This window comes from Mycobacterium sp. SMC-15, from assembly GCF_045310925.1.
Classification (GTDB): Bacteria; Actinomycetota; Actinomycetes; order Mycobacteriales; family Mycobacteriaceae; genus Mycobacterium.
In genome coordinates this window covers 1-56168 of the sequence record NZ_JBJIAJ010000004.1, presented here as the reverse complement: position 1 = coordinate 56168, position 56168 = coordinate 1, and the positions used below count along the sequence as shown (strand labels likewise).

Below are 56168 nucleotides of genomic sequence, written 5' to 3'. Positions count from 1 at the left end.
GACCGCTGTGGATGATGTGGGTCGTCGAAGGTCTTGCCGACGGCAAGGTCGCATGCGTGATGCTCGTGCACCACGCCTACGTCGACGGTGTCGGCGCGTCGTGGCTGATGCAGCGGTTCTACCAGCCGCAGCCGGGCGTCAAGTCCGACGCGCCCCCACCCTATGACCCACCGCCGCTACCGTCGTGGCTGCGGCGCCTGGGCTGGGCGGTTCGTGACTTTCCCGAAGTCGCCATCGCCAACCTGCCGAAGGTCGCCACCGGGCTGTGGCAGCGGGTCAGGTTGGAACGGCGGCGCAAATCTGCCGGCGCACCGCCACCGCCGGCGGCCGCAATGATGCGGCAGACCCCGCTGAACGTCAACCTCAGCGCCGGGCGCACGTTCGTATGCGACAGCCTGCCGCTGGACAGCTTCGTCACCGTCAGCAAAGCGCTCGACGTCACCATCAACGACGTCTTCAGCAGCTGTGTGGCCGGTGCGGTACGCCGTCTGCTGATCGCCATGGACTACAACCCCGATGAGCATCCGCTGGTCGGCGCCACCCCGTTCGCCGGCGAACGGCCCACCGGTATGGAAGGCCGCGGCAACTTCGCGACCCAAGACTTCTGCTGGCTGCGCAGCGACATCGCCGACCCACTGCAGCGCCTGGCCGCCAGCCGCACGGCGAACCTCGAGATGAAAGAACACATCAAGGCGGTCAAGGAGGTCGGCGCGGACATCAGCACGCTGTTGCAGATCGTTCCACCCTGGGGGATCACCCTCATTCGTAAGGCCATTCACCGCCGGGGTGGCAGTTTCAGCCTGTTCGGAAATCTGGTGCTGTCCAACGTTCCCGGCCCCAAGGACGCGCTCTACCTCGACAACTGGAAGCTCGACAACTGGTTCTCCACCGGCCAACTCGTCGACGGCACCGCGCTCAACATCACCATGTGGAGCTACTGCGGTCAGGCCAACATCTGCATGCTGGCGGACCGGGAAGTCCTCGACGACGGCTGGCAACTGTTCGGCTACTTCATCGACGAACTGAACGCCCTGCTCGCCGTGGCCGAAGCCAACGAGGTCGCCCGATGAGCGCAATCAGCCCGACGGACTTGACATTTCTGTTGTTGGAGAACCCGAACCGGCCGTTTCACATGGCCGCCATGACGATCCTCAGAAAGCCGAAGGGGCAGGAATCGACGTTCGGTCCCCGCCTGTTCGACGCCTATCTGCACAGCCGGGCGGTCAAGCCGTTCAACCACAAACTCAGCTGGGCGGGCGCCGGGATCGCGGCGTGGGAGACCGTAGAGCCGGACATGGCCAACCACGTCCGCCAGATCGACCTACCTGCGCCCGGCACGATGGCGCAGTTCTATGAGCTGGTCTCCACCCTGAACAGTGGGCTACTGGACCGTAGCCGTCCGCTCTGGGAGTGCTACCTCATCGACGGCCTCGAGAACGACTGTCTCGCGGTCATGATCAAGGTGCACCATGCCCTGATCGACGGCGAGGGCGGGCTGCGGGTGATGCGCAACTTCATGAGCGACTCACCCGACGACGAGCGGCTGGCCGCCCCGTGGATGGCACCCGAGGGCGGTGCCGAGGTGCGCCGCCGGCAGCCCCGGGTGTCCCAGACCGAGCGACTGCAGAGTCAGCTGCGGGGACTGACCACCCTGCCCGCAGACATGATCGGCATCGGCGCCGACATCCTCGACTTCGGCGTACAAGCGCTGCACCTGAAGCCGCGCCTGGCGTCGGTGCCGTTCACTGCGCACCGAACGCTGTTCAACAACACCGCAAAATCGGCGGCCCGTGCCTACGCCGACATCGGCCTGCCGCTCGCCGACGTCAAGGCCGTGGCCTCGGCGACCGACACCTCCGTCAACGACGTCGTCATGACCGTCATCGACGATGCGCTGCACGCCTACCTCGGCGAGCGCGGAGCGCCCACCGATCGACCACTGGTGGCCTTCATGCCGATGTCGCTGCGTGAGGGAGCGCCGCACGGATCCGGCGGGGCGGGCGGCAATCAGGTGAGCGCCGAACTGATCTCCCTGGGCATCCCCGGGTCAGGGATCGGGGAGCGGCTGCGACAGATCAACAGGGCGACAAAGAATGCCAAGGCCAAGGGGCGCCGCATGCAGACGACCTCGCGTCAGGTCTATGCGCTGCTGCTGGCCGGCAGCATGGCCGTGTCAGACTCCGTGCCCGGGTTGGGGAATGCGCCTAGCGCCAATGTGGTGATCTCGAACATGAAGGGACCCGCCGAGCAGCTCTATCTGGCCGGCGCACCGTTGGTCGCGTTCCTGGGCCTGCCGATCCTGCCGCCCGGCGCGGGACTCAACGTCACCTTCGCCAGCGTCAACGACACCGTCCGTATCGCCATCGGTGCGGCACCCGAGGCCGTAGACGAACCCCTGCGGCTGGCCCGGTTGATGGACCAATCATTCCAGCTTCTGCAGGCCACGACACGGAGGAAACCATGAAGAACATCGGCGCCATGCTCGCACAACGTGCCGTCGTCAGCCCCGGGCTCGAGGCGTACGTCGAGCCGTCGTCATCGGTGCGGACGAACTACGCACAGTTCAACGAGCTGGCCAATCGCTGTGCTGCCGTGCTCATCTCGCTCGGACTCGGCAAAGGCGACCGGGTGGCGCTGTTGATGCCCAACAGTGTCGAGTTCTGCGGCCTGTTCTATGGCGCGGCAAAGATCGGGGTCGTCGTCGTGCCCCTCAACACCCGCCTCGCGGCAGCCGAACTGGAGTTCATCGCGTCCAACAGCGGCAGCAAAGCGCTGATCTACGGGGCCGAATTCGCCCCGGTGGCCGACGCGGTGCGGGCGGGCACCACGCATCCCTGCACCGTGACCGACTGGGTGCCGGCAACAGGAGGTCCCGGTTCGCTGGACGAACGCCTCGCAGCCGTGCGTGGGGACGAACCCGGCGTCGAATGCGGCGGCAAGGACAACCTGTTCATCATGTATACCTCGGGCACCACCGGGAGTCCGAAAGGTGTTGTCCATACCCATGATTCCGTGCACTCGGCGGCAACGTCGTGGGCGCTGACCGTCGATGTGCGGGCCGGAGACCGGGTGCTGCTGCCGCTGCCGATGTTCCATGTGGCTGCGCTGACGACGGTCATCTTCTGCGCCATGCGCGGCATCACGCTGATCTCGATGCCGCAGTTCGATCCGACGACGGTGTGGTCGCTGATCGTGCAGGAGCGGGTGACCATCGGGGGAGCGGTGCCGGCGATCCTGAACTTCATGCGCCAAGTGCCCGGGTTCGATGAACTCGTCGCCCCCGACTTTCGCTTCTTCATCACCGGCGGCGCACCCATGCCCGAGCCGCTGATCACGCTGTACGCCGCCACGAACATGCAGGTCGTGCAGGGCTACGCGCTCACCGAGTCGTGCGGCGGCGGCACCCTGCTGCTCGGCGACGACGCCTTGCGCAAGGTGGGCTCGGCCGGGCGGGCCTGCATGTTCGCCGACGTTCGGGTACGCCGGGACGACGGGGTGATCAGCGAACGCGGCGAGGGCGAAGTCGTGATCAAGGCCGACTTCCTGCTCAAGGAGTACTGGAACCTCCCGGGCGCCACCCGCGGCGCCTTCGACGACGGCTGGTTCCGCACCGGCGACATCGGCGAGATCGACGACGAGGGCTACCTGTACATCAAGGATCGCCTCAAGGACATGATCATCTCCGGCGGCGAGAACATCTACCCGGCGGAGATCGAGAACGTGGTGATCGGCATCCCGGGCGTCAGCGAGGTGGCGGTCATCGGGCTGCCCGACGAGAAGTGGGGGGAGATCGCCTGCGCGATCGTCGTCGGCGACCAGGGCGCGCTGAGCGAGCAGGACATCATCGCCGAGTGCGGGACCAAGCTCGCGCGCTACAAGATGCCCAAGAAGGTGATCTTCGCCGATGCCATTCCGCGCAACCCGACCGGCAAGATTCTCAAGCGGGTCCTGCGCGAGCAATTCGCAGGCTGACGCCTCGCAAATGAACACCCCCGCGTCGGCGTGCAGTTCGGTCTAGGCTGACACCTATGACCGCTGTCGACCGTGCCGTCTCCCGCCGTGAAATCACAGATGCCCTGCTCAAGGCTATGGAACGCCGCCACGAGGTGCTGGATGTGATCGTCGATTCGGACGACCGCGCGTCGGCCGTGCAGGCTATCGCTGACCTGCTGGGCGTCTCGCCGCTGGGCTGCGAAGCGGTGATCGGAATGTCGCTGGATCAGCTCACCAAGCAGTCGCGGGACAAGATCGCCGACGAGCTCAACGACTTGAACAACGAGCTCACGTTCACCCTCGGTGACCGGCCGGCCAGTTCCGGCGAGACCTTGGCGCTCCGGATTTTCTCCGGGGAGCAGGACCGCGACATTCTGGCGGACCGGACCACGGACGTCGGCGCAAGCGCCGACGGCACCGGTCGACCGGCCGACGACATCGGCGACGAGATCAGCTCGGCGCTGGCGCGCGTCGAGGACGAGGACGCGGCGCTGTTCGTCGCGATCGACGGCGGGCACAAGGTAGGGATGGTCTTCGGCGACCTCAACCACGGTGAGGTCAACGTGCGGATCTGGATTCATCCCGAACACCGCAAGAAGGGCTACGGCACCGCCGCATTGCGCCGGGCCCGCGCCGAGATGGCGGCCTACTTTCCCGGAGTGCCGTTGATCGTTCGAGCACCGGGTGCGCACGCCGGCTAACAGCGGATCGTCGCCCCGGGACGCCCCGGGGTTTCGGCTTGCCCCCTAGGGGTATCCCGGCCACACAGCTGATCGCTGTCGTGCGTGTGACGGGAGAGCAATGGTCATCGGCGAGGCCGGCGCGGCTCCCATCGAGGTTGTCGCACCCAGACCGTTCCCGCCGCGCGGCAAGCGCCGCGGCGAGGCGATTGTCCAGCTGCTGGCGACCACCGACCACAAGGTGATCGGCCAGATGTACGTGGTGACGGCCTTCGGCTTCTTCCTGACCGCAGGACTGATGGCGTTGCTGATGCGCGCCGAATTGGCCGCACCGGGCCTGCAGTTTCTGTCCAATGAGCAGTACAACCAGCTGTTCACCATCCACGGCACGATCATGCTGCTGCTGTATGCCACGCCGGTTGCCTTCGGTTTCGCCAACCTGGTGTTGCCGCTGCAGATCGGTGCCCCCGATGTCGCCTTCCCGCGCCTCAACGCCCTGTCGTACTGGCTGTTCCTGTTCGGCGGGCTCCTGGTCCTGGCGGGATTCATCACCCCCGGGGGCGCTGCGGAATTCGGCTGGACCGGCTACGCGCCACTCAGTGACGGCGTCCATTCACCGGGCCCCGGCGCTGACCTGTGGATTGTGGGTCTCATCGTGTCGGGGCTCGGAACCATCTTGGCCGCAGTCAATATGGTCACCACGGTGGTCTGCCTGCGCGCACCCGGAATGACGATGTTCCGGATGTCGAATTTCACCTGGAACATCGTGGCAACCAGCGTTTTGATCTTCCTGGCATTTCCCGTCCTGACTGCGGCGTTGTTCGGTTTGGCCGCCGAGCGCCACTTGGGCGCCCATGTCTATGACTCGGCCAATGGCGGGCCGATCCTGTGGCAGCACCTGTTCTGGTTCTTCGGTCACCCCGAGGTCTACATCGTGGCGCTGCCGTTCTGGGGCATCATCGGCGAAGTACTTCCCATATTCAGTCGCAAGCCCCTGTTCGGGTACACCACGTTGATCTACGCCTCGTGGGCCATCGTCTTCCTGTCCGCCTCGGTCTGGGCGCACCACATGTTCGCGACCGGGGCCGTGCTGCTGCCCTTCTTCTCGTTGATGTCGTTTCTGATCGCGGTGCCGACCGGCATCAAATACGTCAATTGGATCGGCACGATGTGGCGAGGACAGCTGACCTTCGAGACGCCGATGCTGTTCTCGATCGGCTTTATGGTGACGTTCTTGCTTGGTGGCCTGACTGGCGTGATGCTGGCCAGCCCCGCACTGGATTTCCACGTCCACGACACCTACTTCGTCGTTGCCCACTTCCACTACGTGTTGTTCGGCACCATCGTGTTCGCCACTTTCGCGGGTATCTATCTGTGGTTTCCGAAGATGACCGGCCGACTGCTCGACGAGCGGCTGGGCAAGCTCCACTTCTGGCTGACGCTGATCGGCTTTCACACCACCTTTTTGGTGCAGCATTGGCTCGGCGCGGCCGGGATGCCGCGTCGCTACGCCGACTACCTGGCCACCGACGGCTTCCAAGGGCTGAACATTGTGGCGACGGTCGGCGCATTCGTCCTGGGCGTCTCCATGCTCCCGTTCATCTGGAACGTCTTCCGCAGCTACCGCTACGGCGAGCCGGTCACCGTTGACGATCCGTGGGGCCACGGCAACTCCTTGGAATGGGCCACCAGCTGCCCGCCGCCGCGGCACAACTTCACCGAACTGCCCCGGATCCGCTCGAACCGCCCCGCCTTCGAATTGCACTATCCCCACATGACGGAACGGTTGCACGCCGAAGCCCACGTGGGGCAGCGGCAACGGGTCCGCGGTCGCAGCGAGTGAGCCGGAATCTCGGCATCTGCAGCTGTGGATGAAAGCCAGGCTGGGGATAACTGCCTGCCTGGCAGCTGATTTCGGATCATCTCGGCTCGAGGGTGTCGGGGCATTGACCGACCCTGACCGGCATGACAACGTCTCGCACCGAGCTGGGTGCGCTCGGAGAACAACTGGCCGTCGACCATCTGATCGGACAGGGCTGGGCCATTCTGGCCCGCAACTGGCGCTGCCGGTACGGCGAACTGGATGTGATTGCCGCGGACCCGGTGGCGCGCACCGTGGTGTTCGTCGAGGTGAAGACCCGCAGTGGTGAGGGTTTCGGCGGGCTGGCGTACGCGGTGCCACCGGAAAAAATACGCCGGTTGCGTCGGCTGGCCGGTGCGTGGCTTGTGGGCCAGCAGGCGCACTGGGACCAAGTACGTCTCGACGTGATCGGGGTGCGGATCGGGCGCAGCCGAACCCCGGAGATCACGCACCTACAGGGGGTGGGCTGAATGTCTCTGGGGAGGGCGTTCTCGGTGGCGGTACGCGGCCTCGACGGCTTGATCGTGGAGATCGAGGCTGACATCACTTCGGGGCTTCCCGGGGTGCACCTGGTGGGGCTGCCCGATGCCGCACTTCAGGAGTCGCGGGATCGCGTCCGCGCGGCGATCACCAACAGTGGGCAGCGTTGGCCCGCAGCCCGGCTGACCCTGGCACTGTCGCCGGCGACGCTGCCGAAGATGGGTTCCGTCTACGACATCGCGCTGGCCGCCGCCGTGCTCTCCGCCGACCGCAAAGCACCGTGGTCCCGGTTGGAGAAGACGGTGCTGCTGGGGGAACTCGCACTCGACGGGCGCGTGCGGCCGGTCCACGGGGTGCTGCCCGCGGTGTTGGCCGCCAAGAACGACGGCTGGGCTGCCGCGGTGGTTCCCGTGGACAACCTCGCCGAAGCCAGCCTGGTGGACGGCATCGACGTGTACGGCGTGGCGACGCTGGGGCAGTTGCACGGCTGGCTGGAGGGGGCCGCGCGGCTGCAGGACCGGATCACCACCGCGGCCCCGGTGACCGAGCCGGTCGCGGACCTGGCTGAAGTGGTCGGCCAGGCTCAGGCCCGATTCGCCGTCGAGGTGGCCGCCGCCGGGTCCCATCATCTGATGCTGACCGGTCCGCCCGGCATCGGTAAAACCATGCTGGCCCAACGCCTTCCCGGACTGCTCCCGGCGCTCACCGACAGTGAGTCGCTGGAGGTCACCGCCATTCATTCGGTCGCGGGTCTGCTCTCGGGCAGTGCACCGCTGATCACCCGGCCGCCCTTCATCGCGCCGCATCACAGCTCGAGCGTCGCGGCGCTGGTCGGCGGCGGCTCCGGGATGGCCAGGCCCGGCGCGGTGAGCCGCGCTCACCGAGGTGTGCTGTTCCTCGACGAGTGCGCCGAGATCCGGGTCAGTGCGCTAGAGGCGCTGCGTACACCGCTGGAAGACGGGGAGATCCGGCTGGCCCGCCGCGACGGGGTGGCCTGCTACCCGGCCCGCTTCCAGTTGGTCATGGCGGCCAACCCGTGCCCATGCGCCCCGGCCGACCCCAGGGACTGCACCTGTAAGTCGATGGAGAAGCGGCGCTACCTGGGCCGGCTGTCCGGTCCGCTGCTGGACCGGGTGGACCTGCGAGTGGAGATGCATCCGGTGCGCGCGGGTGCGTTCTCGGCGGCGGATGGGGAGTCGACCGCCGCGGTGCGCAGCCGGGTCGCGCAGGCGCGCGCCGCCGCAGCACACCGGTGGGCACCGCACGGCTTCCACACCAATGCCGAGGTCAGCGGGGCGTTGCTGCGCCGCAAGTTTCGGCTCAGCGCCGAGGCGATGGCCCCGCTGCGCACTGCGCTGGACCGCGGTCTGCTATCGATCCGGGGTGCCAACCGCACCCTGCGGGTCGCGTGGACCCTTTGCGATCTGGCCGGGCGGGCGTCTCCGGGACTGGACGAGGTCTCCGCGGCCTTGAGCTTCCGCCAAGCGGGTGCGGCCCGATGACCACCACAGACGCCACCACGAAGCGGGCGTGGGCCTACCTGTCCCGGGTTGCCGAGCCGCCGCGCCCGGAGCTGGCCGTACTGGTCGACCGCGTCGGTCCAGTGGAAGCAGCGGAACGGATTCGGTGCGGTGCAGTCGGCCCGGAGCTGGCCCGCCACACCGAGGCCCGACGCGAGATCGACGTCGCTGCCGACGATCTGGAGAACCTCGACCGCCGCGGAGGCCGCCTGGTCACCCCCGACGATGACGAGTGGCCGGTGCTGGCCTTCGCCGGCTTCGGGGGCGCCGAGGCCGCGGACAAACCGGATTGTCGGCCACCGCTCGTGCTCTGGGCGGTGGGTCCGGCTCGCCTCGACGAGATCGCCGAGCGAGCCACCGCGATCGTCGGCACCCGGGCAGCAACCGCCTACGGCGAGCTGGTGGCCGCGGATCTGGCCGCCGGATTAGCCGAACGCGACGTGGCGGTGGTCTCCGGCGGCGCCTATGGAATCGACGGCGCGGCGCACCGTGCGGCGCTGGCCGCAGACGGCACCACCGTGGCGGTCCTGGCCGGGGGCATCGACATCGCCTACCCGGCAGGCCATTCCGCGCTGCTGCATCGCATCGGCGCCAGCGGCCTGTTAGTCACCGAGTATCCGCCCGGGGTACGTCCGGCCCGCTATCGGTTCCTGACCCGCAACCGGCTGGTCGCGGCGCTCGCAGGTGCGACGGTGGTGGTGGAGGCGGGACTGCGCAGTGGAGCGGCCAACACCGCTGCGTGGGCCCGGCTGCTGGGCCGGCCGGTGGCCGCGGTTCCCGGCCCGGTCACGAGCGCGGCCTCGGCCGGCTGCCACGTACTGCTGCGCGGCGGCGCCGAGTTGGTGACTCGGGTCGACGAGGTGATCGAGCTGGTGGGGCGGGTTGGGGAACTTGCCGACGATCCGCCGCGGCCGGTGACACCTTTGGACGGGCTCAGCGCCGCCGAACGTCAGGTCTACGAAGCGCTACCCGGGCGCGGCGTGGTCACCGTCGATCAGATCGCCGTGGCCTCCGGGCTGGCGCCGTCGCAGGTATTCGGGCCGCTGGCGATGCTGGAGGTCGCCGGCCTGGTGGCCCGGCGCGACGGAAGCTGGGCGATAACCCGCCCGAAGCGGCAGCTCGTATAGTCGGCTGGAGCAGGCCGAAGACGGGAGACAGCGTGGCGGGACGACCGGTTCACACCTTCGAAGTTGTCCGCACCGAGCAGGCGTCGGCACACATGATTCGAGTGGTGTTGGGCGGCACCGGTTTCGATACATTCACGCCCAGCGCGTTCACCGATTCGTACGTCAAGGTGGTCTTTGTGCGCTACGACGTCGACGTCGCAGCATTGCCGCAACCGTTGACGCTGGACAGCTTCGCGGGCCTGCCGGACGAGCAGCGTCCGGTGGTCCGCACCCTGACGGTGCGCCGCGCCGATCCGCTGGCCCGGGAGATCGCCATCGATGTCTCGGTGCACGGGGACCATGGTGTGGTCGGCCCGTGGGCAGTCGGCGCCGAGCCCGGCGATCCGGTCTACCTGATGGGGCCCGCCGGCGCCTACGCGCCTGACCCCGATGCGGACTGGCACCTGCTTGCCGGTGACGAGAGCGCACTGCCGGCGATCGCGGCCGCACTGGAGGCCCTGCCGGCAGACGCGGTGGGCATGGCGTTTCTCGAAGTCGCCGGGCCCGAGGACGAGATCGCGCTGGATGCGCCGGACGGGATCGAGCTGAACTGGCTGCACCGCGGGGGACGGGCCGACCTGGTAGGGCAGGAGCGGGCCGGGGACAACGCGCCGCTGATCGAAGCGGTCACCACCGCGGCCTGGCCACCGGGCCAGGTTCAGGTCTTCATCCACGGCGAGGCCCAGGCGGTCATGCATAACCTGCGGCCCTATGTCCGCAAGGAGCGCGGCGTCGACGCGAAGTGGGCATCGATCTCGGGTTACTGGCGTCGCGGGCGCACCGAAGAGACGTTCCGGCAGTGGAAGAAAGAGCTCGCCGCTAAAGAATCAGCCGAAGAACAGACAGGCTAACGCGATGGCATTCGGGGATTACCAGTTCGAGATCTACCTGCAGGGCCTGGCCGGAGTGCTGCCCGCGCTGCCGATGACCTACACCGAGTTGGAGGCCAAAGCCGCTGCGGCGCTTTCCCCCTCGGTGTGGTCATATGTGGCCGGCGGTGCCGGTGACGAGCGCACCCAGCGAGCCAACGTCACCGCTTTCGACGGGTGGGGGCTCATACCGAGGATGTTCGTCGGCGCCGCCGAGCGCGACTTGTCGATCGAGATGTTCGGAATGCGGCTGCCCTCGCCGGTCTTCATGGCGCCGATCGGTGTCATCGGGATCTGCGCGCAGGACGGTCACGGCGACCTGGCCAGCGCACGTGCCGCTGCTGCCACCGGAGTTCCGATGATGGTGTCCACCCTCACCGCGGACCCGCTCGAGGATGTCGCCGCCGAATTCGGTGACACCCCAGGGTTTTTCCAGCTCTACACGCCCAAGGACCGGGAGCTGGCCGCCAGTCTGGTGCACCGCGCCGAGGCGGCCGGTTACCAGGCCATCGTGGTCACCCTCGACACCTGGGTTCCGGGCTGGCGTCCGCGTGACCTGGCCACCTCGAACTTCCCGCAGCTGCGCGGGCACTGCCTGTCCAACTACTGGTCCGACCCGGTGTTTCGGGCGGGGCTGGCCCAGCCGCCCGAGGAGAACCCGCAAGCCGCCATCTTGTCCTGGATCCAGACCTTCGGAAATCCGTTGACCTGGGATGACTTGCCGTGGCTGCGGTCGCTGACCGACCTGCCGCTGATCGTCAAGGGGATCTGCCACCCCGACGATGTGCGGCGTGCCCGCGACGGCGGCGTCGACGGCATCTACTGCTCCACGCACGGCGGCCGCCAGGCCAACGGCGGACTGCCGGCGCTGGACTGCCTGCCCGACGTGGTGGCGGCCGCCGACGGGATGCCGGTGCTCTTCGACTCGGGCATCCGCACAGGCGCCGACATCATCAAGGCCCTTGCGCTGGGGGCCACGGCGGTGGGCATCGGCCGGCCGTATGCCTACGGACTGGCTCTGGGCGGAACCGCCGGGATCGTGCACGTGCTGCGCTCGCTGCTGGCCGAAGCAGACCTGATCATGGCTGTGGACGGCTATCCGTCACGGCTTGATCTCACCCCGGAAACGCTGCGGCGCGTCACCTGAGCGCGGTCGACCGGTGTCTGAGACCGTGGTCGGTGTGGATGCGATTCTCGACGAGTTCGACGAGTACCTCGCTTTGGAGCGGGGCCGTTCTGACCACACCCGGCGCGCCTATCTCGGTGACCTGCGATCGTTGTTCGGATTCCTCGCCGCGCAGGGCCATACCGGTATCGAGGGCCTGAGCCTTCCACTGCTGCGCAGCTGGCTGGCCGCGCAGGCCGGCGCCGGTGCGGCCCGCAGCACACTGGCGCGCCGCACCTCGACGGTCAAGACCTTTACCGCCTGGGCGGCGCGGCGGGGGCTGCTGGCATCGGATCCCGGTGCGCGCCTGCAGCTGCCGAAATCACGCCGGACGTTGCCGGCGGTACTGCGCCGAGACCAGGCGCACGACGCGATGATTGCTGCGAAATCCGGTGCGCAGCAGAATGATCCCCTGGCATTGCGGGACAGGCTGATCGCTGAGTTGCTCTACGCCACTGCGGTGCGGGTCAGCGAACTGTGCGGCCTCGACATCGACGACGTCGACAGCTCGCGTCGGGTGTTGCGGGTGGTGGGCAAGGGCAACAAACAACGCACTGTGCCGTTCGGGGAGCCCGCCGCCGACGCGCTGCAGGCATGGCTTGCCCGGGGGCGCCCGCCGCTGGCAACGTCGGACTCCGGCCCGGCGTTGCTGCTCGGTGCTCGCGGCGGTCGCCTCGACCCCCGTCAGGCCCGCACCGTGGTGCACCAGACCGTCGCCGCGGTCGGGGGAGCACCGGATATGGGGCCACACGGGCTGCGCCACACGGCGGCCACGCATCTGTTGGAGGGTGGAGCAGACCTGCGGATCGTGCAGGAGTTGCTCGGGCACTCCAGCCTGGCTACCACGCAGCTCTACACCCATGTCACCGTCGCCCGGCTGCGTGCCGTGCACGATCAGGCCCACCCGCGGGCGTGACGGTGCGGTCAACTGTCGAACTGCCGTCGGGGCTGGTCTCCTACCTTGACTTTCGTCCCGACGATCCCGATTTCTGCGCGGCCGGGACCGTGGTGCTGCTGCATGGGGGCGGCACGGACAGCGCCGAGCTGTCCTGGGGAGAGGTCGGGCCACGCTTGGCAGCCGGCGGCTTCCGGGTCATCGCTCCTGATCATCCCGGCTGCGGTAAGAGCCCGCTGCCCACGTGGCGGGTGACCCAGCAGCGGCTGGTCGCCTACGTGGGGGAGTTCGTCGACGCGCTCGAACTGGATCACTACGCCGTCGGTGGGCTGTCGCTGGGCGGGGCCCTGACGATCGGGCACGTTTTGGACCGCCCCGAACGGGTTACCGCGGCACTACTGTTGGACAGTTACGGGCTGATGCCGCGGCTGGCCGGCGGCCGGCACATGCTGGCGTGGGCGATGCAGCGCACCGGTGCACTGGATCTCGCCACCCGCTGGATGGCGACCAATCGCGCCGCGCTGACCTGGAGTCTGAAATCGCTGATCCGTGATCCAGCCCAACGTAGCCCCGAACTGATCGCGGAGATCATCTCCGCCGCACGCCAACCCGGGTTTGTCGCGTTCGAGCAATGGCAGCGCGACGAGATGTTGTGGAACCGGCTGAAAACCGACTACACGGCGCAGCTGGCGTCGTTCCCGTGTCCGACGCTGATCATTCACGGCGACCGGGATGCCGGCGTGCCCGTGGCGCGCGCGCGAGCGGCCGCCGAACTGATCCCGCACGCCGAGCTGAAAGTCGTTGCCGGCGCAGGCCATTGGGTCCAACGGGACCAGCCTGACGTCGTCATCGCCGCCATGATGGATTTCCTGCGTCGACTGCCGCCGCGGTAGTCGCGCTCACACCAGATACCGGTTTGAGCCGGATCGGCGTCGAGACCAACAATCCCAACGGATCGACGTAGTCGGCCCGTGACGCCGGCCCCCACATCGCGCCCCAGTGCAGGCACGCGGCGCAGCCTGGGTGGCCGGACTCCAAAGTGCCGATCATCGATCCGGCGGCCACCAGCTGACCGACCCGGACCGCCGCGGACACCGGCTGATAGCTGGTGCGTAACCCGCCGGGATGGGCCAGTGAGACCACCGGCTGTCCACCGGAACGCCCGGCGAACACCACCGTTCCCGCGCCGGCGGCGTACACCGGCTGGCCCGGTTCCCCGGACAGGTCCACCCCCCGGTGGCCGCGCTGCCAATCCGGGCGCGGGGCGTCGAATCGCCGCACCACCGCCGGGCGCGGCTGCAGCGGCCAATCCAGCCGAACCGTGTCGCCGTGTGCCGGGGCCGCCAGCAAAAGTCCCCCGACCAGCAACAATGGCACGCATCGCATGTGCCCAGTTCACCTCGGTAGCCCCGAATCGGGCCAGTCACCGCTGTGGACAAAGCACCTGCTCGGACGGTGTAAACTCATTTGCGCAGTTCGCTTATGCGGGCTGACTTCGCGTGCCTGCGCCACAACGCAGATGCCGGGTGGTCCCCGACAGGGGTCCGACATCTCAGCAGGCACCAGGGCCCGGCCTCACCCGACGCCGGGCGACAACCGACAAAAAAGGAACCATGGACTCATGGCTGTCGTAACCATGAAACAGCTGCTGGACAGCGGCGCCCACTTCGGGCATCAGACCCGTCGTTGGAATCCCAAGATGAAGCGGTTCATCTTCACCGACCGCAACGGCATCTACATCATCGACTTGCAGCAGACGCTGACGTTCATCGACCAGGCGTACGAGTTCGTCAAGGAGACCGTCGCGCACGGCGGCACCATCATGTTCGTCGGCACCAAGAAGCAGGCTCAGGAATCGGTCGCGGCCGAGGCCACCCGGGTCGGGATGCCGTACGTCAACCAGCGCTGGCTGGGCGGCATGCTCACCAACTTCTCCACCGTGCACAAGCGCCTGCAGCGCCTCAAGGAACTCGAGGCCATGGAGCAGACCGGTGGCTTCGAAGGTCGCACCAAGAAGGAAATCTTGATGCTGACCCGCGAGAAGAACAAGCTGGAGCGCAGCCTCGGCGGTATCCGCGACATGAACAAGGTGCCGTCGGCCGTCTGGGTCGTCGACACCAACAAGGAGCACCTCGCGGTCGCGGAGGCCATCAAGCTGGGCATCCCGGTCATCGCGATCCTCGACACCAACTGCGACCCCGACCAGGTGAACTACCCGATCCCGGGCAACGACGACGCCATCCGCTCGGCGGCTCTGCTGACCAAGGTCATCGCCTCCGCGGTGGCCGAGGGGCTGCAGGCCCGGGCAGGTCAGGGCAACGGCGAGGGCAAGGCTGCGGCCGAAACGGTTGAGCCGCTGGCCGAGTGGGAGCAGGAACTGCTGGCGGGCGCCACCACCGCGGCGCCCGACGCGGACGCCGCGGCTGCCGGCGCCGAAACCACCACCGACGCATCGTAGGAAAGGCACACAACAGTGGGGAACTACACCGCTGCCGACGTTAAGCGGCTTCGGGAACTCACCGGCTCAGGCATGATGGACTGCAAGAATGCGCTGGCGGAGAGTGACGGCGACTTCGACAAGGCCGTCGAGGTGCTGCGCATCAAGGGCGCCAAGGATGTCGGCAAGCGCGCCGAGCGTGCCACCGCCGAAGGTCTGGTCGCGGCCAAGGGCGGCGCCCTGATCGAGCTGAACTCCGAGACAGACTTCGTCGCCAAGAACGACGAGTTCAAGGCTCTCGCCGACGAGGTCGTCACCGCCGCCGCGGCGGCCAAGACCTCCGATGTCGAGGAGCTCAAGAGCGCCAAGATCGGTGACCGCACCGTCGGTGAGGCCATCGAGGCGTTGTCGGCCAAGATCGGCGAGAAGCTCGAACTGCGTCGCGTCGCCTACTTCGACGGCACCGTGGAGACCTACCTGCACAAGCGGGCCTCCGACCTGCCGCCGGCCGTCGGTGTGTTGGTCGAGTACAGCGGCGACAACACCGAGGCGGCTCACGCCGTGGCGCTGCAGATCGCCGCACTCAAGGCCAAGTACCTGAGCCGCGACGACGTTCCCGCCGAGCTGGTGGCCAACGAGCGTCGCATCGCCGAAGAGACGGCCAAGGAGGAGGGCAAGCCCGAGGCTGCCCTGCCCAAGATCGTCGAAGGCCGGGTCACCGGCTTCTTCAAGGACGTCGTGCTGCTCGACCAGTCGTCGGTGTCCGACTCGAAGAAGAGCGTCAAGGCGCTGCTCGACGAGGCCGGCGTGACCGTGACCCGTTTCGTGCGGTTCGAGGTCGGACAGGGCTAGTCACTTTCGTACGAAATTCACCGCCAGCGCCCGTTGATCGGGCCTGGCGGTGATTTCGTTTGGGCGTCACTGGCCCGGCGCCTTCGTCGGATAAGGTCACCGGCATGCAACATGTGCACGCCTTCGGCGACGATGCGCTCGGTGACTCCGACACGGTTGGCCTGGTCGAACGACTCCGATCGGGCGAGGTGTCGGCCGCCGAGCTGATCGACGCCGCGATCGCGCGCACCGAAGCGGTCAACCCGCAGCTGAACGCCCTGGCCTACCGGGCCTTCGACCGCGCCCGGGCGACCGCCCGGCAGGGCAGTGGCGGCCACTCGGGGTTCTTCCACGGAGTCCCGACGTTTATCAAGGACAACGTCGATGTCGCCGGGATGCCGACCATGCAGGGCACCGACGCCTGGCAGCCCCACCCGGCCGCCGTCGATGGCGACTTCGCCAAGCTGTACCGCAGCACCGGGCTGATCGCGCTGGGCAAGACCCAGTTGAGCGAATTCGGCTTCAGCGCTTCGGCCGAGCATCCGCGGATCGGCGCGGTCCGCAACCCGTGGAACACCGACTACACCGCTGCCGCGTCGTCGTCGGGGTCGGCGGCGTTCGTCGCTGCCGGGGTGGTGCCGATCGCGCACGCCAACGACGGCGGCGGGTCCATCCGCATCCCCGCGGCCTGCAACGGACTGGTCGGCCTCAAGCCGTCGCGAGGTCGCCTGCCGCTGGACAAGGACCTGCGTGCCATGCCGGTACGGATCGTTTTCAACGGAGTGGTGACCCGTTCGGTGCGCGACACCGTCGCCTTTTACGCAGAGGCGGAACGGATCTCGCGCAACACCAAGCTGGCGCCGATCGGCGACATCCGGGCACCGGGTGCTCAGCGCCTGCGGGTCGCGGTGATCACCCAGTCGATCGCCCGCGAGACGTCTGCGGAGATGCGTGAGCTGACCTTGAAGACCGCGGCCCTGCTCGAGGAACTGGGTCACCGCGTCGAGTATCTCGATCGTCCACCGGTACCGGCGCACTTCGCCGACGACTTCCTGCTCTACTGGGCGTTTTTGGCGACCGCGTTGGTTCGGGGCGGACGACGGATGTTCGGTCCCACTTTCGACCGCAGCCGGCTGGACAACCTGACCCTGGGCCTGGATCGCCACGCCAGCCGCCACCTCTACCGGCTGCCGCTGGCGGTCGCCCGGTTGGCGTCCGTGCGCCGGCGGCACACCTCGAAGATGTACGGCGACTACGACGTCGTGCTCACGCCGACGCTGGCCCACGAGACGCCTCGGGTGGGCCATCTGGACCCCACGGCCAGCTATGAGCAGGTCATCGACCGGCTGATGGACTGGGTGGCGTTCACTCCGCTGCAGAACGCCACCGGCGAACCGGCGATCTCGCTGCCGCTGGCCGAGTCCGCGGCCGGCTTGCCGGTGGGCATGATGTTCAGCGCCCCCCTCGGGCAGGACGCCCGGCTGCTGGAGTTGGCCTACGAACTGGAGGCCGCGAAGCCCTGGCCCACGATCGCCGCCCGGGCCTAGCGGGTCGCCGCCATCAACCCAGCCGTCACTCCGCGCCGATTCGCTCCAACATCTGCCGCAACCGATGCTGCTCGGCCGCGCTCAGCGCAGCCAGCACGCGACCGTCGGCGATGCGCACCGCATCCTCGGCCTGCTTCAGCAGATCCCGGCCGGCGTCGGTCAAGTTCGCCGGCAGTGCCCGCCCGGACGGCACCGATTCCGGGCGGCTCACCGCGCCGCGGTTCTCCAATCGGTGCAGCACGGTGTTCATGGCCTGCGGGGTGACGCCGGTGTGGCGCGCCAGTTCGGCGCTGGACAGCCCGGGGCGCAGCGACAACACCCGCATGCAGACGAATTCGGGTAAGGCCAGCCCCAGCGGTCCGAGTACCGCGGTCACCTGCGGGCGCAGCGCCGAGCTGACCCGGTACAGCAGATATCCCAGCGGGGCACCGTCCACGTCTTCCATATCAAATATCCTGACATACAAGGTCTCTGCGCTGAGCCGCTATAGATCGTTTCCCGCGTAGGACAGATTGAAGCTCTTATTGGTCAGCGGGAAGTCCGGGACGATGGTGTCGGTCATCGACACCGGCAGCGCCGGCCAGTTGAACCAGGACGGGTCCACGATCTTCGCGCGGCCGATGACGCCGTCGGCCCCGATCTCGACCCGGTGCACGATGCTGCCGCGCCAGCCCTCAACGATGCCGACCCCGCTGCGAGGACCGGTCGGCGCCGGAAGTTGCGCTCGGACATCGATCGGCCCGTCGTGGTTGTCGATCAGGTTGCGGCACAGCGCTACCGACGCCGCGAACTCGTCGCGGCGAACGGTATAGCGGGCGAGGACGTCGCCGGCGCTTGCCGTCACCTCGGTGACCGGAAGATCGGTGGTCGGATGGTCGAGGCGGGCGTCGGTGACAATCCCGCTGGCCCGAGCCACATAGCCCAGGGTGCCCATCGCCACGGCGTCCTCGCGGTGCAATACCGAGGTACCGGCGAACCGGTCGTAAATGACCGAGTTGCCCAACGTCAGCTCGGCGATCTCGGCGACGTCATCAGCCAGATCCTGCAGCCGCTCAGGGTCGGGGAGTGCTTGCAGCGCAACACCCCCGGGACTGATCGCTCCGCGCAACAACCGGTGTCCGGTCACCTGCGCGTTGATGCGCAGCGCAAGTTCACGGACTCGCTGGGTATGTGCATTGGCCAGGCCGAAACCCACATCGTTGGCCAGGGCGCCCAGGTCGGCGACGTGGTTGTAGAGGCGCTCGAGCTCGACGAGCAATGCCCGCAGCCGGTGCACCGAATCGGGCAGCTCGACACCGAGGGCGTCTTCGACCGCCAGGCTGTGTGCGAGCGCGTGGCCGGCGGAGGTGTCACCGCTGATCCGTTCGGCCAGATCGACCGCCCCGGCGGCGGCCCGGCCTTGAAAGAGCCGCTCGATTCCGCGATGCACGAACCACAATCGTGCCTTGAGACGCAACACCGATTCGCCGACGACCGAGAACCGGAAGTGGCCCGGCTCGATCAGACCGGCGTGCACCGGACCGACCGGGATCTCGTACACCCCCGCGCCGTCCACCGTCAGGAAGGGAAAGTGGTCCGCCGCAACGAAGTCTCCAGGTGGCCCGGCATCGTTGCGCATCGGGTGCCAATCGTTTGGCCAATGCGCATGCCGTACCAGGCGGCGCGGCTGCGGATGTCCGATCGGGGTGATCCCATACAGATCGAGCATCTCGCGCTCGAATCGGCCGGCCTGAAACGACATCCGGGCCAGTGACGGTATCTCCGGGTTGTCCGTCGGAACGGTCAGGATCAGTTCAGTGCGGCGATCCGGGCGCCCGGCGACGAATAGGTACACCACCCGCAGGGTGGCCCCGTCGTCGTGGGCGGCTACCAGGGCAAGCCGGAACCCGTCGGCTAACAGGGCGGTTGCCGCGCCGACGAGTTGGCTGTCGGTGACCGGCTGGGCGCGGGTGATGGGGCTCATCAGCGGACTCCGAGTTGGCTTGCGGCAGTGCTGAACAGTTCGGAAAGCGGGCCCGCGGTCACACCCAGGGCGAGCGAGGCCAGCACCCCGGCAACCAGCGCGCCAGCGACCGTCACCGGCACCGGGATCGACGGACTGTCGGCGCCCGGGGTGCCCAGCAGCATCCTGCCGGAGTTGCGCAGCAATGCGGCGAATGCCACCAGCAGTGCCAGCAGTGCCACGCCCAGCGCCCACGCCAGCCGGGCGTCGGCCAGCGAGATCGCGATCGCCACCTCGCTGGCGAACATCGCGAACGGCGGCAATCCGAGCAGGACCACCATCCCGACCGCGAACGCACCGCCGATCAACCGGGATCTGCCGAACACCGCGGTGATCTCGCCGATCGCCGTCGTACCGTGGGCGGCCTGCAACTGCCCGCCGGCCAGGAACAGCACGGTCTTGCCGATGCCGTGAGCCAGGACGTGCAGCAGCAGTGCCGTGATCGCCAGTTGAGTGCCGGCCGCCGCCGCGACCGCCATCAAACCCATCGTCTCCATCGACGAATAGGCCAGCATCCGCTTGAGATCGGTCGTGATGGTGAGCAGCAACGCTGCGATCAGCAAGGTCACCAAACCGGCGGCCAACAGTGCGGTCCGCAGGAAATCCGGGCCCACTGCGGCATCGATGATCGGTTTGACCCGGATCAGTACCGAGAACGCGACGGAGAGCAGCACCCCGCTCATCAACGCCGAAACCGGTGCCGGGGCCTGGCTGTGCGCATCCGCGAGCCAGGTGTGAAACGGCGCCAGGCCCATCTTGGCCCCATAGCCGATCAGCAGCAGTGCGCCCGCCAACCGGGTCACCGCCGGGTCGAGCCCAGCGGCATGGGCGGCCAGCACGTCCAGGTCCAGCGCATCTTCGCCGACGGCTCCGGCATGCAGCGTGGCGAAATGCAGCAGCACGGTGCCCAGGAAGGCGATGGTGATGCCCACCGAGCACACCATGACGTATTTCCAGGTGGCCTCCAGGGCGGCGCGGCTGCGGTGGTGCCCGACCAGGAACGCGGTGACGATCGTGGTGGCCTCCACCGCGATCCACACCACGCCGATGTTGTTGGCCGACACCGCAAGAGCCATCGCCGCCAGGAACGCCGGAGTCAGGATGCCGTACAACCGCGCGCCGCGATCATCGGTGTGCCCACGAGCCAGTTCGGCACCGATGTAACCGATGCTCGCCCAGCTGGCCAGACTGCCGACGACACCGATGACGATCAGCATGGTCACCGACAGTGCATCGGCACGCAGCAGGCCGTTCAGAACCAGATGCGCCTGATCGCCGACCTGAAAACCGAGGGCGACACCGCATCCGAGGATCGTCAGGGCCGACAACACCGTGACGGCGGCGCTGAGCCGCCGCCAGCCGAGTACCACCGAACACAGTGCGGCCAGCACCGGTGCCAGCAGGGGTAGCAGGATCAGAAGCGTCATCAGTCGTGCAGCTCCCGCAACAGGTCCAGGTCCACCCCGCCAAAGGCGTTGCGCAGCTGTCCGGTCAACACTCCGAGCACGATCAAGACGAACAGCACATCCAGCGAGGCGCCGAGTTCGACGATCAGCGGGACGCCGGCGGTCAGCAGGAACGCGGTCGCAGCGATCCCGTTGTCCAGCATCAGCAGCCCGACGGCCTGTGAGATGGCGTGGCGGCGGGTCGCCATGATGAACAGCGCGATCAGCACCGTCGCGATGGCCGCCGGGGCGGCGTTGGTCGAGGTACTGGGTGCCAGTGCGACCACCGGTTGGGCGATGGTGAACGCCGCGACCACCAGTGCGGTGACCATCAGCAGCGAAGCGGTGGTGCTGACCAGGGGAGCGGACTCGCGGCGTTCCTGGCGTTCGGCGCCCAATGCCCGGTGTAGCAGCCACGGCAGCAGCACCGCACGTACCGCCAGCACACCGAGGCCCACCAGGAGCAGGGCTGGATCATGGTCGTGCACACCGCGAATCACCGGGATGGCGGCCAGCGCGACACCTTGGGCGACGAGCAACCGGCGCACCACCACCGACAGGTCGCGATGCCAGACCGCCAGTACCGCGGCCAGCAGCACGCCACCGGCAGCCAGGTCCAGCATGTTGACGTAGGTCATCCGCCTGCCCCCGAGAAGAAGTTCGCCGCCGTCACGGCGAGCAATGCCAGTACGAAGGACCCGGCGAGTAGTTCGGGCACCCGAAACAGCCGCAGCTTGGCGAGGAAGACCTCCACGGCTGCCATGATCGCGGCCAGCACGGCCACCTTGAGCGCGATCGCGCCGGCACCGACAATCAGTTCGAGCGCACCGGGGTTTGCACCCGCGATGCCCCACGGAAAGAACAGATTCGCCAGCAGCGCCAGCAGCACCGTCAGCCGCATGCCGCTGGCCCATTCGACCAGCGCCAGCTTGGGTCCGGCGTATTCGAGCACCATGGCCTCGTGCACCATCGTCAGCTCCAGGTGGGTGGACGGGTTGTCCACCGGCAGCCGGCCGGTCTCGGCGACGATCACGATGACCAGCGCGACGAAAGCCAACGCGCTCGCCAGTGAGATCACCTGACCGGGGTGCTGGCTGGTGTTGCCGACGATGGCCCCCAGATTGGCCGAGTTCGCCGGGATCGAGCACGCGAACACCGCCACCAGGATGGTCGGTTCCACCAGGGCCGCGATGGTGATCTCGCGGCTGGCGCCCATTCCGCCGAAGGCGGTTGCGGTGTCGATGCCGGCCAGTGTCAGAGCCACGGTGCCCAGGAAAAGCAGGCCCACAACGGTGATCAGGTCGGCGATCGGGTCCAACGGCGAGCCGGTCGCCACCAGTGGCGCGGCGGCGACGATGACCAGGGTGGTGGCGGCCAGCGCAACCGGCGCAGCGGCGAACACCCAGGTGGTGCCGCGTGGTTTGAGGTTCTGCTTGCCCAGCAGTTTGCGCATGTCACGCCAGGGTTGCCAGATCCCGGCACCGGCGCGGCCCTCGGCGCGGGCCCGCACTTGGCGCATCAGACCGATGACCAGGGGGGCGCCCGCGATGACACCGGCGACCTGCACGAAACCCGCCAGGTAAGCCATGACGTTCATCGCGCCACCAGCATGGCGATCAGCACACCCACCGCGCCGTAGGCCAGGTAGAGGTGCACGCTGCCGGTGTGGGCGCGGCGCACCAACTGTGCGGCGGCGGCCACGGCCCGCAGCAACGGGGCATACCAGCGGTCTTCGACGACATCGGCCACCCGAGCCCGGTAGGCGATCCGCTCCACGTAGTAGCTCGACGGCGCTTGGCGGGTCACCTCGACGGCGGTGTCGGTGTGCAACACGTCGTCGAAGACCTGCTGCAGCGGTTGGGCGAACGACGTCGCGGTGTACTGCATGCGCGGGCTCAGATCGTCTGCGCCGCAGGCCCACAACGGCACCGTGGCGGTGCTGGGGCGCGCACGGGCGCGCCAGCGAGAACCGATCAGCACCACGACGGTGGCGGCGGCCAGGACGGCGGCCAGCAGCCCGGGCGACATGGACGCATCCAGCCCGGGAATGCGTAGGTAAGTGCCGAGAGCCGGCGCTGCCCCGGAGATCGGCAGCGTGTCGAGCACCCGATGCAACAGCGGGCCCACGGTGCCCGGCGCGACGGCCAGCACCACACAGGCGAGTGCGGCCAGCGTCATGCCGGCGAGCATCGTGGTGGGCGCTTCCCGGGCCGCTGCGGCGGCATCCGAGCGCGGGCGGGCCAGGAACCCGATTCCGAACGCCTTGACCATGGCGGCCACACCCAATCCGGCGGTCAGTGCGATCGCACCCACCGCCAGCGGTGTCACCAGGGTGATCGTGACGTCATGGTCGGCTCGGGCATGCATCAGCGACTGGATCAGCAACCATTCACTGACGAAGCCCGCTCCCAGCGGTAGGCCGGCGGCGCCGAGCGCGGCCACCCCGAACAGTGCTGTGGTGCCCGGCATTCGGCGGGCCAGGCCGCCGAGTCGATCCAGGTCGCGCAGGCCGGTGGCGGCCAGCACCGACCCGGCGCCCAGGAAGCCGAGGCTCTTGAACGCACTGTGGGCGAGCAGGTGCAGCAGCGCCGCGACGGCGGCAACGGCTGCCGCGTCGCGCGAACCCGCGCCCGACAACAACGTCGCCGCCCCCAGGGCCAGGGTGATCAGCCCGATGTTCTCCGTCGTCGAATATGCGAGCAGCCGTTTGAGGTCCGTTGCCACCGACGCCTGCAACACCCCGTACAGCGCCGATGCGCCACCGGCGATCAGCAGCGTCAGACCCCACCACCGCGGGCCGGGACCGAGCAGCTGCAGGTCGACGCGAACGATGCCGTAGATGCCGAGATTGACCATGGCGGCGCTGAGCAACGCCGAGACCGGGCTGGGGGCCTCCGGGTGCGCCCGCGGCAGCCACGCGTGCAGTGGGAGCAGTCCGGCTTTGGATCCGAAACCGATCAGGGTCAACACGAATACGGTGTTGCGCACGGGATCGGGCAACGCGCCGCTACCGCCGAAGTCGTCGCCGGAGTGGGCTGCCAGCACCACCATTCCCAACAGCAGCGACACGAAACCGAGCTGGGTCATGACCGCGTAGATCAGCGCGGCCGAACGCACCTCGCTGCGCTGTTGGTCGGTGAGCACCAACACCAACGAGCTCAGCGCCATCAGCTCCCAGGCGAGCAGGAACGTCGTCACCGAGCCGGCCGCCGGGACTGTCAGCAGGGTGGCGACGAACAGCGGCAGCGTCAGCAGCGGGACGGCGCCGTAGCGCTCGTGGCGCGCATAGCCGATCCAGTACAGGCCGGCGGCCACGGCCACCGCGCCGGTCAGCACCATGAAGAATCCGCCGAGCGCATCGATACGCAGCTGCACACCCAGTAGCGGGACCAGCCAGTCGATGCGGACCGCGGGCACGCTGCCGAACACGCCGGCCAGGCCGAGACCGACCCCGGCCGCACCGATCCCGGCCGTGGCGGCACCGCTGAGGGCCGCCGCAAGTGTCGGGTGATGCGAGGTGTCGGGGGAGGAAACCGCCAGCGTGCTCACCGGCCGGTCACCGACCTCAGCGCGGCGAGGATCTGTTCGGGCGTCGGCGGACAGCCGGGAATCTCGACATCGACTTCGACCACCTCGCCGACCGCCCCCACGGTGGCGTACGACTGCGCGAACAGCCCGCGGTTGAGGGCGCAGTCCCCGCACGCGATGACTTTGCGCGGCTGCGGGGTGGCCTCCAGGGTGTTGCGCAGCGGCTCGGCCATATTGCGGGTGACCACCCCGGTGACCAACAGGGCATCGGCATGACGCGGCGAGGCGACGAGCCGGGCGCCGAATCTCTCGGCGTCGTACACCGGGCCGAAAGCCCCGGCGATCTCGATCTCACAACCGTTGCACGATCCGGCGTCGACATGGCGGATCTGCAGGGACCCCGCGACGCCTCCCGGCGGGTCGGTGGCGGCCGGGGGGCGGGCACCTGCCGGTTCGGTGACACGGCCCAGCGCACGGATTCTGGTGAGCCAACTCATTGCCCGGCCCGCAGGTCATCGAGGAGGGCCACTTGTTCGTTGAGCAATCCGGTCAGCGCCTTGCGGGCCACGACGAGCAGTTCGGTGATCAGCGGCGAGGCGATGGAGTACACCACTGCGTTGCCGTCCTTGGTCGCCGTCACCACGCCCGCGCGGCGCAGGACACCCAGTTGTTGGGACAGATTCGATGCCTCGAGCCCGATCTCGGGGAGCAGCTCGCTGACGGTGTGGTCACGTTCGGCAAGCAGTTCCAGGACGCGGATCCGGGCGGGGTGCCCGAGAGTCTTGAAGAACTCCGCTTTCACCTGATGGAGCGAGTTCGGCACAGCGCAGACCATAGCAGCGAACGCATCAATTGAAAATATTTTCATATGTTGTGACGGTCGAGAGCGGTGTCGCCACCCCGGGCTCTGTTTGACCGTTCCGGTAGGGCAGGATGACAATGCCGTCGCGGACGATTCCCGCGATGGCGCTGTCATATGCGCACAGCCCGGAGGAGCCTGATGACGGAGCCGACGAGTACCGACGGAGACCGGCCGGCCGGCCGTCCCCCCTACTCCCGGGTGTTGCTGAAACTCGGTGGGGAGATGTTCGGCGGCGGGCAGGTCGGGCTTGATCCCGATGTGGTCGCCCAGGTCGCCCGCCAAATCGCCGAAGTGGTCCGCGACGGCGTGCAAGTGGCGGTGGTGATCGGCGGCGGCAACTTCTTCCGCGGCGCACAGTTGCAGCAGCGCGGCATGGAACGGATGCGCTCGGACTACATGGGCATGCTCGGCACCGTGATGAACAGCCTTGCCCTGCAGGACTTCCTGGAAAAGGAAGGCATCGACACCCGGGTGCAGACCGCGATCACCATGGGTCAGGTCGCCGAGCCCTACATCCCGCTGCGGGCACAGCGGCATCTGGAGAAGGGCCGGGTGGTGATCTTCGGTGCCGGCATGGGGCTGCCGTATTTCTCCACCGACACCACCGCGGCTCAGCGCGCGCTGGAGATCGGCGCTCAGGTGGTGCTGATGGCCAAGGCCGTCGACGGCATCTTCACCGCGGATCCTCGCGTCGACCCGAATGCCGAACTGCTCACCTCGATCACCCATCGCCAGGTCATCGATCGGGGGCTGAAGGTGGCCGATGCCACCGCGTTCAGTCTGTGCATGGACAATGGCATGCCGATCCTGGTGTTCAACCTGTTGACCGACGGAAATATCGCGCGGGCGGTCGCGGGTGAGAAGATCGGAACACTGGTCACCAGCTGACGGGCGCGGTGCAGGCGACCACCGGCGCTACAGCGAAGCGATAACGAGGAGCGGGGCAGATGATCGACGAGGCTCTCTTCGATGCCGAAGAGAAAATGGAGAAGGCCGTGTCGGTGGCCCGCGACGACCTCTCGACTATCCGCACCGGTCGGGCCAACCCGGGCATGTTCTCGCGGATCGTCATCGACTACTACGGGTCGATCACTCCGATCACCCAGCTGTGCAGCATCAACGTGCCCGAGGCGCGGCTCGTGGTGATCAAGCCCTACGAAGCATCGTCGCTGGGTGCCATCGAGACCGCGATTCGCAACTCCGACCTCGGCCTGAACCCCAGCAACGACGGTTCGCTGATTCGGGTGTCGGTACCGCAGCTGACCGAGGAACGGCGCAAGGAGCTGGTCAAGCAGGCCAAAGCCAAGGGGGAGGACGCCAAGGTCTCGGTGCGCAACATCCGCCGCAAGGCGATGGAGGAGCTGCACCGCATCCGCAAGGACGGCGATGCCGGCGAGGATGAGGTCGGTCGGGCGGAGAAGGACCTGGACAAGTCCACCCAGCAGTATGTGACCCAGATCGACGAGCTGGTCAAGCACAAAGAAGGCGAGCTGCTGGAGGTCTAGCGGCCGTCCAGTAGGCACCCTCGTGGCAGACCAAGACACCGGCGTAGACGCCGCGGACTCACAGCCGAAACAGTCGCGAGCTGGACGCAACCTTCCCGCCGCCATCGCCGTAGGCGCCCTGCTGAGCGGAACGCTGGTCTACACCCTGCTGTTCGCCCCCCGTTTCTGGGTGCTGATTCTGGCGGTAGCCGCTCCGGTTGCCACCCATGAGATCGTCCGGCGGCTGCGTGAAGTCGGCTACGACGTGCCGTTCATCCCGCTGGCCCTGGGCGGCCAGGCGATGCTGTGGCTGTCGCTGCCGTTCGGGGCCAGGGGTGTGCTGGGCGCGTTCGGTGCCACGGTGGTGATCGCCATGATGTGGCGGCTGGTGGGCCAAGGGCTGAACCACGCCCCGGTCAACTACCTGCGGGACATGTCGGCGACGATCCTGATCGCGGTCTGGGTGCCGCTGTGCATGAGCTTCGCGGCCCTGCTGGTCTTCCGCGACGATGGCCCGGGCCGGGTGCTGTGCCTGCTGTTCCCGGTGGTGTTCTCCGACATCGGCGGGTACGCCGTCGGTGTGCTGTTTGGCAAGCACCCGATGGCGCCGGCGATCAGCCCGAAGAAGTCCTGGGAGGGTCTCGCGGGATCCCTGGTGCTCGGCGTCGCCGCGGCGGTGTTCGCGGTGACGGTGTTCCTCGACCGGCCGTGGTGGGTAGGACTGCCGCTGGGTCTGCTGCTGGTGATCACCGGTGTCTTCGGCGACTTGATCGAGTCCCAGGTCAAGCGCGATCTGGGCATCAAGGACATGGGCCGGCTGCTGCCCGGCCACGGCGGGATCATGGACCGGCTGGACGCGCTGCTGCCATCGGCCGTGGTGACCTGGATCGTGCTGACCGTTCTGCCCTGAGTCACCGGCATACTGGAACCGATCATGAAGCAACAGCTGGTGTTCACCGCACCGCGGCGGGCCCTGCCGCCGCGGCATCTGGCAGACCTCGACACCGACGGAGTGGTGGCCGCGGTCGCCGAGCTGGGGCTGCCGGCATTTCGGGCCAAACAGCTGGTGAACCAGTACTACGGCCGGCTGATCGCGGACCCGCAGCAGATGACCGACCTGCCCGCCGCGGTGCGCTCCGCAGTGGCCGACGCACTGTTCCCCACCCTGCTGACCGCCGCCAGCGAGATCGAATGCGACGCCGGCGAGACACGTAAGACGTTGTGGCGTGCACACGACCAGACCAAGTTCGAGTCGGTGTTGATGCGCTACCCGCGCCGCAACACCGTGTGCATCTCCTCACAGGCCGGCTGCGGCATGGCGTGCCCGTTCTGTGCGACCGGCCAGGCCGGCCTCACCCGCAACCTCTCGACCGCCGAGATCCTCGAGCAGGTCCGGGCGGCGTCAGTGACGCTACGAGACCGCGGCGGTGCTCCATCTTCGGGGGCTCGACTGTCCAACATCGTCTTCATGGGCATGGGGGAGCCGCTGGCCAACTATGCCCGCGTGGTGGCCGCGGTGCGGCGCATCACCGAGCCACCGCCACACGGGTTCGGAATCTCGGCGCGATCGGTGACGGTGTCGACGGTGGGACTGGCCCCGGCGATCCGCAAGCTCGCCGACGAGCGGCTCGGGGTGACGCTGGCGCTGTCGCTGCACACTCCCGATGACGAGCTGCGCGACACGCTTGTTCCGGTGAACAACCGGTGGAAGGTTTCCGAAACCCTCGATGCCGCCCGCTACTACGCGGACGTCACCGGCCGACGGGTGTCCGTGGAATACGCGTTGATCCGCGATGTCAATGACCAGCCGTGGCGGGCAGATCTGTTGGGCCGCAAGCTGCACAAGGCGCTGGGACCATTGGTGCACGTCAATCTGATTCCGCTCAACCCCACCCCGGGAAGCAAATGGGACGCCAGCCCCAAGCCGGTGGAACGCGAGTTCGTCCGGCGGGTGCGGGCCCAAGGGGTGGAATGCACGGTCCGCGATACCCGCGGGCGCGAGATTGCGGCGGCGTGCGGCCAGCTGGCGGCCGAAAACCAGTGATCACCCGGCGAGATTGCACTGACGCCGGGAAAATCGCCGATCTAACTGCGTGAATGCAGTCTCGGGGAATCGGCGACGGCCGATACGGCTGCTAGCGCAGCCAGCCGCGGTTGCGGCCGACGATGTCGCGCACCACGACGAACAGCGTCAGCGCGGCGAATCCCAGCAGGAAGTAGTCCTCGACGTGGCCGATGTGGTTGCCGCGCAGCATGAGCAGCAGGAAACCGACGATACCGAAGCCGACGATGTGCCAGGTGCGGTAGTTGATCGCGCTCCAACCCCACGCCGCAGACGGCACCTCGACAGGGTCAACCCCGGTGTGGCGCTCCACCTCGGTACCGGCCACTTCGACTCCTTAGGTTCGCAGCAAGTTCGCATCATTCTGGCATACGGCGAGTCGGCCCATCGCACGGCGGCGACCCGCTGCGCCGCGCCTCCGATCGCTTAGATCTCGAACGTTCGGTAGGCGGCCGGGCCGACGATCGCGGCCAGGCTCTCCGGCGTCCACTGCTGGTCACTGTCGAGCAGCATCCGCGCGGCGGCTTCGCAGATCGCCAGGAACACCTCGGTAAGTGCCGCCAGGGTTTGGGCGGACGGGGCTCGGCGCTCCAGCAGTGGCCGCATCACCGTGCCGACCCGCTCGGTGAGGCGGGCTCGGCCCGAGACCACGGCGGCCGCCAGGACCGGATCCTGATCGGCGGTGAAGATGATCCGCCATGACGCCGGCCGTTCCCGCACGGCGGACAGGAACGCGCAAAAGCCCGCGACGAACCGGTCCTCGACGCTGCTGGTCCGCCGCGGCGGCAGGGCCCCGAGCAGGCTGGTCAGCATCAGCTCGGTCTCCCGGTCGAGCAGCGCGGCCAGAACCTTGCCCCGGCCGTCGTAGCAGGCGTACACCACCGGTCGGGTGACTCCGATGCGCTCCGCGATCGCCGCCATCGTCACCCCGGCGATGCCGTGCTCGGCAGCGATCTGCAGGGCGGCGTCGAGCACCTGTGGCCGACGTCGCTGCGGGCCGAGATGCTCGGCGCGGGACCGGTTCGCGGCGTGTTCCGGCACCGGTTCAGCGTAATTGGATATCGGCGATGATCAGCACCGGCCAGGCCACGATCTCCCCGAGAACGGAGAACACCTTGTCCAGTCCGCGCACCTCGTGGAGGTGCTGGTAGTGGCTGCCGGCCCAGAACAGTCCGATCACCAGGTAGGCGCCCAGCAGCACCGAGCCCATGGCGCCTAGATAGCACAGCTGGCGGATGCTGAGTTCGCGGTCCAGCAGGCGTTGCAGGCCCCCGAGGTTCATCGGATGCTGCCCAGGATCGGCTGGGACTCGATGAGTCCCTCGTCGCTGGGCGCCAGGCCTTCGCCGAAGACCCGATTCGACTGCCTGGCCCGGAATTCCAGATGGGCCTGCGCTGGGACGGCATAGCCGTAGCGTCCCTGGGCTTCCCGCGGAGTCGTGGTGACCGGGTTCACCGGCCGGATCGCCCGCAGTACCCGGGTGCCGATCGGAAGCGTCATCGGCGAGATCAGCCGCAGCAGCATCAGCTGTACGCGGGGGCTCAAGCTCAGCAGGGTGAACGCGGCGCTGAGCGGCGGCACGATCAGTGCGTCGAGCACCCGAGAGGTGCCCACACCGCCGAGCTCGCGCATCCAGCGGGGCATGGTTGCCAGGGTTCCGCGGCGCAGGAACGCGGTGACGAGCAGCGCGCCCGGCCACAGCAGCTTGGGCAGCGACTGCGGCAGGATCACCTCGGCGTGCAGCAGGTGGGCCATCGCGCGCCGGGCGATGTCGGAGTTGATCAGCTGCGGGCGCATCTGGTCGAAGTAGGCTGCGATGCCGTCGCGGGTGCGCGGGACGTCGGCCGGGTCGAGCGTCTGCAGTTCGGCCGCCTTGGCGCAGTCGGCCCAGTACGACGCCTCTTCATCCGCTGAAAGCGGTCCGGGTCCGTACTTTTCGTAGGCGTACAGGATCGAGTGCCAGGCCGTGAGGTGGATCCACATCTGGGAGGCCGGGTCGTTGGCGTCGTAGTGTGCGCCGGTGACCGGATCGACGCCGATGGCCTTGGAGTGGATCCGGACCAGCATGTCGGCTGCCTCGGCGGTGGTGCGGCTCTCGCCGAAGGCCACCATCGCGAAGTAGCGCAGGGTGCGGTCATAGCGGGTCCGTGGCCGCTCATAGATCGCCTGGGTGGCATCGACGGAGGCGACCAGTGCGGGGTCGAGTTCTTCGATCACCACGGCGCGCTGGAAGCCGATCGACAGCGAGGTCGGGTAGCTCCAGACCTTCCAGGTCGCCGAGTCGGGGCCGAAGAAGCCGTAATCCTCGGCGGGCTCGGCGTCGGGCAGGGACAGCCACGTGCGCAGAGTGCTCATTTCGTCTGCCTTTCGCCATTTTCTGGTTCGTTCCATTTTTCTGGTTCGTTCATTTTCCTACGCTGTGTAGGATTCTGCATCGGCCAGTGATCGGCGGTCAAGGGTCGGATTGCGGGGATACCGTGGGCACATGGCCGCTGACGCCGACGAAGCGCCACAGTTCTGGGATTTCGCCGCTGCACCGCCGCACACCGCGCCGGGCGTGAGTTCGATGGTGGGCTACCGCGCGCTGGACGTGCCCGACGGCGTGCACCGGGGGATGCCGTCGTCGACCTTGACCTTCATCGTCAGCCTCGACGAGGGCGTGCGTGCGGCCGAAACGCTCGAGGCTCTCCCGTCCGCGCGACCTGCTCCGGTGCTGCTGGGCGGCCTGCACGAGCAAGCCGCTCGGGTGCAGCAAACCCGGGGCCAGGCGGGCGTTCAGTTGGCGGTGCACCCCCTGGCGTCGCGTGCGCTGTTCGGCGTGCCGGCCGCCGAGCTAAGCGTGACCGAGTTCGGCGCCGCGCCGATATTGGGCCGGGGTGCGGTGCGGCTACATGAGCAGCTTGCCTCCGTGCGGTGTTGGCCGGACGCGTTTGCGCTGCTGTCCGGTTATCTGGTGGCCCAGCAGCGTCGACGCCACGGCACCGTGCGCGCTGAGGTGGCCCGGGCCTGGCAGTTGCTGCAGCGCAGCCGGGGGAGGACGCCGGTTGCGTACATCGCCGAGCAGGTCGGACTGAGCCAGCGGCATCTGAGCACGCTGTTTCGCCGCGAGGTCGGCCGCACGCCGAAAGCCGTGGCCATGCTCATGCGTTTCGAGTACGCGACCGCCCGAATGGCCGAGGAAGCTCGCCGGCATCGCCGTGTCGACCTGGCGAGTGTCGCGAACGCTGCCGGATATGCCGATCAGGCTCATCTGACTCGTGAATTCGTTCGGTACGCCGGAACCTCGCCGGGCGCCTGGCTGGCCGAGGAGTTCCAAAACATTCAAGACGGCGGCCATGCCCCGCGATCAGAGTGGAGTCATGACGCATCAGAATCCGACCGTGTGGTTGACCCTGCAAGCGCATGACGCGCGCAAACTCCTCGACTACTACGTCGACACCTTCGGTTTCGTCGTCACAGCCCGCCACGGCGATGACGGCGACACCATCGCCCATGCCGAACTGCGCTGGCCCGAGGGTGTCGGCGGCATCATGCTCGGCAGTCACAAACCCGGCAACGACTGGTGTCGCGAGCCCGGCACCGCGGGTGGCTACGTCGTCACCAGCGACCCCGACGGCCTCTACCAGCGGGTCCTGGATCGCCAGGCCGAGGTGATCCGACCGTTGAGCGACACCGACTACGGCGCTCGTGAGTTCACCGTCCGTGACCCGGAAGGCAACCTGTGGAGCTTCGGCAACTACGCGGGAGCACAATAGGTGGGTGACCACGGGCCGCCGGATCAAAGTTCTGCTGTTGGGCTCTACCGGCTCGATCGGAACCCAGGCGTTGCAGGTCGTCGCGGCGAACCCGGACCGTTTCGAGATCGTCGGGCTGGCCGCCGGCGGCGGTAACCCGCAGCTGCTGGCCGACCAGCGCGCCGAGACCGGGGTCGCCAACATCGCCGTCGCCGACACGCAGGTCGGTGAGGCGCTCGATGCCCCCTACCGCGGACCCGACGCCGTCACCCGCTTGGTGTACGACACCGAGGCCGACGTGGTACTCAACGCCTTGGTCGGCGCGCTCGGGCTGCGGCCCACGCTGGCCGCGCTGGAAACCGGGGCGCGGCTGGCCCTGGCCAACAAGGAATCGCTGATCGCCGGCGGCCCGCTGGTGCTGGCGGCCGCCGAACCGGGCCAGATCGTGCCGGTGGACTCTGAGCACTCCGCGCTGGCGCAATGCCTTCGGGGCGGCACGCCTGACGAGGTCGCCAGGTTGGTGCTCACCGCTTCGGGTGGGCCGTTCCGGGGCTTGGGCGCCGCCGAGCTGGAACACGTCACACCCGAGCAGGCTGGGGCGCATCCGACCTGGTCGATGGGCCCGATGAACACCCTGAACTCGGCGTCGCTGGTGAACAAGGGCCTCGAGCTCATCGAGACCCACCTGCTGTTCGGTGTTCCCTACGAGCGCATCGACGTGGTCGTTCACCCGCAGTCGATCGTGCATTCCATGGTCACTTTCACCGACGGATCGACCATCGCCCAGGCCAGCCCGCCGGACATGCGCCTACCGATCGCGCTGGCTCTGGGCTGGCCGGCGCGGGTGCCCGGTGCGGCGGCGGCGTGCGACTTCTCCACCGCCTCCACCTGGGAGTTTGAACCGCTCGACGACGCCGTATTCCCGGCGGTGCAGCTGGCTCGCCATGCCGGTGAGGCCGGTGGCTGCATGACCGCGGTCTACAACGCGGCCAATGAAGAGGCGGCCGAAGCCTTCCTGGCGGGCCGGATCGGTTTCCCGGCGATCGTGGCCACCATCGCCGAGGTGCTGGGCGCCGCTGACCAGTGGGCCGCGCAACCCGCTACCGTGGATGAGGTACTCGATGCGCAGCGCTGGGCCAAGCAGCGAGCGGCTCGCGCCGTCGAGGCGATAGCTACGAGAAAGGTCGGCAGCACCCGATGATGTTCGCGGTAGGCATCGCGCTGTTCGCGCTGGCCATCCTGGTTTCAGTGGCGCTGCATGAATGCGGTCACATGTGGGTGGCGCGCGCCACCGGCATGAAGGTGCGCCGCTACTTCGTCGGCTTCGGCACCACGTTGTGGTCGACGAAGCGCGGCGAGACCGAATACGGCCTCAAGGCGATCCCGGCCGGTGGCTTCTGCGACATCGCGGGCATGACCGCGGTGGAGGAATTGGAGCCCGACGAGGTCGACCGCGCCATGTACAAGCAGAAGACATGGAAGCGGGTGGCCGTGCTGGCCGCCGGCCCCGCCATGAACTTCGTCATCGGCCTGGTGCTGGTCTACTCGATCGCCGTGATCTGGGGCCTGCCCAACCTGCACGCACCCACCACCGCCGTCATCGGCGAAACCGCCTGTGTGGCACCCGAAGTCGTCAAGGGTGAACTGGGCACCTGCTCGGGTCCCGGCCCGGCGGCGCTGGCCGGCATCGAGTCCGGTGACGTGGTGGTCAAGGTCGGTGACACCCCGGTGTCGACCTTCGAGGAGATGGCCGCCGCGGTGCGCAAGCAGCACGGCACGACGCCGATCGTTGTCGAACGTGACGGCTCCACGCTCACCAAGTACGTCGACGTGACGCCCACTCAGCGCTGGATCGCCGACGGCGCGGACCGCGAGGCCGTCCCCAGCACCGTCGGCGCGATCGGGGTGGGTGCCGCCCAGTTCGGGCCGACCCAGTACAACCCGGTCACCGCGGTGCCGGCCACCTTCGCCTTCAGCGGCGACCTGTCGGTGCTGCTGGGCAAGTCGCTGGCCAACATTCCTTCCAAGGTCGGCGCGCTGGTGCACGCCATCGGCAACCCGCACGGGCAGCGCGACCCCGAAACCCCGATCAGCGTGGTGGGCGCCTCGATCATCGGCGGCGACACCGTCGATCACGGGCTGTGGGTGGCGTTCTGGTTCTTCCTGGCCCAGCTGAACTTCATCCTGGGCGTGCTGAACTTGGTGCCGCTGCTGCCATTCGACGGCGGGCACATCGCGATCGCGCTGTTCGAAAAGCTCCGCAACCTGCTCAGGTCGGCCCGTGGAAAGGTCGCGGCCGCACCGGTGAACTACCTCAAGCTGATGCCGGCCACTTACGTAGTCTTGGTGGTGGTGGTCGGCTACATGCTGCTCACCGTGACCGCCGACTTGGTCAATCCGATCAGGCTGTTTTGATAGGAGCCCCCTCATGAGCGTCGGCCTAGGAATGCCGGCAGCCCCTCCGCCCACACTGGCGCCACGTCGCAAGACCCGCCAACTGAAGGTCGGTGGGGTCGGAGTGGGAAGCGACCATCCGATCGCGGTGCAGTCGATGTGCACCACCAAGACCCACGACGTCAACGCGACACTGCAACAGATCGCGGAGTTGACCGCCTCGGGTTGCGACATCGTGCGGGTGGCCTGCCCCCGGCAGGAGGACGCCGACGCGCTGGCCGAGATCGCCCAGCACAGTCAGATCCCGGTGATCGCCGACATCCACTTCCAGCCCAAGTACATCTTCGCCGCGATCGATGCCGGCTGCGCCGCGGTCCGGGTGAACCCGGGCAACATCAAGGAGTTCGACGGCCGGGTCGGCGAAGTGGCCAAGGCGGCCGGCGCCGCGGGTATCCCGATCCGGATCGGCGTCAACGCCGGTTCGTTGGATCAGCGGTTCTTGGCCAAGTACGGCAAGGCCACCCCCGAAGCCTTGGTGGAGTCCGCGCTGTGGGAAGCCTCGCTGTTCGAGGAGCACGGCTTCGGCGACATCAAGATCAGCGTCAAGCACAACGACCCGGTCGTGATGGTGGCCGCATATCAGCTGCTGGCCGAGCAGTGCGACTACCCGCTGCACCTGGGCGTCACCGAGGCGGGCCCCGCCTTCCAGGGCACCATCAAATCCGCCGTGGCGTTCGGCGCCCTGCTGTCCCGCGGCATCGGCGACACCATTCGGGTGTCGCTCTCGGCGCCGCCGGTAGAGGAAGTCAAGGTCGGCAACCAGATCCTGGAGTCGCTCAACCTGCGGCCACGCGGTCTGGAGATCGTGTCGTGTCCCTCCTGCGGCCGGGCTCAGGTGGACGTCTACCGACTGGCCAACGAGGTCACCGCCGGGCTGGAGGGGATCGACGTCCCGCTCCGGGTCGCGGTGATGGGCTGTGTGGTCAACGGTCCCGGTGAGGCTCGCGAGGCGGATCTGGGTGTGGCGTCCGGCAACGGCAAGGGCCAGATCTTCGTCAAGGGCGAGGTGATCAAGACCGTTCCCGAGGCGCAGATCGTGGAGACCCTGATCGAGGAGGCCCTGCGCCTGGCGGAGGAGATGGGTGACGGATCTCCCGGCGGGTCGCCCACCGTCGCCGTAAGCTGATCGCAGCCGGATCGCCGTACGCGCGCGGCAGTTGAAGTTCGCCAGAAAGAGTCACTATGTCGGCTCCGCCCGAGTTCCGTCTCGACCAGCGACGGGTGTCCGTCGCGCGTGACGCCGCGGCGGTCTGGCAGGTGCTCGAAGAGGATCCGATCGGTTCCTGCATGGTCGCCGCCCGGGTAGCCGATCACGGTGTCGACCCCCGAATGATCGGCGGGGAATTGTGGACGCGCGGCGGCGTGAGCGAATCCTTGTGCTACGCAGGCGCAAACCTGATCCCGCTGCGCGGGGCGCCGGCCGACCTCACCGCGTTCGCCGACAAGGCGGTGAGTGCGATCCGGCGCTGCTCGTCGCTGGTGGGCCGCGCGGAATTGGTGGTGCCGATGTGGCAGCGGCTCGCCGACTCCTGGGGCCCGGCCCGCGACGTGCGGGAGAGTCAACCGTTGATGGCGCTACACACCATGCCCGCATGCCCGATGGATGCCGAAGTTCGCCAGGTGCGTCCCGACGAGCTGGACGCGTACCTGGTAGCCGCCGTCGACATGTTCATCGGTGAGGTCGGCGTGGATCCGCGGGTCGGCGACGGGGGACGCGCCTACCGTCGGCGGGTGGCCAACCTGATCGCAGCGGGCCGCGCTTGGGCGCGCTTCGAGCGGGGCGAGGTGGTGTTCAAGGCCGAGGTGGGTTCGCAGTCGCCGTCGGTGGGCCAGATTCAGGGCGTCTGGGTGCACCCGGACCGACGCGGACGCGGTCTGGGCGCCGGCGGCACCGCGATGCTGGCCGCGGTGATCGTCGGCACCGGGCGCATCGCCAGCCTGTACGTCAATGATTTCAACGAGGTGGCGCGGTCCACCTATGAGCGAGTGGGTTTCACCCAGGTCGGCACTTTCGCGACGGTGTTGCTCGACTGATCTCTCGGGCCTTGTCGTATTTTTCGCCGAGACTGTTGTTAGCGCGGAAACGTTCGAGTAGCGGACACGCCAACTACAGGCTCGGTGGGTACTGGCGCCAAGTAGCGGTTCTATTTCGGTGCGCCTCCGCCTGCTGACCGTTTCTGTTTCGTAACATCAGCCCCAATGACAACTGCAAGCTCATTCGTCACACGCGTCACGGGCCTGGCGACCGTACTGCTCACCGCAGCCGGCGTGGCGGCCTGCACCCCGCGCCCCGACGGCCCAGGGCCCGTCGCCGAGCGCTTCTTCGCCGCCCTGGCCACCGGTGACACCGCGACGGCCGCCGAGCTCAGCGACGACCCGTCAACGGCACGCAGCGCACTCAACGCCGCCTGGGCGGGCTTGCAGGCCGAACACCTCGATGCGCAGGTGCTCAGCTCGCGCTACAACGACGACACCGGCAGTGTGGCCTACCGCTACACCTGGAAGCTGCCGAAGAACCGGACCTGGGCCTACGACGGCCAGCTCAAGATGGTCCGCAACGAAGGCCATTGGACGGTTCGCTGGACCGCCACCGGCCTGCACCCCAAACTGGGCGAGCACCAGACGTTCGCGCTGCGGGCCGACCCCCCGCGTCGTGCGGCGGTCAACGAGATCGGCGGCACCGACGTACTGGTGCCCGGCTACGTGTACCACTATCAGTTGGACGCCGGCCGGGCCGGACGAAACCTGATGCGCACCGCCCGCGCGGTGGTCGATACTCTGCGGCCTTTCGACGACGCCTTGGGTGACCCGCAGCGTCTGGCCGAGCAGGCCAGTTCCTCAGCGACCCCGCTCGGCCTGATCACGCTGCGCAAGGCCGACCATGACCGTGTCGAACCCGCCATCGGCGCCCTGCCCGGAGTCGTGGTCACGCCGCGCCCCGATCTGTTGCCCACCGACGACCACTTCGCCCCGATGCTCATCAGCGAGGTCAAGAAGGCGGTCGGGACCCAACTCGAGGGTGCCGCGGGCTGGCGTGTCGTCAGCGAGAACCAGAACGGCGTCGACGTCGCGGTGCTGCACGAAGTCGATCCGGCGCCGGCGCCCTCGCTGACGATCAGCCTGGACCGAGCGGTACAGCGTGCCGCCCAGAACGCGGTCAACACCCGCGGTGACAAGGCGATGTTGGTGGTGATCAAGCCATCGACCGGCGAGCTGCTCGCCGTCGCGCAGAACGCGGCGGCCGACGCCGACGGCCTGGTCGCCACCAGCGGTCTGTATCCGCCCGGTTCTACCTTCAAGATGGTCACCGCGGGCGCGGCGATCGAACGGGACATGGCGACGCCGAACTCGATGGTGGGTTGTCCTGGCGAACTCGACATCGGCCAGCGCACCATCCCCAACTACGGCGGGTTCGACCTCGGCCTGGTGTCGATGTCGCGGGCCTTCGCCAACTCGTGCAACACCACCTTCGCCGAGCTGGCCAGCCGGATGCCGCCGCGGGCGCTGTCGCAGGCGGCCAGCCGCTACGGGATCGGGGTGGACTACCTCGTGGACGGGATCACCACGGTCACCGGCTCGGTTCCGCCGACCGTTGACCTGGCCGAACGTACCGAGGACGGATTCGGTCAGGGCAAGGTGTTGGCCAGCCCGTTCGGTGTCGCACTGGCCGCGGCGACGGTGGCGGCCGGCCGAACACCGGTGCCCCGGTTGATCGAGGGGCGCCCGACAGCGGTCAACGGTCCGGTGGCCGCTCCGGTCAGCGCCGAGATGCTCGACGGTCTGCGCGAGATGATGCGGCTGGTGGTGACCGATGGCACCGCACGCGACATCGCCGGCTGTGGACCGGTTTACGGCAAGACCGGGGAGGCCGAGTTCACCGGTGGCTCACACTCCTGGTTCGCCGGCTATCGGGGCGACATGGCCTTCGCGTCGCTGATCGTCGGCGGTGGCAGCTCGCAGTACGCGGTCCGCATGACCAAGGTGATGTTCGACTCGCTGCCGGATAACTTCCTGCTGTAGAAAATCGCTTGACACCAAAGGAACTGGCCGGCGGGGCTGCGCTCCGCCGGCCAGTTGTCCTACCGCACTTCGTCAGATCGCCGGCGGCTCGCCCAGCAGGATGTCGATCAGCGGGGTCAACACGAAGTCGAGCCCGATCGGCGACAGCAGGCCGAAATCGAGACCCGTGGCGAGGTAGCCGAGGGCGTCGTCCGGGACCAGGTACGCACCACCGACCAACGTACCGGTGATGTCAGCCGAGGTCTGTTCGTAGAACGCGCTGGGATCGATCGCATAGATCAGGTTCGATATGCCGTGCTCGCCGCTGTTCTCCTCGAAGTTCACCACGTCTTGGTAGAAGGTGGCGTAATTGGTTGCGCTTTGGTCGAACAACGCCTGATCGAGGGCGTTGTTCTCCCAACCTTGTTGGCCCTGGTCGGTGCCCTGAGCGCCGAACAGCACGTCATAGGGGTCGGGTGCGGAGTAGGTGTCGACGTACGGGTCGGCGCCGGCGACCCCGGCGGCGCCCAGGCCGATCAGCGCGGCGGCAACGGCGCCACCGGCGGCGACGCCTAGACCGGCCGCGATGCGCCGCGGGTGCGTAAACTCGTTCTTGCTCATGTGCGAGCCCCCCAATTCTGGATCTCTCGATGTGGATGTGGATGCGGGATTGCCCTCCCGCAGCCGCGGGCTCGCACATGAGTCTTTGAATCCACCCCTGCCGACCCCCCGGCAAATCGGAGTCTATACCTGTGCTTGGTGAAATCCGAAAGTATTCACAGCGAAATCGGGTCGGTACTCAGCGGACTGGCAGCTCATTCCCGGTCGCTTGACAGGCGTGGATAGTGTTGGCAGCGTGCGGCTTTCAGGATCGGCAAATACGCCTATGCCGAACGAGCCAACCGCCCCCGATTTGGATTACCCGGGGCGTCGCGGTGTTTTATATCGGCAAACAATAAGGGAAATTTCTGAAGTACGCCTCAGCCGATTTATCTGAATGATTGACACAATTCCATGGACGTTATTCCAGCATTTCGATCGGTCGTGGTGTTGGCCGGGCGGCGGTCCGAAGCTGCCGTTCGGCGGCCGACAGCGGTAGGTTGCGGGGAGACGTACAACGGGGAAGGTGATGACGGAGATCGAAGCGGAACTGTTGCGTATCTCGGATGCGGACCGCAACGGCACCCTGCGCCGCCTGCACAATGCCGTCTCCCTCGGACTGATCGATATCGGGGAGTTCGAGGAGCGCGCGGCGCAGGTCTCGCAGGCGCGGATGCGCTCGGAGCTCGACACCCTGATCGGTGACCTGCCCGGCCCGCGCGCCATCGTCACCTCGGCGGCCGACCGGGTTGAACTGCGCGGCTGGGCCGGATCGCTCAAACGTCACGGGGAATGGATCGTGCCGACCCGGCTGGCATTGGTGCGGCGCCTGGGCTCGGTCGATCTCGACCTCACCAAGGCTCGGTTCGCTGGGCCGGTCGTCGTGATCGAACTCGACATGCGATTCGGTTCGGTCGACATCCGGCTGCCCGACGGTGCCAGCGCCTCGATCGATGATGTCGAGGTCTACGGCGGTAGCGCGCGGGATCGTCGTACCGACCCGCCCGCCGACGGGGCCCCGCACCTGGTGCTGACCGGTCGTGTGGTGTGCGGGTCGGTGGACATCAGGGGCCCTCGGCGCAAGCTGCGCTGGCGGCGCTGACCAGCTCCGTTAAGCTGGCGTAATGCCCGTTCGTGCCCCGCTTTCTCCCGGCGTGCTGTCTCCGACGCTGCCGGTGCCCCGCCTGATCCCGCGTCCGGAATACGTCGGCCGCGCCACGGCCGCCGAGGGCTCCGAGCCTTGGGTACAGACCCCCGACGTGATCGAGAAGATGCGGGTCGCGAGCCGGATTGCGGCGGGTGCGCTCGCCGAGGCGGGCAAGGCCGTCGCGCCCGGCGTGACCACCGATGAGCTCGATCGCATCGCCCACGAGTTCATGGTCGACCACGGCGCCTATCCCTCGACGTTGGGGTACAAGGGCTTTCCCAAGTCATGCTGCACATCGCTCAACGAAGTCATCTGTCACGGGATCCCGGACTCGACGGTGATCGCCGACGGCGACATCGTCAACATCGACGTCACCGCGTACATCGACGGCGTGCATGGTGACACCAACGCCACGTTCCTGGCCGGCGACGTCTCGCAAGAGCACCGGCTGCTGGTCGAGCGCACCTACGAGGCCACCATGCGCGCCATCAAGGCGGTCAAACCGGGCCGCGCGTTGTCGGTGATCGGCCGGGTCATCGAGGCCTACGCGAACCGCTTCGGCTACAACGTGGTCCGTGACTTCACCGGTCACGGGATCGGTCCGACCTTCCACAACGGTCTGGTGGTGCTGCACTACGACCAGCCCGAAGTCGACACCATCATCGAGCCCGGGATGACCTTCACCATCGAGCCGATGATCAACCTCGGCAGCCTGGACTACGACATCTGGGATGACGACTGGACCGTGGTCACCAGCGACGGACAGTGGAGCGCCCAGTTCGAACACACCCTGGTGGTGACGGACGACGGTGCCGAGATATTGACTCTGCCGTGACTTCCGGCCGTTGTCTGTTGAGCCGCTAAGGGGCCCGCCAAAATCGCCCCGTGCCGCCCGAGGGGCTGTAGCGTGGCGCAGATGCCGGGCACGATGATGACCATCGACGGGTTCCCGATCCCGGTCGACGTGGCAGGCCCGGACAACGGGCCCGTCGTCGTCGTGCTCGCCGCGGCGCAGCACCCGCTCACCGCCTACGACGCGGTCTGCCAACGGTTGCACACCGCCTCCCTGCGGACCATCGTGATCGGCGCAGATCCGCGTCTGACGCCCAAGTCGGTGATCGGCATCCTCGATTCGCTGGGCGTGCAGTGCGGCGTGCTGGTGGGTGACCGGACCGGTGCGGACAACGCCTGGGAACTCGCGGCGACGCGCCCTGATCGCTTCACCGGACTGGTGGCGCTCGACCGTGGCCATCCGCGCGCGCCGGATCTGAGCGGCGTGATCCGCGACGAACGCTGCCCCCCGGTGGAGATCAACACCACCGTGTTGGTCAGTTCCCGGGCCACGGCGTCGGTGGCCAACGCCAGCCAGCGGTTCGTCTACGGCGAACACCGACTGGTGATGCTGCCCGGGCGACGCAGTGCCCAGGAATTCACCGCACAGCTCGCGATGGAGATCGTGTTACGGGCCAGTACCTGGTAATACAGAGCGAGGGAGAGTAGGTTCCGGCGTAGCCGGCGGTCGAGGGCGCGTCGGCTGGGAAAAATAAAATATGTATCTGGGGGGATACCGAATGCTGTCGTGGGGGCAATCAATACCGGCTTTGCTGCGTGAACGCGCTCAGTACTGGCCTGATCGGCCGGCGTTCACCTACATCGACTACGAGGTGGATCCGGCCGGTTACGCCGACACCCTGACCTGGTCGCAGATTCTGGGGCGCACCGAGGCCGTCGCCGCGGAGGTGGCCGCCATCGCCTCGCCGGGTGATCGCGTCGCCTTGCTCGCGCCGCAGGGCCTGGAATACATCGCCGGCTTCTTCGGTGCGATGGAGGCCGGTTGCATCGTGGTGCCGCTGCCGGTTCCGGCGTTCGGCAGCCACGACGAACGAGTCACCGCAGCGCTGAAGGACTGCGCACCGGCTGCGGTACTCACCACGTCGGCGGTCGCCGGCGACATCCACGGGTGCGTCAGCGCTCTCGGCGGAAGCTCGCCGGTGATCATCGAGGTGGATCTGATCGATCTCGATGCGTCCGTTTGCTGGGACGGAACCGGAGCGTCGGCGACGAAAACGGCACTGCTGCAATACACTTCCGGCTCAACCGGGTCTCCGCGAGGCGTCGTGGTCTCGCACCGCAACGTGTTCGCCAACATCGAACAGGTGATGGCGGACTACTTCGGGCAGGACGGGGGAGCGCCGCCGCCGAACGCCACGCTGGTGTCCTGGCTGCCCTTCTACCACGACATGGGCCTGTTGCTCGGCGTGATGGGAGCCGTCTTGCTGGGCCGCCACGCGGTGGTGATGAGCCCGATCGCGTTCCTGCAGAAGCCGTCCCGATGGATCCAGCAGCTGGCCATCAACTCCTGCGCATTCACCGCCGGGCCGAACTTCGCGTTCGAACTGGCCGCGCGCCGGACCACCGATGAGGACATGGCCGGCCTCGACCTGGGGGGCGTGCACACCATCTTGAGCGGCAGCGAGCGCATTCACGCGGCGACCATCCGCCGTTTCACCGACCGCTTCGCCCGCTTCAACCTGCCGGCGAATGCGCTGGCACCGTCGTACGGACTGGCCGAGGCAATGGTCTATGTCGCCTCGGCGCCGCGCGCGAATCGTCCGGTGACCATTCGGCTCGACTACGAGAACCTGGTCGGCGGCACTGCAGAGGCTGGCCCGGGCGGGGCCGAACTGGTCAGCATCGGAGCCCCGCGGGCGTGCACGGTGCGGATCGTCGACCCCGAGGCCCACACCGAGAGCCCAGACGGTCGCGTCGGTGAGATCTGGGTGCACGGGCCCAACGTCGCCAGCGGCTACTGGCACAATGCGGAGGCCACCGAGCGCACCTTCGGTGGGCACCTCGAGTCGCCGTCCGCCGGTACACCGGTGGGGCCGTGGCTGCGCACCGGTGACCTCGGCGTCATCCACGAGGGTGAGATGCTGGTCGTCGGGCGCATCAAAGATCTGTTGATCGTCGACGGCCGAAATCACTACCCGGACGACATCGAGGCCACCGTGCAGGAGCTCACCGGAGGCCGCGTCGCCGCGGTACCGGTCAGCGGTGACGGTGGCGAACAGCTGGTGGTCATCGCCGAACTCAAGAACCGGGGCAACACCGTCGAAGAACAACTTGCACGAATTGCGGCCCTGAAAAAAGATGTGGCGGCCTCGGTTTCCCGATCCCACGGCGTCCGGGTCGCCGACCTCGTGCTGGTCGCGCCTGGCTCCTTGCCGATCACCACCAGCGGCAAGATCCGCCGCTCCACATGCGCCGACTGCTACCGTTCGGCCCAATTCAGTCGACTGGAGCCCGTCGACTGACCGCGGGCGGGTAGCCTGACAGCACTCAAATGTCAGGCAAGACCGTCGTCGGCGAAGGAGCACAATGACCCGGCCCGCGATGTTGTCCCAGGCCGAGCTCCAAGAACTGGTCACCTCCGGTGAGATCGACACCGTCGTAGTGGCATTCGCCGATATGCAGGGCCGGCTGGTCGGTAAGAGAGTCGCGGCTGAGCACTTCCTTGCCGAGGTCGCCGGACACGGCGTGGAGGCCTGCAGCTACCTGCTGGCCGTCGACGTAGAGATGAACACCGTTCCCGGCTATTCGATCGCCGACTGGGGTACCGGTTACGGCGACCTGGTGCTCAAGCCGGACTTCGCGACGTTGCGGCGCATTCCCTGGCTGCCCGGCACCGCGCACGTGTTGGCCGACGCGCACTGGCCCGACGGTGGCGCGGTCGCGGTGGCACCCCGCCAGATTCTGGCCGCCCAACTGGCCCGACTGGCCGAGCGTGGGCTGGTTGCCTACGCCGCCACGGAACTGGAGTTTCTGGTCTTCGAGGACAGCTACCGGCAGGCGTGGGCCGGCGGGTATCGCGGGCTGACGCCGGGAACGGACTACAACGCCGACTACGGCCTGGTCGCCGGTACCCGGCTGGAGCCGCTGCTGCGCGACATTCGGCTCGGGATGACCGGGGCGGGCCTGCGCTGCGAGGGCGTCAAGGGCGAGTGCAACACCGGTCAGCAGGAGATCACCTTCCGCTATGAAGAGGCGCTGAGGACCTGCGACAACCACAGCGTCTACAAGAGTGGCGCCAAGGAGATCGCCGACCAGCACGGCAAGAGCCTGACGTTCATGGCGAAGTTCGACCAACGCGAAGGCAACAGCTGCCACGTGCACCTGTCGCTGCGCAGCGCCGAGGGCGCTCCGGTGTTCGCCGATCCGGCCGCACCGCACGGCATGTCGGCGCTGTTCCGCGGCTTCCTGGCCGGGGTGCTGGCCACGCTGCCCGAGCTCACCCTGTGCTACGCGCCGAATATCAACTCCTACAAGCGATTCGTCGGCGGTAGCTTCGCGCCTACGGCGATCGCGTGGGGCCTGGACAATCGCACCTGCGCACTGCGGGTTCTCGGCCGCGGCGACTCGATGCGGGTGGAGTGCCGGGTTCCCGGCGGCGATGTGAACCCCTATCTGGCGGTGGCGGCGCTGATCGCGGCTGGCCTGCACGGCATCGACAACGACCTGTCGCTGCCCGAGCCGGTCGACGGTGACGCCTATCGGGCCGGGCTGCCGCACCTGCCCACGACGCTGGGCGCGGCCATGGAGCTGTTCGCCGAATCGACGGTGGCGCGCAAGGCGTTCGGCGACGAGGTCGTCGAGCACTACCTGCACAGCGCCCGGGTCGAGTTGGACGCATTCAACACCGCGGTGACCGACTGGGAGAGGGTCCGGGGATTTGAACGCTTCTGAACCCGGCGGTCCAGTAGTCGGATTGACGACCTATCTGGACCGAGCGAAGTTCGGGGTCTGGGATTCGCGGGCGGGTCTGCTGCCTGCCCAGTACATCCAGGGCATCACCGCCGCCGGCGGGATCGCAGTACTGCTCCCGCCGCAGCCGGTGACGCCCGACATCGCGGCGCGCGTGCTCGACGGCGTCGGCGGGCTGGTGATCACCGGAGGTCGTGACCTCGATCCGATCGGGTATGGCCAAGCGCCGCACACCGAGACCGATCGACCCGACACCGCCCGGGACGCATGGGAATTCGCTCTGCTGGCCGAGGCGATGCGCCGCGGCATGCCGGTGCTGGGGATCTGCCGTGGCGCCCAGGTGCTCAACGTCGCGCTCGGCGGGACACTGCACCAGCATCTGCCCGACGTCATCGGCAACACCGGGCATCGGGCGGGCAACGGGGTCTTCACCCCGATGCCGGTGCACACCGTCGCCGGCACCCGGCTGGCCGAACTCCTCGGCGAGACCTGCCAGGTGCAGTGCTACCACCATCAGGCGATCGCCGAGGTGGGTGCGAAACTTGTGGTCAGTGCGCGCGATGACGACGGGGTCATCGAGGCGATCGAGCTTCCCGGGGAGGACTTCGTGCTCGCGGTTCAGTGGCATCCCGAGGAATCCCCGGACGATCTGCGGCTGTTCGCCGCGATCGTGGCCGAGGCGGGCAAGTACACGTCGGCGCGGGTGAGCGAATGACTCACGAAGGCGACGGCGAGCGAGGAACGAACGAGCAAGGAGCCGAGACATCAGTACCGAACTGATCAACCCGGCCACCGGGTCGGTCTTCGCCACCGTCGAACACGTCGAAGGCGCCGCGGTCGACGACGCGGTGCGCCGTGCGCAGGCCGCCCAGAAGAAATGGGCCAAGCGCGCCCCGGCCGAGCGGGCCGCCGCGCTGCGAGACTTCGCCGCGGTTGTGGGAGCCCACATCGACGAGCTCGCCGCCCTCGAGGTCACCAACTCCGGCCATCCGGTGTCGGCCGCCGAATGGGAAGCAGGGCATGTCCGAGACGTGCTGCAGTTCTATGCGGCCAGCCCGGAACGGCTGTCCGGCAAGCAGATACCGGTCGCCGGCGGGCTCGACGTCACCTTTCATGAGCCGCTCGGCGTCGTCGGGATCATCACCCCGTGGAATTTTCCGATGCCGATCGCCGCGTGGGGTTTCGCTCCGGCGCTGGCCGCCGGAAACGCGGTGCTGATCAAGCCGGCCGAATGGACACCGCTGACCACGCTGCGGCTGGCGGAACTGGCCGTGGAGTCAGGGTTGGACCGCGACCTGCTGCAGGTGCTGCCCGGCCGTGGCGCCGACGTGGGGGAGCGCCTGGTCACCCACCCGGGCGTGGCCAAGATCGTGTTCACCGGTTCCACCACCACCGGCACCCGGGTGCTGCAGGCCGGGGCGGCCGGGGTCAAGCGGGTCACGCTGGAACTCGGCGGCAAGAGCGCAAATATCGTGTTCGGCGACTGCGACCTGGAGCAGGCGGCGGCGACAGCACCCTACGGCGTGTTCGACAACGCGGGCCAGGACTGCTGCGCACGGAGCCGGATCCTGGTGCAGCGCAGCGTCTACGACCGCTTCATGGAGTTGCTGGAGCCCGCCGTGGCCGGCGTTGTGGTGGGCGATCCGACGTCGCGTGACACCGAGATGGGCCCGCTGGTCTCGCGCCCGCACTGGGAGAAGGTGGCCTCCTACGTGCCCGACGACGCGCCGGTCGCCTTCCGTGGCCAGGCCCCCGCCGGCCCCGGCTTCTGGTTCCCGCCCACGGTCCTGACTCCCGCGGCGACCGACCGATGCGTCACAGAAGAGATCTTCGGCCCGGTGGTGACGGTGTTGCCGTTCGACGATGAGGCCGACGCCATCGCCATGGCCAACAACACCGTCTACGGATTGTCGGGCTCGATCTGGACCAACGACCTGTCCCGGGCGCTGCGCGTCTCTCGGGCAGTGGAAGCCGGGAACCTGTCGGTGAATTCGCACTCCTCGGTGCGTTTCACCACCCCCTTCGGGGGTTTCAAACAGTCGGGGTTGGGCCGGGAGTTGGGCGCGGACGCCCCACTGTCGTTCACCGAGACCAAGAACGTATTCATCGCAGTGAAGGAGACGCAGTGACCGATCTGACCCAACGCCTGGCCGGACGGGTAGCCGTGGTGACCGGCGCCGGTGGCGGAATCGGCTTGGCATCCGCCCGGCGGATGCGCGCCGAAGGTGCCCAGATCGTGGTCGGCGACCTCGACCAGGCGGCGGGCACCGCGGTCGCCGATGAGCTCGACGGCCTGTTCGTTCAGGTTGACGTCTCCGATCAGGACCAGGTCGACGCACTGTTCGACACCGCGGCCCAAACGTTCGGCTCGGTGGACATCGCCTTCAACAACGCCGGCATCTCGCCGCCGGACGACGACCTGATCGAAACCACCGAACTGCCTGCCTGGCAACGGGTTCAAGACGTCAACCTCAAGTCGGTGTACCTATGCTGCCGGGCGGCGCTGCGGCACATGGCGCCCGCCGGGCGGGGATCGATCATCAACACCGCGTCGTTCGTGGCGGTGATGGGTTCGGCCACCTCCCAGATCTCCTACACCGCCTCCAAGGGCGGCGTGTTGGCCATGTCGCGTGAGCTCGGGGTTCAGTACGCCCGGCAGGGCATCCGGGTCAACGCGCTGTGCCCCGGGCCGGTGAACACCCCGCTGCTGCAGGAGCTGTTCGCGGCCGACCCGGAGCGCGCCGCACGCCGGTTGGTGCACGTACCGGTGGGCCGGTTCGCCGAGCCGGAGGAGATCGCGGCCGCGGTGGCATTCCTGGCCAGCGACGACGCATCGTTCATCACCGGCTCGACCTTCCTGGTGGACGGCGGGATCAGCTCGGCGTATGTGACGCCGCTCTAAGCGGTCTGGCTAGGTGCCAGCTAGGGTCCGTCGTCATCCCCATCGCCGGAACCGTTGCCGCCCAACAGTTTTTCGGGGTGGTGGTAGTGGTTGGTGCGGGGTTGACCGTGGTCGAGGTGTGGCGGCGGCAGGGTTTGGGTGGTCCCATCGTGTTGTTTGCGCGTCTTCCATCCGCCTGAGGTAATCAGCTGGTGGTGGGGGCCGCACCGCAGAGTCAGGTCGGTGATGTCGGTGCGCCTGGTCTTCGCGTAATCGTGGTCGTGATGCACTTCGCAGTGGTAGCCGGATATGGGGCAGCCCGGGTGGGAGCACCCGCGTTCTTTGGCGTAGAGCACGATGCGTTGGGCGGGGTTGGCCAGGCGTTTGGTGTGGAACAGCGCCAGCTCTTTGGCGCCGTGGTAGATCCGCAGGTAGTGGTGGGCGTGGCTGGCCATGGCGATCACGTCACGAATGGGCAGCCAGGTGCCGCCGCCGGTGTGAGCTTTCCCGGTGCCGGCGTCCAGGTCGGCCAGGGTGGTGGAGACGATGATGGTGGCCGGTAGCCCGTTGTGCTGCCCCAGATCTCCGGAGGCCAGCAAGGCGCGCCCCATGGCGGTCAGGGCGTCGTGGTTGCGTTGCGGCGCACTGCGCGCATCGGTGTCGATCGCGATTTGTGAGGGGGTGCCGGCGGTGCAGGGGATCTCATCGTTGGGGTTGCACATGCCGGGGGCGGCCCAGCGGGCCAATACGGCATCCCAGGTGGCGCGGGCTTGCGGATCGAGGTAGCCCTTGATTGGGGTCATGCCGTCGCGGTCTTGGGGTCCGAGCACGATCCCGCGTCGTTTGGCGCGATCGTCGTCGGCGTAGTTGCCGTCGGGATGCAGGTGATCGGCGAGGCGTTGGGCAAGTTTGGCCAGTTCGTCGGGACGACACCCGGTGCCCAATTCGGTGAGGTGCTGTTCGGCCTGGGTCAAGGTGCCCGCGTCGACATCGGCGGGTAGGTAGGTGAAGAAGGAGCGGATCACCGAGATATGGGCGGCCCCGATCTTCCCCGCACGTTGGGCGGCGGCCGCGCTCGGCAAAACGGGTTCCAACGGTTCGCCGGTCAGACTGCGGCGGGCGCCAAGTTCGGCAGCCTCAGCGATACGCCGTCCCGCCTCACCCCGGGTCAGGTGCAACTCGTCGGCCAGCACCCAGCGGGGCTTGCCACCCAGTTCGGTGGGGTCGGTGGCGGCCAGTGCGTTGACCAGCGGATGTTCCACTGCAGGCAGGCGCCGCCGCAGCCGCTCGCAGCGCCGCAGCAGTGCCAGGCATTCCCGCGGGGTCAGCGCCTCGAAGTCCAGATTCAGCGCTCGATCCAGATCCGCCGACAGTGCGTCGAAGACTTCGACGACCTCTTCCCGGCTTTTCGAACGCATGTGCTAATCATAGCTTCGGTATCCGACAAGTCGAAGAACCTATCCGCAGCCAAAACTGCTGTGGCACAAGTGAATGCAGTGGCGCCAGACTCCTGGGTCAGTCGACTCTGGTGGCGGCTACCGACCACATCGGCAGGTGGACCCGATCGTTCTGTAGTTGCGGCCGCAACCTCGCCAGCTGATCCGGCAGGGATTTCATCTGCGGTGCGACGCCGTCGGTGGAGTCCATCTGCGAAAGAAACTCCAACGCCCGTGGACCGAAGGTGCCGACGTAGGTTGAGGTGCCCACGTAGTCCGTGCGCCAGCCGTTGGCATTGAGCAGCCGGTTGAAGGAGTCCGCCGGAAGGCCGTAGAACTGTAGGCCGTTGAGATTGTGCCGCCCGAGCTCGAACATGAACAGCCGCGCACCCGGCGCGGTCGCGAGGTGCAGCGCTTGAAGGTAGCGCGCCTGCAGTAGCTCGTCATGGGCGAATACGTGATAGAAGGCGCTGTCGACGACGGTGTTGAACCGGCCCTCGAATTCGGCCAGGTGTGTCGCGTCGGCGACCCGGAAGTCCACGGTCACTCCCGCCCGCTGCGCGTTACGTCGGGCGTGCTCGATCGCCGCCGGAGAGGCGTCGATTCCGGTGGCCGAATATCCCTGCGAGGCAAAGTAGATCGCGTGGTGACCGGGGCCGGTGCCCGGATCCAGTACCTCTCCGTGCAGCGCGCCATGGGCGACGAGTTCTTGCACCACCGGCTGCGGGCCGCCGATATCCCACGGAACCATCCCGGCGATCGTCTGCTCGCCGCGGTACATCGCGTCAAAGGTCGGGTCGGCCTGCATGGGATCTTCCTCTCTATCACTGACCAAGAAGGGTGTCTCTCCTTTGTATACTTGGTCAGTGACCAAGAATCAAGGTGTCGTGCGGGCACGAGCCGGCCTTGGCGTCGAGGATGTGGTGCGGGCCGCGTTCGAGGTCCTCGACCGTCAAGGCATCGCGAAACTCTCAACGCGCGCCATAGCAACGGAACTCAGCGTCAGCATGAACACCGTGATGTGGCACATTGGCACCAAGGCCCGACTGCTCGAGCTGATGGCGGATGCCCTTGTGGCTGAGGTTGAGACGGACCCGTTGCGCGGCGACTGGCGGCAGCGGGCGGCCCAGTTGCTAGGCGGGTTGCGTCAGGCGATGCTGCGCTACCGTGACGGTGCGCTGGTCGTCGCCGGAACCTTCCCGGTCCTGCCGTCGACCCTGGCCTTTGGCGACCAGCTGATCGCCGTTTTGTTGAGTGGCGGAGCGGCTTCCAAGCCGGCGGCATGGACCGCGTGGAACCTTTTCTACTTCACCCTGGGGCTGGTCCAGGAGGAGCAGCGGGCCCCCGATACGTTGCCGGACGCTCTGCAGGATGTCGTGGACGAGACCGAGTTTCCCAGTCTGCATGCGGTACTGGACGATTTCCTGTCGGCAGACTACGACGCCCGGTTCAGATTCGGCATTGATCAGATCCTGGGGGCCCTCGGCTAGGGCGTCAGAACCAGTCCGGGCGCATCTCGAGCGTCGTGCGGTCGAGGCTCTCCAACAGGTCGAGCTGCGGCCCGGTCTTGGGCAGCTCGTAGCGGAAGAAGTACCGGGCTGCCTGGCGTTTGCCGTCAAAGAAGTCCCCGGTGCGCCCCGCCGCGGCCAACAACTGGTCCAGCCAGATCCAGGCGATCACCACATGGCCGAAGGCCTCCAGGTAGATCGCGCTGTTGGCCAGTGCGGCATCGATGTCACCGGCGGCGAACATGCCCGCGGTGACCGCCACCAGCCGCTGGACCACCATGTCGAGTCGGGCGGCCAAATCGGCCAATTCGCCACCGGCGCGATGGGCGGCCGCGGTGGTCTGGGTCATCGCGCCGTGCAGGGCGGCCAGGCTGGCGCCGTCGCGCTGCACCACCTTGCGGCCCAGCAGATCCAGGCTCTGGATGCCATGGGTGCCCTCGTGGATCGGGTTGAGCCGGTTGTCCCGGTAATGCTGCTCGACGTCGTACTCGCGGGTGTAGCCGTAGCCGCCGTGCACCTGGATCGCCAGGTCATTGGCGGCCAGGCACCACTGTGACGGCCAGCTCTTGGCGATCGGAGTGAGGATGTCCAGCAGCGCGGTGGCGTGCTCGCGCTCCTCGTCGGATTCGGCGGTGTTCTGGACGTCGACGAGCCGCGCGCAGTACAGCGCCAACGCGAGTGCCCCCTCGACATAGGACTTCTGCGCCAGCAGCATCCGCTTGACGTCCGCGTGCTCGATGATCGCAACTTGCGGCGCGGCAGGGTCTTTCGTCGTCGCCGGCCGGCCCTGCGGACGGCTGCGGGCGTACTCCAGCGACTTCAGGTAGCCGGTGTAGCCGAGCGCGATCGCGCCCATGCCCACGCCCAGGCGTGCCTCGTTCATCATGTGGAACATGTAGTTCAAGCCGCGGTGCTCGTCGCCGACGAGATAGCCGACCGCGCCCGGCTCGCCGCCGGGCTGGTGGCCGCCCTCTCCGAAGTTCAGCACGGTGTTGGTGATTCCGCGATAACCCATCTTGTGGTTGAGCCCGGCCAGCACGACGTCGTTGCGCTCACCCAGCGTGCCGTCGGGATTCACCAGATACTTCGGCACGATGAACAGCGAAATCCCTTTGGTGCCAGCCGGACCACCGGGGATCTTGGCCAGCACCAGATGGACGATGTTGTCGGTCAGGTCGTGTTCGCCCCCCGAGATCCACATCTTCGACCCGAACAGCCGGTAGGTGCCATCGGCGCGCGGCTCGGCGCGGGTGGTGATGTCGGCCAGCGATGAACCGGCCTGGGTCTCCGACAGGCACATCGTCCCGAAGAAGCGGCCGGCGAGCATGGGTTTGACGAAGGCGGCGATCTGTTCTTCGCTGCCGAACTTGGCGAGCAGGTTCGCATTGGCCATGGTCAGCATCGGGTAGCCGGCGGTGCTGACATTGGCGGCGAACAGCCAGGCGAAGCCGGCCTGGGCCACCGTTGCCGGCAATTGCGCACCACCGAGTGAGTAGTCCATCGCCATGCCGATCAGCTCGGCGTCGGCGCACGCCGCCAACGCCTCCTTGACCTCGCCGATGATGGTGACTGTCGTCCCGTCGAAGGTGGGCTCGTGTGCGTCGCTCTTCTTGTTGTGTGGGGCGAAATAACGAGTCGCCAGCTGCTCGCACAGATCGAGGGTGTCGGAGAAGGTCTCCCGGGAGTGCTCGGAGAATCGGTCCCGTCCGGTCAGTTCGTCGACGCGCAGCCAATCGAACAGCAGGAAATCAAGGTCGTGGCGGGACAGCAGGGTGGACTTCATCTGGCGAACCTTTCACTGGAGCCCAAGCAGTGCGTTCTCAACAACCTCGGGCAGCGCCGGGTGGATCCAGTATTGACCGCGAGCCATCTCTGGCGCCGTGAGACCGAAGCTCATCGCCTGGATCAGCGGCTGGATGATCGACGACGCCTGGTAGCCCATGATGTGCGCGCCCAGCAGCCGTCCGGTGCCGCGCTCGGCGATCAGCTTGGCGAATCCGGTGCTGTCCTCCATAGCCCAGCCGTACGCGACGTCACCGTAGTCCTGGATCTTCACCGAGATATCGAGACCCTTTGCCAGTGCCTGTGTTTCGGTCAATCCGACCGCAGCGATCTGCGGATCGGTGAACACCGCTGCCGGCACGTAGCGATGGTCGGTCATCCGCATCGAGTCCACGTCGTCCCAGTCGCACAGCAGGTTGTGTTGCACCACCCTGGCCTCGTGGTTGGCGACGTGCTTGAGCTCGTAGGGCGAGGACACGTCACCGAGCGCGAAAACTCCCCGCGCCGAGGTCCGTTGGTACTTGTCGACGGTCACCCGACCGCCGGCGACGGCGACACCGGCCTGCTCGGCGTCCAGCAGGTCGCCGTTGGGCACGCGCCCGGTGGCCACCAACATCGCGTCGGCTCGCAGGACCGAGCCGTCGTCGAGGTCCAGGACGACACCGCTCCCGTCGTTTCGGGCCGCAACCACGTTGCGGTGCGTACGCAGCTCCCACTTGGCCGCGGCGATCCGGGTGAACCGTTCCGCTACGGTCTCGTCGCAGTGCCGCAGCAATGTCGAGCCGCGGATCACCACCGTGACCCGGACACCCAAGGCGGAGAACACGTGGGCGAACTCGGCGGCGATGAAGCCCCCGCCCACGATCACCAGATGCTCGGGCAGCTCGGCGATCCGCATGATGTCGTCGCTGGTGTAGTGGCGCGCCCCGCTGTCGGCGATGGCGGGCGGGATCGCCGAGCGCGACCCCGCCGCGATCACCACCTGCTCGGCGCTGAACTGCTCGCCACCGGCGGTGAGCAACAAGTAGCGGCCGTCGGAGCCGACCGGGCCGAACCGGGTGTGCTCGCCGTAGACGTCGATGTTCGGCAGGCTGCGGCGGTACTGCTCGCCACCCGCGGCGATCGGGTCGATCCGCCCGAACACCCGCGAGACGATGTCGTCCCAGCGCACCCCGTCGATGCGGGCGTCCACCCCGTAGCGCGAGGCCTCGCTCACCGTCTTGGCCACCTCGGCGGCGTAGACGAACATCTTGGTGGGGATGCAGCCCACGTTCAGGCAGGTGCCGCCGAACGTGCCCTGCTCGCAGATCGCCACCCGCTTGTCCGCGTAGCGTTCGTCGAGAATGCTGTTACCCGAACCGGTTCCGATGATCGCCAGGTCGTAGCTCTCCATTGCGTCAGACTAAACGGTGCGCGGGCTAATCTATGGGCGTGTCCCCATCGGTTCAGACCGAGATGACCGACGTAGCGCTGATCGGCGCGGGCATCATGAGCGCCACCTTGGGGGCGATGCTGCGCCGGCTGGAACCGCATGCCGCGATCACCGTCGTCGAGCGGTTGGATTCCGCCGCCGGCGAGAGCAGCGATCCCTGGAACAACGCCGGAACCGGCCACGCCGGATTGTGCGAGCTCTTCTACACACCGCAGCAGCCCGACGGCTCGATCGACACCGCCAAGGCGGTACGCGTCAACGAGCAGTTCCAGGTGACCCGCCAGTTCTGGGCGTATGCCGTGGAGAACGGACTGCTGAAGGATCCACGCGACTTCGTGCATCCGGTCCCGCACGTCAGCTTCGTGCACGGCGCCGGCGGCGTGGACTACCTGCGGCGGCGTCATCGTGCGCTGGCCGACAACCCGTTGTTCGGCGGGACCGAATTGATCACCGACTTCGGCGAGTTCGCCACGCGCTTGCCCGCGATGGCCGCCGGGAGGAATCCGGACGTACCGGTGGCCCTGGATTGGGCGCCGCACGGCACCGACGTCGACTTCGGTGCGCTGACTGACCAACTGATCGGTTACGGGGTACGACACGGCACCGCGGCGCTCTTCGGCCACGAGGTACGGGCGCTGGGCCGGGAGTCCGACGGCAGCTGGACGCTGCGGCTGGTCAACCGGCGAACCGGCGAAACCCGAAGGCTCAACGCCAAATTCGTATTCCTTGGCGCCGGGGGAGCGACCCTGGGCCTGCTGCAGCGCTCGGGAATCCCCGAAGTGCGGGGCTTCGGCGGCTTCCCGATCGGCGGGGTGTTCCTGCGCTGCGGGCACGCCGAGCTCACCGCCGCACACCGGGCCAAGGTGTACGGCGCCCCGGCTCCAGGCGCGCCGTCGACGACCGCCCCGCACCTGGACGCCCGAATGGTCAACGGTGCGTCGTGGCTGCTGTTCGGACCGTTTGCCGGCTGGTCGCCCAAGTTCCTCAAACACGGTCGGGCCACGGACCTGCCGAGATCGGTGCGCTTCGACAACGCGCGGTCGCTGCTGGGCGCCGGGATCCGGGAGCGTCAGTTGGTCGGGTACCTGCTCGGCCAACTGCGACGAACTCACGGCACCCGTGTCGCGGCATTGCGGGAGTTCCTTCCCGATGCGGATCACGCGGAGTGGCATGAGATCCGGGCCGGCCAGCGGGTGCAGGTGATCCGCGCCGGGCAGCTCGATTTCGACACCACGATCGTCAGTGCCGGCGACGGCAGCATCGCGGGCCTGCTCGGTGCCTCGCCCGGTGCCTCGACCGCGGTACCGGCCATGCTGGAAGTGCTGGCGCGCTGTTTCGCCGGGAAGTTCGCCGACTGGCTGCCGACGCTCAAAGAGATGGTGCCCTCGCTGGGTACGCGCCTGTCCGACGAGCCCGTGTTGTTCGAGCAGGTGTGGGAGTGGGGCAGCCGACAGCTTCAGCTGAGCTGATAGCCACGGGATTGATGGTGGCGACCCGTTGCGCCCGGCTTCGCCGCGCTGACGGTCGCCGCGGGATTGATGGTGGCGACCCGTTGCGCCCGGCTTCGCCGCGCTGACGGTCGCCGCGGGATTGATGGTGGCGACCCG

54 protein-coding genes (1 of these 54 running past the window's edge) are annotated in these 56168 nt (G+C 67.7%); 36 read left to right on the top strand and 18 right to left on the bottom strand.

All coding sequences use genetic code 11. The features are described from left to right. From ACJH71_RS07130 to ACJH71_RS07075, 12 genes are all read left to right on the top strand, one after another. Positions 1-1070, top strand: the 3' portion of a protein-coding gene (locus tag ACJH71_RS07130; protein ID WP_406757331.1) for a wax ester/triacylglycerol synthase family O-acyltransferase. Its footprint begins 184 nt before the window's first position; the window shows 1070 of its 1254 coding nt (coding positions 185-1254); the start codon falls outside the window, past its left edge; its stop codon occupies positions 1068-1070. Continuing rightward, entirely contained in the window at positions 1067-2464 is a 1398-nt protein-coding gene (locus tag ACJH71_RS07125; RefSeq protein WP_406757330.1) for a wax ester/triacylglycerol synthase family O-acyltransferase, read from the top strand. Before ACJH71_RS07130 ends, ACJH71_RS07125 begins: the two co-directional genes overlap by 4 nt. Continuing rightward, positions 2461-3972: an acyl-CoA synthetase gene (locus tag ACJH71_RS07120; RefSeq protein ID WP_406757329.1), complete on the top strand. Its 1512-nt coding sequence runs from the start codon at positions 2461-2463 to the stop codon at positions 3970-3972. The genes ACJH71_RS07125 and ACJH71_RS07120 overlap by 4 nt, the downstream gene beginning before the upstream one ends. Positions 3973-4028: 56 nt before the next feature. Beyond that, entirely contained in the window at positions 4029-4694 is a 666-nt protein-coding gene (locus ACJH71_RS07115) for a GNAT family N-acetyltransferase (RefSeq protein ID WP_406757328.1), read from the top strand. A 100-nt stretch (positions 4695-4794) separates the two neighbouring features. Then, positions 4795-6516, top strand: coding sequence for a cytochrome c oxidase subunit I (ctaD, locus tag ACJH71_RS07110; protein WP_406757327.1), 1722 nt, complete (start codon positions 4795-4797; stop codon positions 6514-6516). 122 nt (positions 6517-6638) lie between these two features. After that, positions 6639-7004: a YraN family protein gene (locus ACJH71_RS07105; RefSeq protein WP_406757326.1), complete on the top strand. Its 366-nt coding sequence runs from the start codon at positions 6639-6641 to the stop codon at positions 7002-7004. Next, complete coding sequence (locus ACJH71_RS07100) at positions 7005-8516, top strand: YifB family Mg chelatase-like AAA ATPase (RefSeq protein ID WP_406757325.1); 1512 nt, start codon at positions 7005-7007, stop codon at positions 8514-8516. It abuts the gene before it with no gap. Continuing rightward, positions 8513-9661, top strand: coding sequence for a DNA-processing protein DprA (gene dprA / locus ACJH71_RS07095; RefSeq protein ID WP_406757324.1), 1149 nt, complete (start codon positions 8513-8515; stop codon positions 9659-9661). The genes ACJH71_RS07100 and dprA overlap by 4 nt, the downstream gene beginning before the upstream one ends. Positions 9662-9693: 32 nt before the next feature. Continuing rightward, a complete protein-coding gene (locus ACJH71_RS07090; RefSeq protein WP_406757323.1) occupies positions 9694-10551 on the top strand; it encodes a siderophore-interacting protein in 858 nt (285 codons plus the stop codon). A gap of 4 nt (positions 10552-10555) precedes the next feature. Then, on the top strand, positions 10556-11716 hold the full coding sequence (locus ACJH71_RS07085; protein WP_406757322.1) for an alpha-hydroxy-acid oxidizing protein: 1161 nt from the start codon (positions 10556-10558) through the stop codon (positions 11714-11716). 34 nt (positions 11717-11750) lie between these two features. Continuing rightward, on the top strand, positions 11751-12650 hold the full coding sequence (locus ACJH71_RS07080; protein WP_406757614.1) for a tyrosine recombinase XerC: 900 nt from the start codon (positions 11751-11753) through the stop codon (positions 12648-12650). Positions 12651-12652: 2 nt separating this feature from the next. After that, complete coding sequence (locus tag ACJH71_RS07075; protein WP_406757321.1) at positions 12653-13522, top strand: alpha/beta fold hydrolase; 870 nt, start codon at positions 12653-12655, stop codon at positions 13520-13522. Here ACJH71_RS07075 and ACJH71_RS07070 read toward each other — a convergent pair. Continuing rightward, on the bottom strand, positions 13476-14015 hold the full coding sequence (locus ACJH71_RS07070) for a M23 family metallopeptidase (protein WP_406757320.1): 540 nt from the start codon (positions 14013-14015) through the stop codon (positions 13476-13478). The two genes, ACJH71_RS07075 and ACJH71_RS07070, sit on opposite strands and share 47 nt — an antisense overlap. Before the next feature lie 235 nt (positions 14016-14250). Here ACJH71_RS07070 and rpsB point away from each other — a divergent pair, with 235 nt between their 5' ends. The 3 genes from rpsB (at position 14251) to ACJH71_RS07055 (ending at position 17444) form a co-directional block, all read left to right on the top strand. Beyond that, positions 14251-15087, top strand: coding sequence for a 30S ribosomal protein S2 (gene rpsB, locus ACJH71_RS07065; protein ID WP_406757319.1), 837 nt, complete (start codon positions 14251-14253; stop codon positions 15085-15087). 15 nt (positions 15088-15102) lie between these two features. Continuing rightward, positions 15103-15918 carry a translation elongation factor Ts gene (gene tsf / locus ACJH71_RS07060; protein WP_406757318.1) on the top strand — a complete coding sequence of 272 codons (816 nt, stop codon included), beginning with the start codon at positions 15103-15105 and terminating at the stop codon, positions 15916-15918. 104 nt (positions 15919-16022) lie between these two features. After that, positions 16023-17444 (top strand): amidase, encoded by a 1422-nt coding sequence (locus ACJH71_RS07055; RefSeq protein WP_406757317.1) that lies wholly within the window; start codon positions 16023-16025, stop codon positions 17442-17444. Between the two features lie 25 nt (positions 17445-17469). Here ACJH71_RS07055 and ACJH71_RS07050 read toward each other — a convergent pair whose 3' ends face one another. From ACJH71_RS07050 to ACJH71_RS07015, 8 genes are read right to left on the bottom strand one after another with little or no spacing between them, the layout of a single operon-like run. Then, entirely contained in the window at positions 17470-17889 is a 420-nt protein-coding gene (locus ACJH71_RS07050) for a MarR family winged helix-turn-helix transcriptional regulator (protein WP_406757316.1), read from the bottom strand. Between the two features lie 39 nt (positions 17890-17928). Next, positions 17929-19407 (bottom strand): NADH-quinone oxidoreductase subunit C, encoded by a 1479-nt coding sequence (locus ACJH71_RS07045; protein WP_406757315.1) that lies wholly within the window; start codon positions 19405-19407, stop codon positions 17929-17931. Continuing rightward, positions 19407-20873, bottom strand: a complete 1467-nt coding sequence (locus ACJH71_RS07040) for a proton-conducting transporter membrane subunit (protein ID WP_406757314.1) — start codon at positions 20871-20873, stop codon at positions 19407-19409. The genes ACJH71_RS07045 and ACJH71_RS07040 overlap by 1 nt, the downstream gene beginning before the upstream one ends. Next, a complete protein-coding gene (locus tag ACJH71_RS07035; protein ID WP_406757313.1) occupies positions 20873-21529 on the bottom strand; it encodes a hypothetical protein in 657 nt (218 codons plus the stop codon). Before ACJH71_RS07035 ends, ACJH71_RS07040 begins: the two co-directional genes overlap by 1 nt. Continuing rightward, complete coding sequence (locus ACJH71_RS07030) at positions 21526-22479, bottom strand: respiratory chain complex I subunit 1 family protein (protein ID WP_406757613.1); 954 nt, start codon at positions 22477-22479, stop codon at positions 21526-21528. The genes ACJH71_RS07035 and ACJH71_RS07030 overlap by 4 nt, the downstream gene beginning before the upstream one ends. A 5-nt stretch (positions 22480-22484) precedes the next feature. Continuing rightward, positions 22485-24440, bottom strand: coding sequence for a proton-conducting transporter membrane subunit (locus tag ACJH71_RS07025; protein ID WP_406757312.1), 1956 nt, complete (start codon positions 24438-24440; stop codon positions 22485-22487). Next, a complete protein-coding gene (locus ACJH71_RS07020; RefSeq protein WP_406757311.1) occupies positions 24437-24916 on the bottom strand; it encodes an NADH-quinone oxidoreductase subunit B family protein in 480 nt (159 codons plus the stop codon). The genes ACJH71_RS07025 and ACJH71_RS07020 overlap by 4 nt, the downstream gene beginning before the upstream one ends. After that, a complete protein-coding gene (locus ACJH71_RS07015) occupies positions 24913-25254 on the bottom strand; it encodes an ArsR/SmtB family transcription factor (RefSeq protein ID WP_406757310.1) in 342 nt (113 codons plus the stop codon). Before ACJH71_RS07015 ends, ACJH71_RS07020 begins: the two co-directional genes overlap by 4 nt. A 165-nt stretch (positions 25255-25419) precedes the next feature. Here ACJH71_RS07015 and pyrH point away from each other — a divergent pair, with 165 nt between their 5' ends. The 4 genes from pyrH to rlmN are packed head-to-tail and all read left to right on the top strand — an operon-like array spanning position 25420 to position 28809. Then, complete coding sequence (pyrH, locus tag ACJH71_RS07010) at positions 25420-26169, top strand: UMP kinase (RefSeq protein ID WP_406757309.1); 750 nt, start codon at positions 25420-25422, stop codon at positions 26167-26169. 59 nt (positions 26170-26228) lie between these two features. After that, positions 26229-26786 carry a ribosome recycling factor gene (frr, locus tag ACJH71_RS07005; protein ID WP_406757308.1) on the top strand — a complete coding sequence of 186 codons (558 nt, stop codon included), beginning with the start codon at positions 26229-26231 and terminating at the stop codon, positions 26784-26786. A gap of 22 nt (positions 26787-26808) precedes the next feature. Then, the gene (locus ACJH71_RS07000; protein ID WP_406757307.1) at positions 26809-27675 is read left to right on the top strand and encodes a phosphatidate cytidylyltransferase; all 867 of its coding nucleotides are present in this window, start codon (positions 26809-26811) and stop codon (positions 27673-27675) included. A 24-nt stretch (positions 27676-27699) separates the two neighbouring features. Further along, positions 27700-28809, top strand: coding sequence for a 23S rRNA (adenine(2503)-C(2))-methyltransferase RlmN (gene rlmN, locus ACJH71_RS06995; protein ID WP_406757306.1), 1110 nt, complete (start codon positions 27700-27702; stop codon positions 28807-28809). Positions 28810-28900: 91 nt separating this feature from the next. Here rlmN and ACJH71_RS06990 read toward each other — a convergent pair whose 3' ends face one another. The 4 genes from ACJH71_RS06990 to ACJH71_RS06975 form a co-directional block, all read right to left on the bottom strand. Next, positions 28901-29155, bottom strand: coding sequence for a DUF2631 domain-containing protein (locus ACJH71_RS06990; protein WP_406757305.1), 255 nt, complete (start codon positions 29153-29155; stop codon positions 28901-28903). A gap of 98 nt (positions 29156-29253) precedes the next feature. After that, positions 29254-29868, bottom strand: coding sequence for a TetR/AcrR family transcriptional regulator (locus tag ACJH71_RS06985; RefSeq protein ID WP_406757304.1), 615 nt, complete (start codon positions 29866-29868; stop codon positions 29254-29256). 4 nt (positions 29869-29872) lie between these two features. Next, positions 29873-30109 (bottom strand): hypothetical protein, encoded by a 237-nt coding sequence (locus tag ACJH71_RS06980; RefSeq protein ID WP_406757303.1) that lies wholly within the window; start codon positions 30107-30109, stop codon positions 29873-29875. Continuing rightward, a complete protein-coding gene (locus ACJH71_RS06975; RefSeq protein WP_406757302.1) occupies positions 30106-31182 on the bottom strand; it encodes an oxygenase MpaB family protein in 1077 nt (358 codons plus the stop codon). The genes ACJH71_RS06980 and ACJH71_RS06975 overlap by 4 nt, the downstream gene beginning before the upstream one ends. Positions 31183-31393: 211 nt before the next feature. Here ACJH71_RS06975 and ACJH71_RS06970 point away from each other — a divergent pair, with 211 nt between their 5' ends. From ACJH71_RS06970 to ACJH71_RS06940, 7 genes are all read left to right on the top strand, one after another. After that, complete coding sequence (locus ACJH71_RS06970; protein WP_406757612.1) at positions 31394-32233, top strand: helix-turn-helix domain-containing protein; 840 nt, start codon at positions 31394-31396, stop codon at positions 32231-32233. Beyond that, the gene (locus ACJH71_RS06965) at positions 32187-32582 is read left to right on the top strand and encodes a VOC family protein (RefSeq protein ID WP_406757301.1); all 396 of its coding nucleotides are present in this window, start codon (positions 32187-32189) and stop codon (positions 32580-32582) included. The genes ACJH71_RS06970 and ACJH71_RS06965 overlap by 47 nt, the downstream gene beginning before the upstream one ends. A 4-nt stretch (positions 32583-32586) precedes the next feature. Beyond that, positions 32587-33762, top strand: a complete 1176-nt coding sequence (dxr, locus tag ACJH71_RS06960) for a 1-deoxy-D-xylulose-5-phosphate reductoisomerase (protein WP_406757300.1) — start codon at positions 32587-32589, stop codon at positions 33760-33762. Then, positions 33759-34976, top strand: a complete 1218-nt coding sequence (locus ACJH71_RS06955) for a M50 family metallopeptidase (protein WP_406757299.1) — start codon at positions 33759-33761, stop codon at positions 34974-34976. The genes dxr and ACJH71_RS06955 overlap by 4 nt, the downstream gene beginning before the upstream one ends. A 13-nt stretch (positions 34977-34989) precedes the next feature. Then, complete coding sequence (gene ispG / locus ACJH71_RS06950) at positions 34990-36141, top strand: flavodoxin-dependent (E)-4-hydroxy-3-methylbut-2-enyl-diphosphate synthase (protein ID WP_406757298.1); 1152 nt, start codon at positions 34990-34992, stop codon at positions 36139-36141. A 56-nt stretch (positions 36142-36197) separates the two neighbouring features. Beyond that, on the top strand, positions 36198-37049 hold the full coding sequence (locus ACJH71_RS06945) for a GNAT family N-acetyltransferase (RefSeq protein ID WP_406757297.1): 852 nt from the start codon (positions 36198-36200) through the stop codon (positions 37047-37049). A 165-nt stretch (positions 37050-37214) separates the two neighbouring features. Continuing rightward, positions 37215-39035, top strand: a complete 1821-nt coding sequence (locus tag ACJH71_RS06940; protein WP_406757296.1) for a penicillin-binding transpeptidase domain-containing protein — start codon at positions 37215-37217, stop codon at positions 39033-39035. A 72-nt stretch (positions 39036-39107) separates the two neighbouring features. On the opposite strand, the gene ACJH71_RS06935 is transcribed toward ACJH71_RS06940, so the two are convergent. After that, entirely contained in the window at positions 39108-39635 is a 528-nt protein-coding gene (locus ACJH71_RS06935) for a hypothetical protein (RefSeq protein WP_406757295.1), read from the bottom strand. 508 nt (positions 39636-40143) lie between these two features. Here ACJH71_RS06935 and ACJH71_RS06930 point away from each other — a divergent pair. The 8 genes from ACJH71_RS06930 to ACJH71_RS06895 all read left to right on the top strand — a co-directional run bounded on the left by ACJH71_RS06930 (position 40144) and on the right by ACJH71_RS06895 (position 48424). Then, entirely contained in the window at positions 40144-40716 is a 573-nt protein-coding gene (locus ACJH71_RS06930) for a DUF1707 domain-containing protein (protein WP_406757294.1), read from the top strand. A 22-nt stretch (positions 40717-40738) separates the two neighbouring features. Beyond that, on the top strand, positions 40739-41596 hold the full coding sequence (gene map / locus ACJH71_RS06925; protein WP_406757293.1) for a type I methionyl aminopeptidase: 858 nt from the start codon (positions 40739-40741) through the stop codon (positions 41594-41596). An 81-nt stretch (positions 41597-41677) separates the two neighbouring features. After that, positions 41678-42241, top strand: coding sequence for an alpha/beta fold hydrolase (locus ACJH71_RS06920; protein ID WP_406757292.1), 564 nt, complete (start codon positions 41678-41680; stop codon positions 42239-42241). 91 nt (positions 42242-42332) lie between these two features. Beyond that, complete coding sequence (locus tag ACJH71_RS06915) at positions 42333-44075, top strand: AMP-binding protein (RefSeq protein WP_406757291.1); 1743 nt, start codon at positions 42333-42335, stop codon at positions 44073-44075. Between the two features lie 64 nt (positions 44076-44139). Beyond that, positions 44140-45504 (top strand): glutamine synthetase family protein, encoded by a 1365-nt coding sequence (locus ACJH71_RS06910; protein WP_406757290.1) that lies wholly within the window; start codon positions 44140-44142, stop codon positions 45502-45504. Then, entirely contained in the window at positions 45491-46237 is a 747-nt protein-coding gene (locus ACJH71_RS06905; protein ID WP_406757289.1) for a gamma-glutamyl-gamma-aminobutyrate hydrolase family protein, read from the top strand. Before ACJH71_RS06910 ends, ACJH71_RS06905 begins: the two co-directional genes overlap by 14 nt. 49 nt (positions 46238-46286) lie before the next feature. Then, the gene (locus ACJH71_RS06900) at positions 46287-47651 is read left to right on the top strand and encodes an aldehyde dehydrogenase family protein (RefSeq protein ID WP_406757611.1); all 1365 of its coding nucleotides are present in this window, start codon (positions 46287-46289) and stop codon (positions 47649-47651) included. Then, positions 47648-48424, top strand: coding sequence for a 3-oxoacyl-ACP reductase (locus tag ACJH71_RS06895; RefSeq protein WP_046287003.1), 777 nt, complete (start codon positions 47648-47650; stop codon positions 48422-48424). Before ACJH71_RS06900 ends, ACJH71_RS06895 begins: the two co-directional genes overlap by 4 nt. 20 nt (positions 48425-48444) lie before the next feature. Here the strand turns inward: ACJH71_RS06895 and ACJH71_RS06890 are convergent, their stop codons facing one another. Continuing rightward, on the bottom strand, positions 48445-49821 hold the full coding sequence (locus ACJH71_RS06890) for an HNH endonuclease signature motif containing protein (RefSeq protein WP_406757288.1): 1377 nt from the start codon (positions 49819-49821) through the stop codon (positions 48445-48447). Between the two features lie 97 nt (positions 49822-49918). After that, positions 49919-50647, bottom strand: a complete 729-nt coding sequence (locus tag ACJH71_RS06885; RefSeq protein ID WP_406757287.1) for a class I SAM-dependent methyltransferase — start codon at positions 50645-50647, stop codon at positions 49919-49921. Positions 50648-50705: 58 nt separating this feature from the next. Here ACJH71_RS06885 and ACJH71_RS06880 point away from each other — a divergent pair, with 58 nt between their 5' ends. Beyond that, positions 50706-51329 (top strand): TetR/AcrR family transcriptional regulator C-terminal domain-containing protein, encoded by a 624-nt coding sequence (locus ACJH71_RS06880; protein ID WP_406757286.1) that lies wholly within the window; start codon positions 50706-50708, stop codon positions 51327-51329. A gap of 4 nt (positions 51330-51333) precedes the next feature. Here the strand turns inward: ACJH71_RS06880 and ACJH71_RS06875 are convergent, their stop codons facing one another. Together ACJH71_RS06875 and mtr are read right to left on the bottom strand one after the other, a co-directional pair. After that, positions 51334-53130 (bottom strand): acyl-CoA dehydrogenase, encoded by a 1797-nt coding sequence (locus tag ACJH71_RS06875; protein ID WP_406757285.1) that lies wholly within the window; start codon positions 53128-53130, stop codon positions 51334-51336. A gap of 12 nt (positions 53131-53142) precedes the next feature. Beyond that, positions 53143-54522 carry a mycothione reductase gene (gene mtr / locus ACJH71_RS06870; RefSeq protein WP_406757284.1) on the bottom strand — a complete coding sequence of 460 codons (1380 nt, stop codon included), beginning with the start codon at positions 54520-54522 and terminating at the stop codon, positions 53143-53145. Positions 54523-54584: 62 nt separating this feature from the next. On the opposite strand from mtr, the gene mqo reads away from it, so the two are divergent. Then, on the top strand, positions 54585-56030 hold the full coding sequence (gene mqo / locus ACJH71_RS06865; RefSeq protein ID WP_406757610.1) for a malate dehydrogenase (quinone): 1446 nt from the start codon (positions 54585-54587) through the stop codon (positions 56028-56030). The last annotated feature ends 138 nt before the right edge of the window (positions 56031-56168 follow it).

Excerpts from the sequence above, each read along its gene's own strand:
- ACJH71_RS06945 (WP_406757297.1), top strand. The coding sequence starts at position 36,198 with ATGTCGGCTCCGCCCGAGTTCCGTCTCGACCAGCGACGGGTGTCCGTC.
- ACJH71_RS07070 (WP_406757320.1), bottom strand. The coding sequence starts at position 14,015 with ATGCGATGCGTGCCATTGTTGCTGGTCGGGGGACTTTTGCTGGCGGCC.
- ACJH71_RS07100 (WP_406757325.1), top strand. The coding sequence starts at position 7,005 with ATGTCTCTGGGGAGGGCGTTCTCGGTGGCGGTACGCGGCCTCGACGGC.
- ACJH71_RS07105 (WP_406757326.1), top strand. The coding sequence starts at position 6,639 with ATGACAACGTCTCGCACCGAGCTGGGTGCGCTCGGAGAACAACTGGCC.
- rlmN (WP_406757306.1), top strand. The coding sequence starts at position 27,700 with ATGAAGCAACAGCTGGTGTTCACCGCACCGCGGCGGGCCCTGCCGCCG.
- ACJH71_RS06965 (WP_406757301.1), top strand. The coding sequence starts at position 32,187 with ATGACGCATCAGAATCCGACCGTGTGGTTGACCCTGCAAGCGCATGAC.
- ACJH71_RS07020 (WP_406757311.1), bottom strand. The coding sequence starts at position 24,916 with ATGAGTTGGCTCACCAGAATCCGTGCGCTGGGCCGTGTCACCGAACCG.
- ispG (WP_406757298.1), top strand. The coding sequence starts at position 34,990 with ATGAGCGTCGGCCTAGGAATGCCGGCAGCCCCTCCGCCCACACTGGCG.
- ACJH71_RS07035 (WP_406757313.1), bottom strand. The coding sequence starts at position 21,529 with ATGACCTACGTCAACATGCTGGACCTGGCTGCCGGTGGCGTGCTGCTG.
- ACJH71_RS07085 (WP_406757322.1), top strand. The coding sequence starts at position 10,556 with ATGGCATTCGGGGATTACCAGTTCGAGATCTACCTGCAGGGCCTGGCC.
- dprA (WP_406757324.1), top strand. The coding sequence starts at position 8,513 with ATGACCACCACAGACGCCACCACGAAGCGGGCGTGGGCCTACCTGTCC.
- ACJH71_RS07030 (WP_406757613.1), bottom strand. The coding sequence starts at position 22,479 with ATGGCTTACCTGGCGGGTTTCGTGCAGGTCGCCGGTGTCATCGCGGGC.
- ACJH71_RS07055 (WP_406757317.1), top strand. The coding sequence starts at position 16,023 with ATGCAACATGTGCACGCCTTCGGCGACGATGCGCTCGGTGACTCCGAC.
- pyrH (WP_406757309.1), top strand. The coding sequence starts at position 25,420 with ATGACGGAGCCGACGAGTACCGACGGAGACCGGCCGGCCGGCCGTCCC.
- frr (WP_406757308.1), top strand. The coding sequence starts at position 26,229 with ATGATCGACGAGGCTCTCTTCGATGCCGAAGAGAAAATGGAGAAGGCC.
- ACJH71_RS06875 (WP_406757285.1), bottom strand. The coding sequence starts at position 53,130 with ATGAAGTCCACCCTGCTGTCCCGCCACGACCTTGATTTCCTGCTGTTC.
- ACJH71_RS07125 (WP_406757330.1), top strand. The coding sequence starts at position 1,067 with ATGAGCGCAATCAGCCCGACGGACTTGACATTTCTGTTGTTGGAGAAC.
- ctaD (WP_406757327.1), top strand. The coding sequence starts at position 4,795 with ATGGTCATCGGCGAGGCCGGCGCGGCTCCCATCGAGGTTGTCGCACCC.
- ACJH71_RS06955 (WP_406757299.1), top strand. The coding sequence starts at position 33,759 with ATGATGTTCGCGGTAGGCATCGCGCTGTTCGCGCTGGCCATCCTGGTT.
- ACJH71_RS06890 (WP_406757288.1), bottom strand. The coding sequence starts at position 49,821 with ATGCGTTCGAAAAGCCGGGAAGAGGTCGTCGAAGTCTTCGACGCACTG.
- ACJH71_RS06920 (WP_406757292.1), top strand. The coding sequence starts at position 41,678 with ATGCCGGGCACGATGATGACCATCGACGGGTTCCCGATCCCGGTCGAC.
- ACJH71_RS06980 (WP_406757303.1), bottom strand. The coding sequence starts at position 30,109 with ATGAACCTCGGGGGCCTGCAACGCCTGCTGGACCGCGAACTCAGCATC.
- ACJH71_RS07040 (WP_406757314.1), bottom strand. The coding sequence starts at position 20,873 with ATGACGCTTCTGATCCTGCTACCCCTGCTGGCACCGGTGCTGGCCGCA.
- ACJH71_RS07115 (WP_406757328.1), top strand. The coding sequence starts at position 4,029 with ATGACCGCTGTCGACCGTGCCGTCTCCCGCCGTGAAATCACAGATGCC.
- mtr (WP_406757284.1), bottom strand. The coding sequence starts at position 54,522 with ATGGAGAGCTACGACCTGGCGATCATCGGAACCGGTTCGGGTAACAGC.
- ACJH71_RS07120 (WP_406757329.1), top strand. The coding sequence starts at position 2,461 with ATGAAGAACATCGGCGCCATGCTCGCACAACGTGCCGTCGTCAGCCCC.
- ACJH71_RS06915 (WP_406757291.1), top strand. The coding sequence starts at position 42,333 with ATGCTGTCGTGGGGGCAATCAATACCGGCTTTGCTGCGTGAACGCGCT.
- ACJH71_RS07050 (WP_406757316.1), bottom strand. The coding sequence starts at position 17,889 with ATGGAAGACGTGGACGGTGCCCCGCTGGGATATCTGCTGTACCGGGTC.
- ACJH71_RS07045 (WP_406757315.1), bottom strand. The coding sequence starts at position 19,407 with ATGAGCCCCATCACCCGCGCCCAGCCGGTCACCGACAGCCAACTCGTC.
- ACJH71_RS06885 (WP_406757287.1), bottom strand. The coding sequence starts at position 50,647 with ATGCAGGCCGACCCGACCTTTGACGCGATGTACCGCGGCGAGCAGACG.
- ACJH71_RS06930 (WP_406757294.1), top strand. The coding sequence starts at position 40,144 with ATGACGGAGATCGAAGCGGAACTGTTGCGTATCTCGGATGCGGACCGC.
- ACJH71_RS06970 (WP_406757612.1), top strand. The coding sequence starts at position 31,394 with ATGGTGGGCTACCGCGCGCTGGACGTGCCCGACGGCGTGCACCGGGGG.
- rpsB (WP_406757319.1), top strand. The coding sequence starts at position 14,251 with ATGGCTGTCGTAACCATGAAACAGCTGCTGGACAGCGGCGCCCACTTC.
- ACJH71_RS06940 (WP_406757296.1), top strand. The coding sequence starts at position 37,215 with ATGACAACTGCAAGCTCATTCGTCACACGCGTCACGGGCCTGGCGACC.
- ACJH71_RS06935 (WP_406757295.1), bottom strand. The coding sequence starts at position 39,635 with ATGAGCAAGAACGAGTTTACGCACCCGCGGCGCATCGCGGCCGGTCTA.
- mqo (WP_406757610.1), top strand. The coding sequence starts at position 54,585 with ATGACCGACGTAGCGCTGATCGGCGCGGGCATCATGAGCGCCACCTTG.
- ACJH71_RS06975 (WP_406757302.1), bottom strand. The coding sequence starts at position 31,182 with ATGAGCACTCTGCGCACGTGGCTGTCCCTGCCCGACGCCGAGCCCGCC.
- map (WP_406757293.1), top strand. The coding sequence starts at position 40,739 with ATGCCCGTTCGTGCCCCGCTTTCTCCCGGCGTGCTGTCTCCGACGCTG.
- ACJH71_RS07015 (WP_406757310.1), bottom strand. The coding sequence starts at position 25,254 with ATGGTCTGCGCTGTGCCGAACTCGCTCCATCAGGTGAAAGCGGAGTTC.
- ACJH71_RS06910 (WP_406757290.1), top strand. The coding sequence starts at position 44,140 with ATGACCCGGCCCGCGATGTTGTCCCAGGCCGAGCTCCAAGAACTGGTC.